General features: G+C 54.0%; 49 protein-coding genes, 3 pseudogenes and 1 other annotated feature (2 of these 53 running past the window's edge). Of the genes and pseudogenes, 24 read left to right on the top strand and 28 right to left on the bottom strand.

What is annotated here, in order from left to right; genetic code table 11:
- On the bottom strand, window positions 1-43 hold the beginning of the coding sequence (locus ACLRGG_RS04710) for a LysR family transcriptional regulator (protein ID WP_416248645.1). The gene continues 863 nt to the left of window position 1, outside the view; the window shows 43 of its 906 coding nt (coding positions 1-43); it begins with the start codon at window positions 41-43; its stop codon lies off the left edge, out of view.
- A gap of 144 nt (window positions 44-187) precedes the next feature.
- Window positions 188-1,780: a PTS transporter subunit EIIC gene (locus tag ACLRGG_RS04705; protein WP_416248644.1), complete on the bottom strand. Its 1,593-nt coding sequence runs from the start codon at window positions 1,778-1,780 to the stop codon at window positions 188-190.
- A 241-nt stretch (window positions 1,781-2,021) separates the two neighbouring features.
- Between ACLRGG_RS04705 and ACLRGG_RS04700 the strand changes: the two genes are divergently transcribed.
- The 5 genes and pseudogenes from ACLRGG_RS04700 to pdeR all read left to right on the top strand — a co-directional run bounded on the left by ACLRGG_RS04700 (window position 2,022) and on the right by pdeR (window position 11,146).
- Window positions 2,022-4,331, top strand: a complete 2,310-nt coding sequence (locus ACLRGG_RS04700; RefSeq protein ID WP_416248643.1) for an FdhF/YdeP family oxidoreductase — start codon at window positions 2,022-2,024, stop codon at window positions 4,329-4,331.
- Window positions 4,332-4,446: 115 nt separating this feature from the next.
- On the top strand, window positions 4,447-6,381 hold the full coding sequence (locus ACLRGG_RS04695) for an exoribonuclease II (protein ID WP_416248642.1): 1,935 nt from the start codon (window positions 4,447-4,449) through the stop codon (window positions 6,379-6,381).
- Between the two features lie 240 nt (window positions 6,382-6,621).
- Window positions 6,622-8,688 carry a carbon starvation CstA family protein gene (locus ACLRGG_RS04690; RefSeq protein WP_416248674.1) on the top strand — a complete coding sequence of 689 codons (2,067 nt, stop codon included), beginning with the start codon at window positions 6,622-6,624 and terminating at the stop codon, window positions 8,686-8,688.
- Window positions 8,689-8,713: 25 nt separating this feature from the next.
- A pseudogene (locus ACLRGG_RS04685) lies at window positions 8,714-8,896 on the top strand (YbdD/YjiX family protein); the annotation flags it as partial.
- A gap of 267 nt (window positions 8,897-9,163) precedes the next feature.
- Window positions 9,164-11,146 carry a cyclic di-GMP phosphodiesterase gene (gene pdeR / locus ACLRGG_RS04680; RefSeq protein WP_416248641.1) on the top strand — a complete coding sequence of 661 codons (1,983 nt, stop codon included), beginning with the start codon at window positions 9,164-9,166 and terminating at the stop codon, window positions 11,144-11,146.
- Here the strand turns inward: pdeR and ACLRGG_RS04675 are convergent.
- Entirely contained in the window at window positions 11,143-12,012 is an 870-nt protein-coding gene (locus ACLRGG_RS04675; protein WP_067701534.1) for a crotonase/enoyl-CoA hydratase family protein, read from the bottom strand. The genes pdeR and ACLRGG_RS04675 overlap by 4 nt on opposite strands.
- A 198-nt stretch (window positions 12,013-12,210) precedes the next feature.
- Entirely contained in the window at window positions 12,211-12,912 is a 702-nt protein-coding gene (gene araD, locus ACLRGG_RS04670; protein ID WP_416248640.1) for an L-ribulose-5-phosphate 4-epimerase, read from the bottom strand.
- Between the two features lie 424 nt (window positions 12,913-13,336).
- On the opposite strand from araD, the gene osmB reads away from it, so the two are divergent.
- Window positions 13,337-13,555: an osmotically-inducible lipoprotein OsmB gene (gene osmB, locus ACLRGG_RS04665; RefSeq protein WP_416248639.1), complete on the top strand. Its 219-nt coding sequence runs from the start codon at window positions 13,337-13,339 to the stop codon at window positions 13,553-13,555.
- A 79-nt stretch (window positions 13,556-13,634) separates the two neighbouring features.
- On the opposite strand, the gene yciH is transcribed toward osmB, so the two are convergent.
- The 5 genes from yciH to pgpB form a co-directional block, all read right to left on the bottom strand.
- The gene (yciH, locus tag ACLRGG_RS04660; protein ID WP_416248638.1) at window positions 13,635-13,961 is read right to left on the bottom strand and encodes a stress response translation initiation inhibitor YciH; all 327 of its coding nucleotides are present in this window, start codon (window positions 13,959-13,961) and stop codon (window positions 13,635-13,637) included.
- Window positions 13,961-14,677, bottom strand: a complete 717-nt coding sequence (pyrF, locus tag ACLRGG_RS04655; RefSeq protein WP_416248637.1) for an orotidine-5'-phosphate decarboxylase — start codon at window positions 14,675-14,677, stop codon at window positions 13,961-13,963. Before pyrF ends, yciH begins: the two co-directional genes overlap by 1 nt.
- A 217-nt stretch (window positions 14,678-14,894) precedes the next feature.
- Complete coding sequence (lapB, locus tag ACLRGG_RS04650) at window positions 14,895-16,064, bottom strand: lipopolysaccharide assembly protein LapB (protein WP_416248636.1); 1,170 nt, start codon at window positions 16,062-16,064, stop codon at window positions 14,895-14,897.
- Between the two features lie 6 nt (window positions 16,065-16,070).
- A complete protein-coding gene (locus tag ACLRGG_RS04645) occupies window positions 16,071-16,379 on the bottom strand; it encodes a LapA family protein (protein WP_416248635.1) in 309 nt (102 codons plus the stop codon).
- 153 nt (window positions 16,380-16,532) lie between these two features.
- Window positions 16,533-17,294 (bottom strand): phosphatidylglycerophosphatase B, encoded by a 762-nt coding sequence (gene pgpB / locus ACLRGG_RS04640; RefSeq protein WP_416248634.1) that lies wholly within the window; start codon window positions 17,292-17,294, stop codon window positions 16,533-16,535.
- A gap of 230 nt (window positions 17,295-17,524) precedes the next feature.
- Here pgpB and ribA point away from each other — a divergent pair, with 230 nt between their 5' ends.
- Window positions 17,525-18,118, top strand: coding sequence for a GTP cyclohydrolase II (gene ribA / locus ACLRGG_RS04635; protein ID WP_067701502.1), 594 nt, complete (start codon window positions 17,525-17,527; stop codon window positions 18,116-18,118).
- A 202-nt stretch (window positions 18,119-18,320) separates the two neighbouring features.
- On the opposite strand, the gene acnA is transcribed toward ribA, so the two are convergent.
- The 5 genes and pseudogenes from acnA to topA form a co-directional block, all read right to left on the bottom strand.
- Window positions 18,321-21,002, bottom strand: a complete 2,682-nt coding sequence (gene acnA, locus ACLRGG_RS04630) for an aconitate hydratase AcnA (RefSeq protein ID WP_416248633.1) — start codon at window positions 21,000-21,002, stop codon at window positions 18,321-18,323.
- 486 nt (window positions 21,003-21,488) lie between these two features.
- Window positions 21,489-21,653, bottom strand: a complete 165-nt coding sequence (locus ACLRGG_RS21420) for a YciX family protein (protein WP_503369209.1) — start codon at window positions 21,651-21,653, stop codon at window positions 21,489-21,491.
- Window positions 21,654-21,655: 2 nt separating this feature from the next.
- Window positions 21,656-21,814, bottom strand: coding sequence for a YmiA family putative membrane protein (locus ACLRGG_RS04625; RefSeq protein WP_416248632.1), 159 nt, complete (start codon window positions 21,812-21,814; stop codon window positions 21,656-21,658).
- A gap of 502 nt (window positions 21,815-22,316) precedes the next feature.
- Entirely contained in the window at window positions 22,317-23,291 is a 975-nt protein-coding gene (gene cysB / locus ACLRGG_RS04620; RefSeq protein WP_416248631.1) for an HTH-type transcriptional regulator CysB, read from the bottom strand.
- A gap of 422 nt (window positions 23,292-23,713) precedes the next feature.
- Window positions 23,714-26,308 (bottom strand): annotated as a pseudogene (topA, locus tag ACLRGG_RS04615) (type I DNA topoisomerase); the annotation flags it as partial.
- Between the two features lie 402 nt (window positions 26,309-26,710).
- Between topA and ACLRGG_RS04610 the strand changes: the two are divergent.
- Entirely contained in the window at window positions 26,711-26,959 is a 249-nt protein-coding gene (locus ACLRGG_RS04610) for a DUF2498 family protein (RefSeq protein ID WP_416248630.1), read from the top strand.
- Between the two features lie 26 nt (window positions 26,960-26,985).
- On the opposite strand, the gene sohB is transcribed toward ACLRGG_RS04610, so the two are convergent.
- Window positions 26,986-28,035 (bottom strand): protease SohB, encoded by a 1,050-nt coding sequence (gene sohB, locus ACLRGG_RS04605; RefSeq protein ID WP_416248629.1) that lies wholly within the window; start codon window positions 28,033-28,035, stop codon window positions 26,986-26,988.
- A 206-nt stretch (window positions 28,036-28,241) separates the two neighbouring features.
- On the opposite strand from sohB, the gene ACLRGG_RS04600 reads away from it, so the two are divergent.
- Window positions 28,242-29,003, top strand: coding sequence for a YciK family oxidoreductase (locus ACLRGG_RS04600; protein ID WP_416248628.1), 762 nt, complete (start codon window positions 28,242-28,244; stop codon window positions 29,001-29,003).
- A 415-nt stretch (window positions 29,004-29,418) separates the two neighbouring features.
- Here the strand turns inward: ACLRGG_RS04600 and rluB are convergent, their stop codons facing one another.
- The gene (gene rluB, locus ACLRGG_RS04595) at window positions 29,419-30,315 is read right to left on the bottom strand and encodes a 23S rRNA pseudouridine(2605) synthase RluB (protein WP_416248627.1); all 897 of its coding nucleotides are present in this window, start codon (window positions 30,313-30,315) and stop codon (window positions 29,419-29,421) included.
- A 1,069-nt stretch (window positions 30,316-31,384) separates the two neighbouring features.
- On the opposite strand from rluB, the gene ACLRGG_RS04590 reads away from it, so the two are divergent.
- The gene (locus tag ACLRGG_RS04590; RefSeq protein ID WP_416248626.1) at window positions 31,385-32,011 is read left to right on the top strand and encodes a S1 family serine peptidase; all 627 of its coding nucleotides are present in this window, start codon (window positions 31,385-31,387) and stop codon (window positions 32,009-32,011) included.
- Window positions 32,012-32,104: 93 nt separating this feature from the next.
- Here the strand turns inward: ACLRGG_RS04590 and ACLRGG_RS04585 are convergent, their stop codons facing one another.
- Both ACLRGG_RS04585 and rnm read right to left on the bottom strand, forming a co-directional pair.
- A complete protein-coding gene (locus tag ACLRGG_RS04585; protein ID WP_416248625.1) occupies window positions 32,105-32,725 on the bottom strand; it encodes an L-threonylcarbamoyladenylate synthase in 621 nt (206 codons plus the stop codon).
- A gap of 38 nt (window positions 32,726-32,763) precedes the next feature.
- A complete protein-coding gene (rnm, locus tag ACLRGG_RS04580; RefSeq protein WP_416248624.1) occupies window positions 32,764-33,633 on the bottom strand; it encodes an RNase RNM in 870 nt (289 codons plus the stop codon).
- 159 nt (window positions 33,634-33,792) lie between these two features.
- Window positions 33,793-33,892 (top strand) — a sequence feature (Trp leader region).
- 25 nt (window positions 33,893-33,917) lie between these two features.
- Here rnm and ACLRGG_RS04575 point away from each other — a divergent pair.
- From ACLRGG_RS04575 to ACLRGG_RS04550, 6 genes and pseudogenes are all read left to right on the top strand, one after another.
- Window positions 33,918-35,480: an anthranilate synthase component 1 gene (locus ACLRGG_RS04575; protein WP_416248623.1), complete on the top strand. Its 1,563-nt coding sequence runs from the start codon at window positions 33,918-33,920 to the stop codon at window positions 35,478-35,480.
- Window positions 35,480-37,072, top strand: a pseudogene (gene trpD, locus ACLRGG_RS04570) (bifunctional anthranilate synthase glutamate amidotransferase component TrpG/anthranilate phosphoribosyltransferase TrpD). Before ACLRGG_RS04575 ends, trpD begins: the two are co-directional and overlap by 1 nt.
- Window positions 37,073-37,074: 2 nt before the next feature.
- On the top strand, window positions 37,075-38,436 hold the full coding sequence (trpCF, locus tag ACLRGG_RS04565; protein ID WP_416248622.1) for a bifunctional indole-3-glycerol-phosphate synthase TrpC/phosphoribosylanthranilate isomerase TrpF: 1,362 nt from the start codon (window positions 37,075-37,077) through the stop codon (window positions 38,434-38,436).
- Between the two features lie 50 nt (window positions 38,437-38,486).
- Complete coding sequence (trpB, locus tag ACLRGG_RS04560; RefSeq protein ID WP_416248621.1) at window positions 38,487-39,677, top strand: tryptophan synthase subunit beta; 1,191 nt, start codon at window positions 38,487-38,489, stop codon at window positions 39,675-39,677.
- Window positions 39,677-40,480, top strand: a complete 804-nt coding sequence (gene trpA, locus ACLRGG_RS04555) for a tryptophan synthase subunit alpha (protein ID WP_416248620.1) — start codon at window positions 39,677-39,679, stop codon at window positions 40,478-40,480. Before trpB ends, trpA begins: the two co-directional genes overlap by 1 nt.
- 161 nt (window positions 40,481-40,641) lie before the next feature.
- Window positions 40,642-40,956: a BON domain-containing protein gene (locus ACLRGG_RS04550; protein WP_067701463.1), complete on the top strand. Its 315-nt coding sequence runs from the start codon at window positions 40,642-40,644 to the stop codon at window positions 40,954-40,956.
- Window positions 40,957-41,010: 54 nt separating this feature from the next.
- On the opposite strand, the gene ompW is transcribed toward ACLRGG_RS04550, so the two are convergent.
- Window positions 41,011-41,643 (bottom strand): outer membrane protein OmpW, encoded by a 633-nt coding sequence (ompW, locus tag ACLRGG_RS04545; protein ID WP_416248619.1) that lies wholly within the window; start codon window positions 41,641-41,643, stop codon window positions 41,011-41,013.
- Between the two features lie 253 nt (window positions 41,644-41,896).
- Between ompW and ACLRGG_RS04540 the strand changes: the two genes are divergently transcribed.
- The 4 genes from ACLRGG_RS04540 (at window position 41,897) to yciA (ending at window position 44,174) form a co-directional block, all read left to right on the top strand.
- Entirely contained in the window at window positions 41,897-42,316 is a 420-nt protein-coding gene (locus ACLRGG_RS04540; protein ID WP_416248618.1) for a YkgJ family cysteine cluster protein, read from the top strand.
- Window positions 42,317-42,338: 22 nt separating this feature from the next.
- Complete coding sequence (locus ACLRGG_RS04535) at window positions 42,339-43,076, top strand: YciC family protein (RefSeq protein ID WP_416248617.1); 738 nt, start codon at window positions 42,339-42,341, stop codon at window positions 43,074-43,076.
- Between the two features lie 71 nt (window positions 43,077-43,147).
- Window positions 43,148-43,684: a septation protein A gene (locus ACLRGG_RS04530; protein ID WP_416248616.1), complete on the top strand. Its 537-nt coding sequence runs from the start codon at window positions 43,148-43,150 to the stop codon at window positions 43,682-43,684.
- 58 nt (window positions 43,685-43,742) lie between these two features.
- Entirely contained in the window at window positions 43,743-44,174 is a 432-nt protein-coding gene (gene yciA / locus ACLRGG_RS04525; RefSeq protein ID WP_416248615.1) for an acyl-CoA thioester hydrolase YciA, read from the top strand.
- A 98-nt stretch (window positions 44,175-44,272) separates the two neighbouring features.
- On the opposite strand, the gene tonB is transcribed toward yciA, so the two are convergent.
- Window positions 44,273-45,037 carry a TonB system transport protein TonB gene (tonB, locus tag ACLRGG_RS04520; protein WP_416248614.1) on the bottom strand — a complete coding sequence of 255 codons (765 nt, stop codon included), beginning with the start codon at window positions 45,035-45,037 and terminating at the stop codon, window positions 44,273-44,275.
- Between the two features lie 206 nt (window positions 45,038-45,243).
- Between tonB and ACLRGG_RS04515 the strand changes: the two genes are divergently transcribed.
- The gene (locus ACLRGG_RS04515; RefSeq protein ID WP_416248613.1) at window positions 45,244-45,540 is read left to right on the top strand and encodes a YciI family protein; all 297 of its coding nucleotides are present in this window, start codon (window positions 45,244-45,246) and stop codon (window positions 45,538-45,540) included.
- Between the two features lie 52 nt (window positions 45,541-45,592).
- Here ACLRGG_RS04515 and ACLRGG_RS04510 read toward each other — a convergent pair whose 3' ends face one another.
- Window positions 45,593-45,766 (bottom strand): YciY family protein, encoded by a 174-nt coding sequence (locus tag ACLRGG_RS04510; RefSeq protein WP_416248612.1) that lies wholly within the window; start codon window positions 45,764-45,766, stop codon window positions 45,593-45,595.
- A 147-nt stretch (window positions 45,767-45,913) separates the two neighbouring features.
- On the opposite strand from ACLRGG_RS04510, the gene cls reads away from it, so the two are divergent.
- Both cls and ACLRGG_RS04500 read left to right on the top strand, forming a co-directional pair.
- Window positions 45,914-47,374: a cardiolipin synthase gene (cls, locus tag ACLRGG_RS04505; protein WP_416248611.1), complete on the top strand. Its 1,461-nt coding sequence runs from the start codon at window positions 45,914-45,916 to the stop codon at window positions 47,372-47,374.
- A gap of 46 nt (window positions 47,375-47,420) precedes the next feature.
- The gene (locus ACLRGG_RS04500; protein WP_416248610.1) at window positions 47,421-47,744 is read left to right on the top strand and encodes an HI1450 family dsDNA-mimic protein; all 324 of its coding nucleotides are present in this window, start codon (window positions 47,421-47,423) and stop codon (window positions 47,742-47,744) included.
- A 68-nt stretch (window positions 47,745-47,812) separates the two neighbouring features.
- Here the strand turns inward: ACLRGG_RS04500 and oppF are convergent, their stop codons facing one another.
- The 7 genes from oppF to ACLRGG_RS04465 all read right to left on the bottom strand — a co-directional run bounded on the left by oppF (window position 47,813) and on the right by ACLRGG_RS04465 (window position 56,446).
- Window positions 47,813-48,814, bottom strand: a complete 1,002-nt coding sequence (oppF, locus tag ACLRGG_RS04495; RefSeq protein ID WP_067701438.1) for a murein tripeptide/oligopeptide ABC transporter ATP binding protein OppF — start codon at window positions 48,812-48,814, stop codon at window positions 47,813-47,815.
- Window positions 48,811-49,821: an ABC transporter ATP-binding protein gene (locus tag ACLRGG_RS04490; RefSeq protein ID WP_416248609.1), complete on the bottom strand. Its 1,011-nt coding sequence runs from the start codon at window positions 49,819-49,821 to the stop codon at window positions 48,811-48,813. The genes oppF and ACLRGG_RS04490 overlap by 4 nt, the downstream gene beginning before the upstream one ends.
- Window positions 49,822-49,832: 11 nt before the next feature.
- Window positions 49,833-50,741, bottom strand: coding sequence for an oligopeptide ABC transporter permease OppC (gene oppC / locus ACLRGG_RS04485; protein ID WP_416248608.1), 909 nt, complete (start codon window positions 50,739-50,741; stop codon window positions 49,833-49,835).
- Window positions 50,742-50,755: 14 nt separating this feature from the next.
- On the bottom strand, window positions 50,756-51,676 hold the full coding sequence (gene oppB, locus ACLRGG_RS04480) for an oligopeptide ABC transporter permease OppB (protein WP_416248607.1): 921 nt from the start codon (window positions 51,674-51,676) through the stop codon (window positions 50,756-50,758).
- 82 nt (window positions 51,677-51,758) lie between these two features.
- The gene (oppA, locus tag ACLRGG_RS04475; RefSeq protein ID WP_416248606.1) at window positions 51,759-53,390 is read right to left on the bottom strand and encodes an oligopeptide ABC transporter substrate-binding protein OppA; all 1,632 of its coding nucleotides are present in this window, start codon (window positions 53,388-53,390) and stop codon (window positions 51,759-51,761) included.
- 161 nt (window positions 53,391-53,551) lie between these two features.
- Window positions 53,552-55,144, bottom strand: a complete 1,593-nt coding sequence (locus tag ACLRGG_RS04470; protein ID WP_416248673.1) for an ABC transporter substrate-binding protein — start codon at window positions 55,142-55,144, stop codon at window positions 53,552-53,554.
- 654 nt (window positions 55,145-55,798) lie between these two features.
- Window positions 55,799-56,446, bottom strand: a complete 648-nt coding sequence (locus ACLRGG_RS04465; protein ID WP_416248605.1) for a YchE family NAAT transporter — start codon at window positions 56,444-56,446, stop codon at window positions 55,799-55,801.
- Between the two features lie 518 nt (window positions 56,447-56,964).
- Between ACLRGG_RS04465 and adhE the strand changes: the two genes are divergently transcribed.
- Window positions 56,965-57,671, top strand: partial view of a bifunctional acetaldehyde-CoA/alcohol dehydrogenase gene (gene adhE / locus ACLRGG_RS04460; RefSeq protein ID WP_416248604.1) — the start only. Its footprint extends 1,987 nt past the window's final position; 707 of the gene's 2,694 nt are visible here — the first part of the coding sequence; it begins with the start codon at window positions 56,965-56,967; its stop codon lies beyond the right edge, outside the window.

Here is a 57,671-nt window from a genome sequence, read left to right as displayed (position 1 = left end):
CACGCTCAAGGTTGACCAGGTATATAAGCTGTTTTATATCCATTATTTCTTTATATCACATCATTAGGTGCAGTCAGCGGAGTGACTATTCAGACGCTGAACCAGCTGCGGGAGAGTGTATTCTGACACAGCGTCCCATGTTTCAATGGTGTAAACAACCGCACTCTTTTCCTGGTTTCAGATCCATTCAGGTGACGCCAAGTGCTGTTTTGACCTCGCTGGCGATGTTCTCAACCTGCGGACCGTAAACAACCTGTACGTCATGTTCACTGACGCGCTTTACGCCGTTTGCACCGGTCGTTAGCAGGGTTTTGTCATCCACCTCCTGCATCGCTTTGACCCTCACCCGCAGTCGGGTAAAGCAGCAATCAATATCCTCTATATTGGCTTCGCCGCCCAGCCCGCTGATAATGATCCGGGTGCGCTCTCCGGCATCGGAAATAGTGAATTGTTTATCCTCCTCTTCCGACTCTCTGCCGGGAGTTTCAACCCGCATGCGCAGAATGATAAAGCGGAAGCCATAGTAATATACCGGTATATAAAGTGCGCCCAGCACCAGCGTCCACCACCACTGCGTTTTGCCGCCGCCCAGCACCCCAAAGACCATCAGATCGATGGCGCCGCCCTGCACGTTGCCGATCATCAGGTGTAACAGCGACATCAGCATAAAGGAGAGGCCGCTGAGCAGCGCATGCAGCAGATACAGCACCGGGGAGACAAAGATAAAACAGAACTCCAGCGGTTCGGTAATACCGGTGGTAAACGACGTCAGCGCGCCCGCCAGCATCAGGGCTTTTACCCGCTGTTTGTGTTCAGGGCGGGCACAGTGATACATCGCCAGCGCCGCCGCGGGCAGCCCGAACATCATGACCGGAATTTTGCCCTGCGCCAGAAAGCGGGTGGCGCTGCGTACCGCGTCATCGCTAAGGCTTTGCGGATGCGTAAGAGAGTAATTAAAAATATTCAGCGCTCCCACCAGCGTCTGATTATCCACCTGAGCGATACCGCCTACCGGCGTGAAACGCACCGTTTCATTCAAAATATGATGCAGGCCGGTGGGGATCAGCAGCCGCTCGCTGCTGCCATACAGAAATGCGCCGTACTGACCGCTTCGGCCAATCAGTGCGCCAATCCAGCCTATTCCGGAGCCTATCGTCGGCCAGATAGCCGCCAGCAGCACCCCTGCCAGTGGCAGGACCAGCACGGTAACGATGGGCACCAGCCGCCTGCCGCCAAAGAAACCGATGGCCATCGGAAGCTGCGTAGTATAGAAGCGGTTATGGAGTGCCGCCGTCAGCAACCCGGCAATGACGCCGCCGAGTACGCTCATATTATAGGTAAAAATGCCCAGCGTTTCGGTGTATTCCGCCCAGGTCATCAGCGCCACAGTTTGCGTCATCCCCTTTGCCTGAAGGGCCACGGGCGTGGTGGTCGCGGCGGTCAGCCCCTGCGCAGCCAGCGTGGCACTGATGCCAACGTGCATGGCAATAAAGCCGATCGCGGCGGCGAACGCGGCGGTGGGCTTTTCGGCTTTCGCCAGACTAATGGCGCTGGCGATGGCAAAAAAGAGCGGCAGGTTAGCAAAAAGTGCGCCCGCCACCTTGCGAATAAAGCCAATCAACAGTTGAGGGAGCGTCCAGCTGGCAAAGGTTTCGCCGGTTACGGCCGGGTTTTGGAGGGCAGCCGCCAGCCCGAGAAAAATACCGGCGGCCGCGATCACGGAGATGGGCATCATCAGCGCCTTCCCGAAGGCGTGGATTTTACTGGCAAATTCTTTCATAGGTCCCTCAACGCGTCGGTGGGAAAGCCTAATTATTAGCCAATTCTCCAGGCGGGAACGGTTTGCTCATAGTTTTGTCGTGCAATGTTTGAGTCCCATCACGCTTTCGCGATAAACATTAGCTATCGCACCATTAAACCAATCAATTAGACAATTTTTTTACCTGAATGCAGACTTATCCCATAAAAGAAGCAATAGTTTATTAACACCCCAAAAACATAAATTAAACCTGCGAAGCCATATGAAATTTAAAACTGCAATCAAGCCCTATGAGGCAGCTGCCGGCGGTTGGGGATCTCTTGAAGCCACCACCCGTTTCGTCTTCGACAGCAAACAAGTTCTGAAAAACATGCGCAACCTGATGCGTATGAACAAAGCGAAAGGCTTTGACTGCCCGGGCTGTGCCTGGGGCGACGATAATAAAAGTACTTTCAGCTTCTGTGAAAACGGTGCCAAAGCGGTAACCTGGGAAGCGACCCGCCGCTTTATTGATGCCCGTTTTTTCGCCCAGTACAGCGTTTCCGCTCTTTATCAGCAGAGCGACTACTTTCTTGAGTATCAGGGCCGTCTGACCGAGCCGCTACGCTATAATCGCGCAACGGATCGCTACGAGCCTGTCAGCTGGGATGCTGCCTTTGCACTGATTGCCAAACATATTCATGCAATGGACAACCCCGACCAGATGGAGCTTTATACCTCTGGTCGCGCCAGCAATGAAGCCTCATGGCTGTATCAGCTGTTTGGACGCCTGCACGGCAGCAACAACTTCCCTGACTGCTCCAATATGTGCCATGAAGCCAGCGGTACCGGTCTGAAGCGCAGCATTGGCGTGGGCAAAGGCACCATCCGGCTTGATGATTTTGACCACGCCGACGCTATTTTCGTTTTTGGTCAGAACCCCGGCACCAACCATCCGCGCATGCTGCACAGCCTGCGTCACGCGGCCGATCACGGGGCAAAAATCGTTACCTTCAATACCCTGCGCGAGCGCGGCCTTGAGCGTTTTGCCGACCCGCAAAAACCGCTGGAAGTGGTCACCAGCAAAGCCGGATCCATCAGCTCTACCTATTATCAGCCGAATCTCGGCGGTGATATGGCGGCCATTCGCGGCATGGTCAAAGCACTCAATGAAACCCACAAAGCCCTGATTGCGGCGGGTGAAAAAGGGCTGTTTGACGATGTGTTTATCAATGCCAAAACCGAAGGTATGGACGATTATCTGGCAGTGGTTGAGTCCACCGAATGGACACAGATTGAAAAGCAGTCCGGTCTGACCGAGCAGCAGCTGCGTGAAGCGGCGGCCATCTATCAGAGCGCGGATCGGGTTATTTGCACCTGGGCAATGGGCATTACCCAGCATAAACACTCGGTTGATACCGTGCGCGAAATCGTCAACCTGCAATTGTTATTTGGTCAGCTGGGTAAAAAAGGCGCAGGCCTTTGCCCGGTTCGCGGACACAGTAACGTACAGGGCAACCGCACGATGGGGATTGATGAGAAACCTTCTCAGGCTTTCCTCGACAGTATGGCAAAACACTTTGACTTTGAGCCTCCTCGCGAGGCCGGCCATAATACGGTTGAAGCGCTGGAAGCCATGCTGCGCGGTGAAGTGAAAGTGCTTATCGCCCTCGGCGGAAATCTTGCCGCAGCCGCACCGGACAGCCCGCGTACCGAAGAGGCGATTCGCCGCTGCGGCCTTACCGTACAGATCAGTACCAAACTCAATCGCAGCCACCTCTGCCCCGGTTCCGAAGATGCGCTGATCCTGCCGACGCTGGGTCGTACCGAGCAGGATATTCAGGCGACCGGTCCCCAGTTTATTACCGTAGAAGATTCATTCAGCATGGTTCACGCTTCCGAAGGCGTGGGTAAACCTCTGGCAGATACCCAGCGCTCTGAAACCTGGATTATCGCCGGTATTGCGCAGGCGGTGCTGGGCAGCGAAAAAGTTGACTGGCAGGCACTGGCCGGCGATTACAATCTGATCCGCGACCATATCGCCGCCACCATTCCGGGCTTTGATGATTTCAATGCGAAGTGCGATATTAAAGGCGGATTCTATCTGGGCAATGCCGCTGCTGAATTCCGCTTTAATACGCTGCACAACAAGGCGCAGTTCAGCTCCGCCAGGCTGCCGGACTCACTGTTCCCACAGCTGGATGGCGTAGAGGTGCCTTTTACCCTGCAAACGCTGCGGTCGCACGATCAGTACAACACCACTATTTATGGCCTGGATGACCGCTATCGCGGCGTTTACGGTCAGCGTGAAGTGCTGTTTATTCATCCGGATGATTTGGCGGCGCAGGGACTGTCGGCAGGGGACAACGTTGATATCGAAACGCTGTGGAATGACGGAATTACCCGTCGCGTCAGCGGCTTCAAGCTGGTGCCTTACAATATTCCGCGGGGCAATCTGGCGGCCTACTATCCGGAAACGAACCCGCTGGTGCCTCTCTCCAGCTTTGGTGACGACAGCGGTACGCCGACCTCAAAATCAGTGCCGGTGAAAATCAGCCTTTCCGTGGTGAAAGACGCGCTGCGTATCGCCTGATCCCTGCCCCCTCTCTCATCAATCTAAGCCGGGTCTCCCGGCTTTTTACTTGCCGCGAGCCGGTTAATCGCGTAAAACTGTCTGCCGCTCTTAGGCCACGAAAACTGTTGAGATTATGTTCCAGGATAACCCGCTGCTCGCGCAGCTCAAAGAGAAACTCCACTCCCAGACGCCGCGTGTTGAAGGGGTGGTAAAAGGCACGGAAAAAGGCTTCGGCTTTCTCGAAGTTGACGCACAAAAGAGTTACTTCATTCCGCCGCCTTTTATGAAAAAGGTGATGCATGGCGACCGCGTAAGCGCGGTGATCCAGACCGATAAGGATCGTGAGGTTGCCGATCCCGAAACGCTGATAGAGCCATTCCTGACCCGCTTTGTTGGCCGCGTACAGAAGAAAGACGATCGTCTTTCCATCATTCCCGACCATCCTCTGTTGAAAGACGCTATTCAGTGCCGTGCGGACCGCAGCGTCCAGCATGATTTTCAGCAGGGCGACTGGGCCGTGGCCGAAATGCGCCGCCACCCGCTGAAGGGCGACCGTACCTTCTACGCCGAGCTGACAAGCTTTATTACCACCGCCGACGATCATCTCGCCCCCTGGTGGGTCACCCTGTCACGCCACAATCTGGAACGTGAAGCGCCCGAGGCAACCGCTGGCGATATGCTGGATGAGCAGCCAACGCGCGAGGATCTGACCGCGCTGGAGTTTGTCACCATCGACAGCGCCAGCACCGAAGACATGGATGATGCGCTCTACGTGCAGGAAACGCCGGAAGGTGAGGTGCAGCTGACCATCGCCATTGCCGATCCGACGGCTTATGTGGCGGCCGGCAGTGAGCTGGATACCATTGCCGCACAGCGCGCATTCACCAACTACCTGCCGGGCTTTAATATTCCGATGCTGCCACGTCAGCTCTCTGACGATATCTGCTCGCTGCGCCCGCATGAACGCCGTCCGGTACTGGCCTGCCGCGTTCGCGTTGCCGCAGATGGCTCGCTGGGTGCGGATATTCACTTCTTCGCCGCCTGGATCGAGTCCAAAGCCAAACTGGCCTACGACAATGTCTCTGACTGGCTGGAGAATATCGGTGACTGGCAGCCGGAAACGGATGCCATCGCGCATCAAATTCGTCTGCTGCACCGCCTCTGCCTGGCGCGCGCCGAATGGCGTCAGACCCATGCGCTGGTGTTTAAAGATCGCCCTGATTTCCGCTTCCTGCTGGGTGAGAAAGGCGAAGTGCTGGATATCATCGCTGAACACCGCCGTATTGCTAACCGTATTGTCGAAGAAGCCATGATCGCCGCCAATATCTGTGCGGCGACCGTACTGCGCGATAAGCTGGGCTTCGGCGTTTATAACGTCCATCAGGGCTTTGATGCAGCCGGTGCTGAGCTGGCGGCCAGTGTGCTTGAAAACCACGGTGTGAAGGTCGACCCGCTGGCTATCGCCACGCTGGAAGGTTTCCGCGCCCTGCGCCGTGAGCTGGATGCGCAGCCGACGCAGTTCCTCGACAGCCGTATCCGCCGTTTTCAGTCGTTTGCTGAGGTCAGTATTGAACCCGGTCCCCATTTCGGCCTGGGCCTTGAAGCCTATGCCACCTGGACCTCACCTATCCGTAAATATGGCGATATGATCAACCATCGCCTGCTGAAGGCGATTATCAAAGGCGAAAGCGCCCCACGCCCTCAGGACGCGATAACGGTGAGAATGGCCGAGCGTCGCCGTCAGAACCGTATGGCTGAGCGTGATGTCGGAGACTGGTTATACTCGCGCTTTCTGCAAAGCGCCGCCGGAACCGATCGACGCTTCAGTGCGGAGATCATTGATGTGTCACGCGGCGGTATGCGCGTGCGGCTGACCGATAACGGCGCGGTTGCCTTTATCCCTGCCCCCTTTATTCACGCGGTGCGCGATGAGATGGTGTGCAGCCAGGAGAATGGCAGCGTGCAGATTAAAGGCGAAGTCGTTTATCGCGTTACGGACGTGATTGAGGTGACGATCGCTGAAGTGCGTATGGAGACGCGCAGCGTGGTGGCCCGACCGGTCGCATAATACCCCCGCAGGTGGGATAGCCTTTATCCCACCTGCCTCACCTGCTGACGTAAAACCCTCCCCATCAGCCAGCGGCTCACCCCGATAATCAAGAAACGTCCTTATCACCCGGATGCCCGGCCGATAACGAAAAAAACCTCCCCTCCTCACACTTCTCCGCTGATTCACTTTCATTAACAAACGATTACATTACCTTAAACTTCTGTGCCCCTTCTTATGGTTGCTGCAAGGAGTTATATGATGAGAAATGTCAAAACCGGCGTGATATGGAGTGCGGTGGCGGTGATCGGCGCTGGCGCGTTTGCCATGCTGGCATTAAGCCGTGGCGAACATGTTAACGCACTGTGGCTGGTGGTGGCTTCGGTGGCCTGTTACAGCATTGCCTGGCGATTTTACAGCCTGTTTATCGCCAGGGATATTTTTGAACTGGACGACCGCAGACGCACGCCTGCCGAGCGCTATAACGACGGTCTGGACTATGTGCCCACCCACAAATGGGTACTGTTCGGTCATCACTTTGCCGCAATTGCCGGGGCAGGACCGCTGGTTGGCCCGATTCTGGCGGCACAAATGGGCTTTCTCCCTGGGACCCTTTGGATCCTGGTCGGCGTGATGCTGGCCGGTGCGGTGCAGGACTTTTTGATTCTGTTTATCTCCACCCGGCGCGATGGCCGCTCGCTGGGTGAAATGGCAAAGCAGGAGCTGGGGGCCTTTGCGGGGGTGGTGACCATGCTCGGCGCGCTGGGCGTGATGATTATTATTCTTTCCGCGCTGGCGCTGGTGGTGGTAAAAGCGCTGGCGAACAGCCCCTGGGGGCTGTTTACCATTGCCGCCACGCTGCCCATTGCACTGCTTATGGGCATCTATATGCGATTTATTCGACCAGGTAAAATTGCTGAGGTGTCACTGATTGGCTTTGTGCTGATGATGGCCGCGATTATTTATGGCGGCAATATCGCGCAGCATCCCACTTTAGGCCCCTTCTTTACCCTGGATGGAACAACCCTGACCTGGGTGCTGGTTATCTATGGCTTTATCGCCTCCGTTCTCCCTGTCTGGCTGCTGCTGGCACCGCGTGACTATCTGTCAACCTTCCTCAAAATTGGGGTGATTGTCGGGCTGGCTGTGGGAATTGTTTTCGCCATGCCCGAAATGAAAATGCCTGCCCTGACGCGATTTACCGATGGCAGCGGTCCGGTATTTTCAGGCAGTCTGTTCCCTTTTTTGTTTATTACTATCGCCTGTGGAGCCATTTCAGGCTTCCACGCGCTGGTTTCCAGCGGCACTACGCCGAAACTGGTCGAGCGTGAAAGTCATATCCGCTTCATTGGCTATGGCGCAATGCTGATGGAGTCATTCGTGGCGATTATGGCGCTGATTTGCGCTTCCGTAATCGAACCCGGCGTCTATTTTGCCATGAACTCACCAGCGGCCCTGATTGGCACCACGGTCGAAACGGCCTCACAGGCCATTAACGGCTGGGGCTTTGTGGTGACACCAGAAGTGCTGAATGGCATTGCCCGCGATGTCGGTGAAGGATCAATACTTTCACGGGCGGGCGGCGCCCCAACCTTTGCCGTTGGCATGGCACATATCATTACCGAGGTATTTAACAGCCGGGCGATGATGGCATTCTGGTATCACTTTGCGATCCTCTTTGAAGCGCTGTTTATTCTCACCGCCGTCGATGCCGGTACCCGGGCCTGCCGTTTTATGGTACAGGACCTGATTGGTACGGTAGTCCCCGCCCTGGGTAATAATCGTTCATGGCTCGGCAACATTGCGGGCACCAGCGTTGCCGTTGCCGGATGGGGCTTCTTTGTTTATCAGGGCGTCAAAGACCCACTGGGCGGAATAAACACGCTCTGGCCGCTGTTCGGCATTGGCAATCAGATGCTGGCCTCGATGGCGCTGATCCTCGGCACCGTGGTGCTGTTCAAAATGAAGAAACAGCGCTATGCGTGGGTGACCCTTCTGCCCACCGCCTGGCTGCTGATCACCTCAATGACCGCCGGCTGGCAAAAAATTTTCCATCCCCAGCCCAATATTGGTTTTCTGGCGCAGGCGCGTAAATTCTCAGCTGGCATTGAGAATGACACGATTATCGCTCCGGCGAAGACGTTAGCGGATATGCAGACGATTGTGTTAAGTAACCAGATCAACGCGGCGCTTTGCGCCTTCTTTATGCTGGTCGCGGTGACGATGCTGATTGCCGCCTTTTTTGTGATCCGCCGGGCACTCAACAGCGACCAGCCAACCGTTCACGAAAGCGATACGACACTGAGAAACGAGGCCAGCCATGTCTGATAATACGACGCGTCTCTCTGCCGGGCTGGTGATATCACGGCTGGCGCAGAGCTTCAGATTAATGGTCGGGGTGCGGGACTATGTCGGCTACGTGCGGCATATGCAGCAGCAGCACCCTGAATTAACACCCATGACCGAGAAAGCATTTCACCGCTACTGCATTGATGCCCGCTATCTGGGGAAAGGCGGCGGCAGGTGTCCCTGCTAACGCCCTTGGATTTCACCCTGTGCATTCAGCTACGTCCCCCGCCTCAAGCGCGGGGGTATCGTCGCAGTTACTCTCTCCCGCAGTACCATCACAACGTTATTTTTTTAAGCGGCCCTTCCACGCGTTCCAGCGGGGTAGATTAATTTCGCTGTTCATCTTCACTAAAGAAATATATTCATTATTCGGCTTGTGATTGTGCAGGTTGCCGAATACTGTTGCTAAAATAATAAGATACAGCTGCATTGCATGCTTTAAGGAGATCATTAAATGACCGATGACTACGGGCAGTCGTTATTTTTTACCCGGTTTGGTACTACAAGCCCGCATTGGCGTTTAACTTCCGACAGCGATGCGCTTAATTTCGCTGAAGATGAAACCTCTTCCACTCACATTGCTGTGGCGCTTACGCCGGTTCAGGCCAGGCTGCTGCGAGGTATGACCGTGATTACCTCCAGCGTGAATCTTACCCTCTCTCTCTATGGTGAAGAGATCCCGATGCATCTGGTTGGCCGCAAGGTTAACCGTTCGGAGTGGGCGGGTAGCGCATCAGCATGGGGTGATACCTCGGCCGTGGCGCGCGATCTGTCGTTAGGGCTCTCTTTCGCCGAGCAGGTTGTCTCTGAGGCTAATTCGGTGATTGTTATCCTTGACCAGCGTGGAAATATTCAGCGTTTTAACCGCATGAGTGAGGAGTATACCGGCCTTAAAGAGCAGGAAGTGATTGGCTGCAACGTCTTCCAGCTCTTTATGACCCGCCAGGAAGCTGCGGCCTCACGACGTAACATCAGCGGATTTTTCCGGGATGGCAGTTCCTATGAGGTAGAGCGCTGGGTTAAGACCAAAAAGGGCCAGCGCCTGTTTCTGTTCCGCAATAAGTTTGTTCATAGCGGTAGCGGTAAAAATGAAATTTATCTTATCTGCTCCGGGACGGATATTACCGAAGAGCGCCGCGCACAGGAGCGTCTGCAGGTGCTGGCCAATACGGATACCATTACCGGCCTGCCCAATCGCAATGCGATACATCTTGCTATCGGCGACGCGGTGGAACAGCGTGGCGACAGTCAGGTGGGTATTGTGTATCTGGATCTGGATAACTTCAAGAAGGTGAATGATGCTTACGGGCATATGTTTGGCGATCGGCTGTTACAGGCCGTCTCCCTTGCCATCCTCGGCTGTCTGGAAACCGATCAGACGCTGGCCCGTCTCGGTGGCGATGAATTTATTGTACTGGCACTTAACTCAAGCCAGTGCGCGCTGGAGGCAATGTCAAAACGCATTCTTGAGCGCCTTAAGCTCCCGTTCCGTATTGGGCTGATTGAAGTCTACTCCGGCTGTTCGATCGGCGTGGCGGTGAGCCCCCAGCACGGCGGCGACCGCGAGAGTCTGATCCGCAATGCCGATACCGCCATGTATACGGCCAAAGAGAGCGGGCGCGGCAAGTTCTGCATCTTCTCCAATGAGATGAACCAGCGGGTGTTTGAATACCTCTGGCTGGATACTAATTTGCGGAAAGCACTCAAGCAGGATCAGCTTATCCTTCACTATCAGCCAAAGCTGGACGCTAATGGCCACGTTTCCAGCGTGGAGGCCCTGGTGCGCTGGCAGTCGCCAGAACGCGGCCTGGTGCCGCCCGGCAGTTTCATCTCCTATGCCGAGGAGTCGGGGCTGATTGTCCCCTTAGGCCGCTGGGTCATGCTTACCGCACTGGCACAGACGCTCCGCTGGCGGGAAAAGGGCATTCATCTGCGCATTGCGGTGAACGTTTCGCCTCGGCAGCTGGCCGATCAAAGCATCCTGGTGGATTTCAAACAGGCGCTTGAACAGGCGGGGTTGAGTGAAAGCCCGATCGATATTGAACTCACCGAAAGCTGCCTGATTGAAAATGAAGAGAAAGCGCTGTCGCTGATGGCGCAGTTTAAAACGCTGGGCGCTGAAGTGCATCTTGATGATTTTGGCACCGGCTACTCGTCGCTTTCTCAGCTGGCACGCGTACCAATTAACGCGATTAAACTCGATCAAAGCTTTATTCGCGATGTGAATCACCAGCCGGTGTCGCAGTCGCTGGTTAAGGCCATTGTCGCCGTTGCCCGGGCGCTGGATCTCAGCGTAATCGCTGAGGGGATTGAAACTAAAGAGGAAGAGGCATTTGTTATTGCCAGCGGCGTCAATGGACGTCAGGGCTATCTTTACGCAAAGCCAATGCCCGCTAACGAACTCGAGCACTGGCTTAAGGTACATCTAAAGAATTAGCTTACTTTTCTTAATGCCTGAGCGCTGTGGCGGTTTTGTATCAGAACCAGACGCTCCATATAAGCAAGATCTTTGGGCTCCATGGTAAAGGCAAAATCGACCCAGTCTTCGGTGATATCCATCAGTTCAGCACGCGATAATTGCAGTACGCGCTGGCGGGCTTTGAGCATCGCCCTCACCCCGTTCAGCTTTGGCCGCAGCACGTCAATAAAGGTGCGGGTCGCCTGATAGCCCTCCCCGGGCTGAAAAACTTTATCCACCAGCCCACGCTCTGCAAACCACTCGGCGCTGTGGGACTCTCCCTCACAGATTAACTCCTCCGCCAGCTTCATCCCGGAGCGGCGTGCCACCAGTGAATATCCTCCCATTCCCGGGAAGAGGTTGAAGGCAATTTCAGGAAAGCCCATTCGCGCGGTGTCCTGAGCGAGGATGAAGTGGTGCGCCAGCGCGGCCTCAAAGCCGCCGCCCAACGCGCTACCCTCAATCATGGCAATACTGACTGCACCCGTATCGAACCCCCTTGCGGCGGCATGGATGCAGTCTACGCAGGCCCGGGCATAGGCGCGCAGGGCTTCACGGCGTCCGTTTTTAATGCACTGGGCGAAGAAGTTGAGATCGCCGCCCGCATTAAACATGGTCGGTACCAGCGAACCGGTAACCCAGAAATCGATCGGCAAGCCTGATCGCTGGGCGGCATAGCTGAGATTCATTATCTCTTCAATAAGCTCATGGTTAAAACTTGGACGCGGCTGCGCCCGTAGCATCATCCACATCGTACGGCGGCCTTCTTCATAGTACGCGGAAAGCTGGGTGGTTTGACCAACTTCACTAAACAGCCTGCAGGTAGTTTGATTAATAACGGTCATGATATTTCCTCTGTTTATGGGTGTGCTTAAATGCGGTTCAAGCGTAATCCAGAGGGGCTGTTCTCTAAACGGGTAATTGATTTTTAAGATAAAACAGAGGAGGCCCGACGCATGCTGTCAGCCGCGTGCGTAACCCGCGGTGACAGCAACTTAAGGGATGTGATTAATGCGAAAGTAACGTAAGCGTCGTTGAAAGAATTACTTTTTCTGACCATAGGTGGCATTACTGCCGTGCTTGCGTAAATAGTGGCGATCCAGAAGAGACGGCTGCATTGCCGGGAGTTCAGGCGAAAGCTGCTGGCTGTAGATACCCATATAAGCGACCTCTTCCAGGACCACCGCAGAGTGAACCGCGTCGTCTGCCGTTTTGCCCCAACAGAACGGCCCATGCGAGTGAATTAACACGGCGGGGATGGCCAGCGGATCCAGCTGCCTTTCCCTGAATGTTTCAATGATCACCTGCCCGGTTTCCCACTCATAGCGCCCCTGAATTTCGCTGGTGTGCATCTGTCGGGTACAGGGAACCGCACCGTAAAAGTCGTCGGCATGGGTGGTCCCCCATGCGGGAATATCCCGGCCTGACTGGGCCCAGATAGTGGCATGGCGGGAATGCGTATGAACAATCCCCCCAATTTGCGGCCAGGCCTGATAGAGCGCACGGTGCGTATCCGTATCGGAAGAGGGCCGTTTGCTCCCCTCGACAACGTCACCCGTCAGCACGTTAACCACCACCATGTCGTCCTGCGTCATTGCACCATAGTTAACGCCCGAGGGCTTAATCACCATCAGCCCGGATTCACGATCCACGGCGCTTACATTCCCCCAGGTGAAGACCACCAGGTTATGACGCGGAAGGTCGAGATTCGCCTCCAGCACCTGCTGCTTGAGTTGTTCTAACACTTTCTGCTCCCATCGCGTTTCTTTTTATTTTCAGTGTTCACGGCGATGGCGGGTATGGAGGTAACGGCTGGATGTAGGGCAGAAACTGGCTGTTGATCCCTGATTGTGATGATTCAGTTAACAATATGGCGCTGAAGGGACTGTGGCCGGGGCCGCGGGGCGCTAAATAAGATTTTTTACCTTTCGCCCCGCCACCGCCGGGTTATAATTAATGTCAGCAATAGAACCAGGAGTGATAGTTAGCCATCTAACTTTCCCTGCGATCTCGCTAACCCTCTCTCACTACCTCATTAGAGGATTATGCGGTTTGTTTCTTTTTAGGGAGATAAATCGCTAATAATTATGCTGAGAGCGGGCCAGAAACGCAGGTTGAACGCTATACTTAAGCAGAGTTCCCTGTAGTAGCAATTTTGGAGAAGTTATTATGTCTATGACCGCAAAACGCCTTTCCGCCGCCGTGCTGGCCGCAACGTTAGTCCTTTCACTGAGCGCCTGCTCACACTGGTCAAAACGCGATCGTAATACGGCACTTGGGGCGGGTGCAGGTGCAATTGGTGGTTCTGTTCTTTCCAATGGTAGCGGTTTAGGTACCCTTGGCGGCGCCGCAGTGGGTGGGGTTATCGGCCATCAGATTAGCCGTTAATTTCTATACTAACAAAAATAAGACTATAGCAGCACATCCCTGCCAGGGCCGCGAATCTGCGCGGCCCTGTCTTTTTAATTCAGCCACCCGCCAGCTTGACCTTCAGACCCTTTGCTTCCAGCAGCGCTTTAATCAGGTCGCGTTTATCGCCCTGAATTTCAATTATTCCCGCCTTAACCGCGCCGCCGCAGCCACATTTTTTCTTAAGCTCCGCGGCCAGCTTATCCAGTTCGTTATCCATTAAATCCAGTCCGCTAATCAGGCAAACGCCCTTTCCCTTCCTGCCGCTGGTTTGCCGCTGAATGCGGACAATACCATCACCCTCAGGACGCTGTGGGGTCACTTTTGGCGCATCAATGCGACCCGTTTCGGTGGAATAAACCAGCCTGTTTTCGTTATCAGCCATTATGCCTCCTGTAGTGAAGTCAGAATTTCGGCCAGCGTGGCTGCCGGGTCCGGGGATTGCGTAACGGGACGACCAATCACCATATAATCCACACCCGCCTGCTGTGCCTGCTGGGGTGTCATAATACGTCGCTGGTCGCCCGCTTCGCTGCCCGCCGGTCGAATGCCTGGCGTCACCAGCTTAAAGGCGCTTCCCAGCGCCTGCCTGAAGCGAACCGCTTCGTGCGCAGAACAGACCACGCCGTCAAGACCACACTGTTGAGTCAGACGCGCCAGCCGTTCTGCATGCTCAGCGGGCGACAGCGTGATCCCCAGCTCCCTGAGATCTTCCGCATCCATGCTGGTGAGTACGGTAACGGCGATCAGCATCGGCGCATCGTTGCTAAAAGGGAGTAGCGCTTCCCGGGCTGCCGTCATCATACGCGCCCCGCCGCCAGCGTGGACGTTTACCATCCATACGCCAAGATCGGCGGCAGCAGCCACCGCGTGCGCCGTAGTGTTGGGAATATCATGGAACTTGAGATCGAGGAAGATCTCAAAGCCTCGCTGCTGGAGGTCCCGCACCAGCTGTGGGCCAAAAAGGGTAAACATCTCTTTGCCTACCTTAAGGCGACAGCTTTTGGGATCAATCTGGTCAACGAAAGCCATCGCGCTGTCGAGACACGCGTAGTCTAATGCCAGCAGAATCGGAGAACCCGCTATCTGAGGTGAATGCATGCATATACCCTTTTAAGTAGAGCACCAACGGTGCAGGCGACAAACGGCAAGCATTCTACCTGCGGTACCGGAAAATTCACAGTTCCCTGGTCAGTTTTCCCTTTTTACTTCTGCCAGATGAAGCAAACACCCTGGTTTCTGAAACCTGACGGTGACAATTTATTAGCATGTTGTAACTAAAGTACGGTACGGACGCGAGCCAGTAACGCAGATTGCGTTACTGCCCGTCAAGACCGCGAATAGGTTTTACCGAAGACCAGGCCCGGCAGGATGGGCAGTGCCAGTAAAGTGCATGGGCGGTAAAACCGCATTTATGGCAGCGATAGCGTGGTTTAGTACGGATTTGCTCACCGACCATATCGCGCAGCACCATCAGACTCTCTTTCGCCCTGCCGTCTTCCGCCTCCTGCAGGTGATAGTCCATCAGGCGATGAAAGCCCCGCATAGTCGGATGACGCTGGAGCTGGCGATTAATATAAAGCTGCGCGACCTCTCCCCCTTCGTCTTTTTCAATGACATCGGAAAGATAGAGTTCAGCAGCGGACCCGGTATTTTCTTCGACGCAGCGCTTAAGGTAGTCAACCCACTCAGCCTGCTTATCCAGGTGCTGGTAGCAGGTTTGGAGCATCTCCAGCGTTTCGCTGACCAGCTCTATATCCTGCTCGATCACACGCTGCAAATGCCCTACCGCTTTCGCATATTCGGCCCTGGCCATATGAATGCGGCCCATCATTATCGAGACACGCGCGCAATCACGATCGGCCGACTCTCCTTTACGCAACAGCGTCATCGCCCGGTCGAGATCGTCACTTCCCATTGCCTGGAGCGCGAGCTCACAGTAAAAGTGGGCGATCTCCAGACGTTGCTTATCTTTCCCCAACTTCACCAGCCGCTCTGCCACCTCGATGGCTTTGCTCCAGTCGCTGGTCGCCTGATGAATGAGCAACAGCTGCTGAAGCGCACCAATGCGAAAATCGGTTTCATCCACCAGATGGCTGAACATCTCCTCGGCACGATCGTAAAAACCTGCCGCCATATAGTCCCGCCCTAGCTGCTGGATCGCCAGCAGCCGCTGATCGTAAGTCAGCGAAGCGCTTTCCATTAACGACTGGTGAATGCGTATGGCCTTATCCACCTCGCCACGAGAGCGGAACAAATTGCCCAGCGTCAGGTGGGCTTCAACCGCTCCGCTGTCCTCTTTAAGCATGTCCAGAAACAGATCGACGGCTTTGTCCTGCTGATTGGACAACAGAAAATTGACGCCGGTGACGTAATCTCGCGACAGACGGCTGGCTTCCTGTTGTTTATCCTGCTGCGCACTCCTCCGTCCCATATACCAGCCATAGGCAGCGGCAACGGGTAATAACAGAAACAGCAGTTCCAACATAAAAAATTATTCCTTGACCGCGGGAACGGGTGACGCTGTCACGGTTTCTTCTGCCTGACCCAGCTGCTGCTGCAGACGTTTAACTTTACGCTGAGCGTGGGCCAGCGACACGCGCACCCTTAGCCAGAACAGTCCGCATATTGCCCAGCCCAGTATAAAACCAGCGGCAAACAACGTGGCTAACAGCGTGGATACCCGGTACTGCCCCTGCGCTAACAGATAGTTAAAGGTCACCGTCTGATCATTGTGAGCCCCCAGGGTAATGGAGATGATAAAAATCACCAGTACCAGTAAAAAAATCAGCAAATATTTCACAGTCCGTCCTTTAATCTGGTGTTATCCAGCTGAATTATGCCAAAAAAAATGCCCTGTTGCTTGTCTGATGCGTCGGGAACCCACATTGACCGTGAAAACAGACCCTCAGCATGCTGTAGATATGGGGCCTGCCGGGATAAACGCAATGACTGGCTACTGTTGTTCGCGCTTCGCCATCTCTTTTTGCTCGTGCGCCAGCACGGTTAGCGGGCCACAAAAGCGCTGTACCAGCCACGTGGCCAGCATCACCAGCAGCCAGCTAATTATCGTAGAGGTGATAAGATCGCGCGGCCAGTGCATGCCCAGCGCCAGCCTGCTGCCCATTACGCCTGTTGCCCACAGCAGAATCACTGCTACGGTGATCCTGTGTCGCCTGGGCCACAGCAGCCCAACCGCCAGTAAGGCCCATGTGGCAGCAAACATCGTATGCCCTGACGGAAAAGCATAGCCCGTTTCAAACGCCCAGTGCCGCTTAAGCCACTCCGGGAGCTGTGAATCCTCGCGCATGGCCTGTGTTACCATCGCGCTACGCTGCCTGCGCGTTTGCTCATAGAAGGTTTTTTCATTAAGGCCCTGGCTCTTCTCAAGCCACAGCACGTAGGGGCGAGGCTCCTGAACCTCACGCTTAATAAACGTCTTGGCGTACTGCCCTGCCATAAGCGAGGCAGAAACAATCAGTAACAGCACCACCGCCGGTTTGAGACGAAACCGTAAGCACCAGAGAAACCACCCACAGAGCAGGAGGCTGGTCAGCGTTCCCCAGGGGCTGGTAACGGTTTCCGTCAGCCCAAATAGCAGCTTGTAGCCTAAGCCCATTTCTACCGGCTGCCACCGCCAGCCCGAGAGCCAGACGCCAACGGGCATAATCAGTAATAACAGCGCACCCAGGGTGGTGCGTTTGGCGATACTAAACATAGATTCCCTTAATCGTTGCGGGGCTTGCACTACTTTCTGCTGAGAATATGATGAAAAATAATAACATACTGGGGCGGAACGTGATAATTGTGCGGTATAACAGCGATCGCATTAACTCATTCACTTTACCGGCACTGATTGTGGCAAAATAGCGGCAATGATGAGTGTCAGACTGCTGACAGCACGCTACCATGATGATAGCGCAACACCTGAAGATTCTGGAGAATCACATGCAGCTTAAGAGGGTGGCAGAGGCCAAACTGCCCACGCCATGGGGAGATTTCCTTATGGTTGGATTTGAAGAACTGGCGACGGGCCACGATCACGTTGCTCTGGTTTATGGCGATATTACCGATGGCGAAGCGGTTCTGGCCCGCGTTCACTCTGAGTGTCTGACCGGCGATGCGCTGTTCAGCCTGCGCTGTGATTGTGGTTTTCAACTGGAAGCTGCGCTGAATCACATTGCGGAAGAGGGTCGCGGCGTCCTGCTGTATCACCGTCAGGAAGGGCGTAATATCGGTTTGTTGAATAAAATTCGCGCTTATGCCTTACAGGACAAGGGTTACGATACGGTTGAAGCCAACCACCAGCTGGGCTTTGCCGCCGACGAGCGCGATTTCACGCTGTGCGCAGATATGTTCAAACTGCTCGGGGTGCGCGAAGTGCGTTTGCTGACCAATAACCCTCGTAAGGTTGAGATCCTGAGTGAAGCCGGGATTAATATCGTTGAGCGTGTCCCTTTAATCGTTGGACGCAATCCCGAGAACGCCCACTACCTCGATACCAAAGCCGCTAAGATGGGGCATCTGCTGTCAAAAGAGTAATCAATGCATATCGGGATGCCCTTCTGAAAGCGCAGGCCGGGTAGCGGGTATCCCTGCTGACATGTATGGCCACCGATTGGCGTCAGGTGCGGGTATACACCCGCGCCTTTTGCGTTACGGCGTCTCTCTGCATAGCCCCCTCTTGTCGGTACAGACCGGCATTTATAAGCCAGGCCCGCTACCCTGGAGCGGACCCTCGCCGTTAGTTGAGCATATTGCGAATCACGTAATGCAGGATCCCGTCATTCTGATAGTAGGTCAGTTCATTACCCGTATCGATGCGACAGCGCGCATCAAGTGTCTCCTGTGTACCATCAGCGCGGGTCAGCGTCATGCTCACCTGCCCGCCCGGTTTCAGTGCACCCAGATTTGCCACATCAATCTGTTCGTCACCGGTCAGACCCAGCGTTTTGCGCGTCACTCCCTGTGGGAACTCCAGCGGCAAAATCCCCATGCCGATCAGGTTGGAACGGTGAATACGTTCAAATGACTCAGCGATGACCACTCTCACGCCCAGCAGACGCGGTCCTTTTGCCGCCCAGTCACGGCTCGACCCGGAGCCGTACTCTTTACCGGCAATGACGGCAAGCGGGGTCCCCTGCTGCTGATATTTCATTGCCGCATCATAAATTGACAGCTGTTCGCCGCCCGGGACCAGACGCGTCACGCCGCCCTCAATCCCCGGGACCATCTCATTACGAATGCGGATATTGGCGAAGGTACCGCGCATCATGACCTCATGATTACCGCGACGGGAGCCGTAAGAGTTAAAATCGGTGCGCTCAACACCATGCTGCTGCAAATACCGCCCCGCAGGGCTTTCCGCTTTGATGCTACCGGCTGGTGAGATATGGTCAGTAGTGACTGAGTCACCCAGCATGGCGAGAATTCTGGCACCGCGAATGTCTTTAACCGGCTCAGGCTCTTTGCCCATTTCATCAAAAAACGGCGACAGGCGAATATAGGTTGAGCCTTCATCCCAGTCATAGGTCGCCGCCTCGCTAACCTTAATCTGCTGCCACTCGGGCGTGCCTTCGAAAACTTCGGCATACTCTTTATGGAACATCGCGGTGGACACCTGCCCGACTGCTTCTGCAATCTCCTCGGGCGACGGCCATATATCTTTCAGGAAGACCGGCTTGCCCGTCGTATCCTCTCCGATGGGATCCGTTTGCAGATTGATTTTCATATTCCCCGCCAGCGCGTAAGCAACGACCAGCGGTGGCGATGCCAGCCAGTTGGTTTTGACATAGGGATGAATGCGACCTTCAAAGTTACGGTTTCCGGACAGTACCGCGCCCACGGTCAAATCTCCTGCCCTGATAGCGTTTTCAACCGCATCAGGCAGCGGGCCGGAGTTGCCGATGCAGGTCGTGCAGCCATAGCCGACAAGGTTAAAACCGAGCTTATCGAGATAAGGCGTCAGTCGGGCAGCAGCCAGATAATCCGATACGACTTTTGAACCCGGCGCAAGTGAGGCCTTTACCCACGGCTTGCGTTTCAGGCCGAGGGTAACCGCTTTTTTAGCCAGCAGACCTGCGGCCATCAGAACGCTGGGATTCGAAGTATTAGTACAGGAGGTGATAGCGGAAATCACTACTGCCCCATCATCCAGCTGATGCTGTCTGCCGGTCTGGCTGTCGGTATAGGTTACTGGCTGGTGCTGTTTAACCGCCTGATTAACTTCCAGCTCATTGCTGGCATTGAATGCCTCAGGCACATCAACAAGTGACACCCGATCCTGGGGGCGTTTAGGCCCGGCTACGCTGGCCTCAACGTCATTCATATCCAGCGCCAGGGAGCTGGTAAATACCGGCTCATCGCCCGGGTTTCGCCACAGGCCCTGGGCTTTGGCATAGGCTTCAACCAGATCCACCTGCTCCACGCTGCGTCCGGTGAGGGTCATATAGGCGAGAGTGACGTCATCTACCGGAAAAAATCCGCAGGTTGCACCATATTCCGGTGCCATATTGGCTATGGTGGCACGATCCGCCAGCGGCAGGTCATCCAGTCCATCACCATAGAATTCAACAAATTTGCCGACCACGCCGTGCTTGCGCAGCAGCTGAGTGACGGTGAGCACCAGATCGGTAGCGGTAATGCCGGGCCTGAGCTTCCCTGACAATTTAAAACCGACCACATCGGGAATAAGCATTGAAACCGGCTGTCCCAGCATGGCGGCTTCTGCCTCAATACCGCCCACCCCCCATCCCAGCACACCCAGTGCATTAATCATGGTGGTGTGGGAATCGGTACCCACCAGGGTATCCGGCCATGCAAATTCTTCCCCGTCCAGCGTTTCATGCCAGACTGCCTGCCCTAAATACTCCAGGTTAACCTGATGGCAGATACCTGTTCCGGGTGGAACCACGCTAAACTGATTGAACGCTTTTTGCCCCCAGCGTAAAAACACATAGCGCTCGTGATTGCGTTCCATTTCCAGGCGGACGTTTTCCTCAAAGGCGTCATCATTTCCAAAGCGATCGACCGTAACCGAGTGATCAATGACCAGATCCACCGGTGTTAACGGATTCACTTTCGCCACATCACCGCCCAGGCGGTTAACGGCTTCGCGCATCGCGGCAAGGTCAACGACGGCGGGAACGCCGGTAAAATCCTGCATCAACACGCGGGCGGGCCGATAGGCGATCTCACGGTCCGCATGTGCATTTTCAAGCCAGCCAGCCAGCGCGGAAATATCGTCAGCGGTCACGGACTGGCCGTCCTGCCAGCGCAGAAGATTTTCTAACAAAACCTTGAGGGATTTGGGCAGACGCGAAAGGTCACCAAGCTCCTCAGCAGCCCGGCTGAGGCTGTAGTAATGGTAACGCTGGCCTTTTACCTCCAGCTGCTCCTTACTTAATTGGTGTAGGGTAGACGACATCACTCCTCCTTTGTTTCACTCTGACTATAACCCGAGTATTTACAGGGTCAGATTTAAACATAGTACAAACATCAGGTAACGTTCTGATAACAACACCAAATGACAAGCACTGAAACAATCTGAATAAACATAAACGCCTCGCGACAAAGTCAGCGAGGCGTTTATGTTAAAGAGGACGGAGCAATTGAGGACGCGTACTAGCGCATTATCATTCCCATCCAGACGAGGCTCGTCCAGAATAAGGCAGAAAAGGTCCAGGTAGTAAACCAGGTCATTTGCGTTAAATTCATATTTGCCTCACTCAGGTCGGGAAATGCCAGTCAGTTTGAGCTTAAAAAAGTTGTCGAGAAAATGTCACTTAATGATTTGCTTACGCATCCCGGCAGCACGGCGTGACTCTGTCATAATAGATGCCTGCTGCAGAGGGTGAGGCTAATTCTTTGTATAAAAAAAAGGGGTTAAGAAATAAAAAAATGAGACGGTTTATTATTTATTTTCGTTTTCCATCATCATTTCAATAAACTGACGCTGCGTATCGGTCATCTGCCATGATTTTGGAATAATAACCTGATCATGAGAAGGGGCTTTGCAATACGTTTCGTTTACCTTTCTGTTCTGCTGCGGAAGGTGGTTCGCTGACCTTAGCTGCATAGTTATCCCCAAATACGCCAAATCATGAATACTACAGCGATCCAAAACACCGCTGATCCTGCAAAAATCGCCAACCAGGCCTTGCGCTTCAGATTGCTGTTACGCTGAACCTTGAGGGTCTTATGCCCGAATTCGGGTTGTACAGATAATCTCGTAGCCATAGTTTTTGATAATCACTCTCATTGAAACGATTGTTTGGACCAATCAGAAATTAGGATGAATCCTAAACATTTTACGGGATGAAATCCAGTAATTTTTATTGAACAAAACGATTAATGGGATTTATCAAAACACACATTGTTTTCCCGCCGCCTTTAATGAAACTAAAGTAAATTAATTAACGCTTAAGCCAAATAATTCGGCTTTAGTAGCAAAATAGATCCACTCATTACTATAAATTTATCATTTATACCTTTTTAAGTCCCATCTGACGCCGCTCTTAACAAAAATTATGATAATGAACATGGTCTTTCGCAAAGGCAGTTAACAAAAAATGTGTTCTGTTTCTCATTTAATGAATAACAATAAAAAAACATGTGAACTATGTTTTGTTTATGAAAAATAATTAAAAGGTTTCAGCGATGTTAACAATAGTTAAGGACTTTTGAGGGGATCAGGCCCGTTACGCGGGCCTTGACATAACACAAATTCTGTATACGAGGATCATCTTGCGGGGAGTTTAATGTCCTTGAACATCGCTTCGATGTCGTCATTCGAGCGCAAACCCACGGCGGTATCGACCACATCTCGCGTAAGGTGAGGCGCAAAACGCTGAATAAAATCATACATATAACTTCTCAGGAAGGTGCTGCGACGAAATCCTATCTTGGTGGTGCTGTAGCTGAAGACGTCGGTAGCCTCTATGCGGATAAGGTCGGGGTCGGAAACCGGATCTACCGCCATACTGGCAATAACCCCTACGCCCAGTCCCAGTCTGACATAAGTTTTTATTACATCCGCGTCGGTCGCAGTAAAGACAATACGCGGCACCAGCCCCGCCCGATTGAATGCCGTATCCAGTTCCGAACGGCCCGTAAATCCGAAGGTATACGTGACCAGCGGGTACTCTGCCAGTTCCTCAATAGAGATTTTGGTTTTACCCGCCAGAGGGTGATCGGGGGTAACGACGATCGCGCGATTCCAGTGATAACAAGGCAGCATGATTAAATCGTCATACAGGTGCAGGGCTTCGGTGGCGATGGCGAAATCCGCATTGCCTTTCGACACGGCCTCGGCAATCTGCGTGGGCGAGCCCTGATGCATATGTAATGAGACGCGTGGGTAGCGTTCGATAAACCCTTTGATCACGTTGGGCAGCGCGTAGCGAGCCTGTGTGTGAGTGGTCGCGACGTAGAGTGAACCTTTATCCGGCCAGGTATGCTCACCCGCCACGGCCTTAATCGCATCCACTTTTGATAAGACTTCCCGGGCAATACGGATGATTTCCTGTCCAGCCGGGGTGACCTGAGTCAGATGCTTGCCGCTGCGGGCGAAAATCTGGATGCCAAGTTCGTCTTCCAGCATACGAACCTGCTTACTGATACCGGGTTGGGAGGTGTAAAGCCCCTCAGCCGTTGAAGAGACATTGAGGTTATGATTAACCACTTCAACGATATAACGCAGCTGCTGCAATTTCATTTGTTATTCCATCCAGGGTTGAAGCCCGCGCGCCGGACACAGGGACAGGTTGCAGCGCAACAGAGCTACAGCCAGCTGATGCCGGTCTAATGCTTTATAATAATAAGAAAGGCGTTATCTATAACAACTATATCAAATATGGTCAGGATGTATAGCGCGGGAGAGGGAGTATTGCATGGGCCAGCAGCGTGCTGGCCCAGAGTAGATTACTTTTTACTGGTGCTTGCCCTTGCTGATTTAGCATCAGTTTTGGCCGGGGTTTTCGCTGCGGTTTTAGCCGCAGCTTTTCCAGCCGATGTTGTCGTCGCTTTCACTGCAGTTTTCGTGTCGGCTTTAACGGGTGTTTTAGACGTTTTCGCTGCGGTTTTCGTGGCGGCTTTAGCGGATGTTTTTGACGTTTTCGCTGCGGTTTTAGCCGCCGCCTTTTCCGTCACCTGCCATTTGCCATCCACATAAAAAGCAGACCAGCCCGTGGCTTTGCCGTCTGCGTCCGTGCTGACATACTGCTGCTTCGTTTTGCGGCTGAAGCGCACTACGGATTTATTGCCGTCTTCATCCGCAATGGGCGCATCGGCCAGGTAACGTAATTTCTCCGGCAGGCGGTCGCGAAATCGCTGTAGCTCTTCAACCTGAGGCGCGCGCGTTTCCCGTGATTTAGGGAAGGTGTTCGCCGCAAGGAATACGCCAGCCGCCCCGTCGCGCAGCACGAAATAGGCATCCGACTTCTCGCACTCCAGCTCCGGCAGCGGAACGGGATCTTCCTTCGGCGGCGCGACATCCCCATTACGCAGGATTTTACGGGTATTTTTACATTCGTCATTCGTGCAGCCCATGTACTTCCCAAAACGTCCCATTTTCAGGTGCATTTCAGAACCACATTTCTCACACTCAACCACCGGGCCATCATAACCCTTGATGCGGAATTCGCCCTGTTCGATTTCATATCCGTCACAGCCGGGGTTATTACCGCAGACGTGCAGCTTCCGATGATTATCAATCAGATAGCTGTCCATTGCCGTTCCGCACTTCTCACAACGACGACGGGCGCGCAGCGCGTTGGTCTCAGCGTCATCACCCTCAAGAATGTTCAGGACTTCATTCTCAGGGATCAGGTTAATGGTCTGCTTGCAGCGCTCTTTTGGCGGCAGTGCATAGCCCGAGCAGCCAAGGAATACGCCGGTGCTGGCCGTACGGATCCCCATTTTACGCCCACAGGTCGGACAGTCGATTGAAGTCAGGACCATCTGATTCGGCTGCATGCCGCCCTCTTCCGGATCCTTATCGGCCTTTTCCAGCTGCTGAGTAAAGTCAGCAAAAAACGTATCGAGTACGCCCTTCCACTGCACTTCATTGTTCGCTACCTGGTCCAGACTGTCTTCCATGTGCGCCGTGAAGTCGTAGTTCATCAGCTCGCGGAAGTTTTCCTCCAGGCGGTCAGTAACGATTTCACCCATTTTTTCCGCATAGAATCTGCGGCTCTCTGCGCGAACATAGCCACGATCCTGGATAGTCGAGATGATCGAAGCGTAGGTTGATGGGCGCCCAATGCCGCGCTTCTCCAGCTCGCGTACCAGCGATGCTTCGCTGAAACGTGCCGGTGGTTTGGTAAAGTGCTGAGCCGGTTTCAACGCTTTCAGATCCAGCGTTTCACCGGGTTCAACCGGCGGGAGCGTCCGCTCTTCGTCACCTTTACGCAAAGCGGGCATGACGCGGGTCCAGCCATCAAAACGCAGCGTACGACCGCGCGCTTTAAGCTTGAAGTCACCGGCAGTAACAGTCAGCGTGGTGGAGTCGTATTGCGCTGGCATCATCTGACAGGCAACAAACTGGCGCCAGATCAGCTGGTAGAGCCGTTGTGCATCAGGCTCCATATCTTTCAGCTGATCGGACAGAATGCTAACATCTGAGGGGCGAATCGCTTCGTGCGCTTCCTGTGAGTTATCTTTGCTGGTATAGGTATTCGCCGCTTTTGGCAGATAACGATCACCAAACTCACTCTCAACGTAGCCGCGCACCATGCTTATCGCATCCTGGCTGAGGTTAGTCGAGTCCGTACGCATGTAAGTAATGTGACCCGCTTCATACAAACGCTGGGCCATCATCATGGTCTTTTTCACGCCGAAGCTCAGGCGGGTACTCGCCGCCTGTTGCAGCGTAGAGGTAATAAAAGGCGCGCCTGGCTTGCTGCTGGTCGGTTTATCTTCACGATCGGCGACAACATAACGCGCTTTTTCCAGCAGGCTGACTGCCGCCTGCGTTTGCTCCCCGTTCACCGGACGGAAGGGTTTATCATGCTGATGGGTAACTTCCATCAACAGATCTGTACCTTTAGGGGTGCTGAGATCGGCATGCAGCTCCCAGTATTCTTCCGGGACGAAGGCTTTGATCTCGCGCTCACGCTCCACCACCAGGCGGACCGCCACGGACTGTACGCGTCCGGCTGACAGACCGCGAGCCACTTTTTTCCACAGCAGCGGAGACACCATATAGCCCACGACGCGGTCCATAAACCGGCGGGCCTGCTGGGCATTAACACGGCTGATATTCAGTTCGCCCGGTTTTTCAAAAGCCTGACGAATCGCATTCTTAGTAATTTCGTTAAACACCACGCGGCTGAAGCGTGAGTCATCGCCACCGATCACTTCCCGCAGGTGCCAGGCTATGGCCTCCCCTTCGCGGTCAAGGTCCGTTGCGAGATAGATATGGTCAGCATTTTCCGCAAGGGATTTCAGTTCAGAAACCACCTTCTCTTTTCCCGGAAGAATTTGATAGTTCGCTTCCCAGCCGTGGTAAGGATCGACGCCCATACGACTTACCAGTGCCGTTTTTTCGTCCTTCTTAACCTTTTTAGCCGGTTTACTGGTTGTAGAGTCAGCGCTCTTTTTAACCGTTGAGCCACTGGTCGGCAAATCACGGATATGACCAACGCTGGATTTCACCACGTAGTCATTGCCGAGATATTTATTGATCGTTTTGGCTTTTGCCGGGGACTCAACTATTACGAGAGCTTTGCCCATATTTACCTTTACCTGTTTAAAACATCCGAGTGTAGAGGGTGCCGTATGCCCGAAGGCAATAGCATTGCGTTAAGGTCGGGTAGAATCAAGGCTACCCCGTGAGTATTTGTTCCATCACCTCTTCCTGTTCAGGCTTCCAACCTGCTGATTAACGACACCTTTTACAACCTGTTAAGCGCATTCCTAACAATGCGTAAAGTCTCTTTTACGCCCGGAACCTGAAACGCCCACACTGTACCTGATAAAATCTGATACGCAACTTAATTAGCATCTGCCCGGCATTTACGCCAGGAACCAGGGAAAAAAGAACTGCATGGCGCAGACTCTGTCTGGCTCTTGCCCCGGAGGTCATACCGGACGTAAACTTATCGTTGTGAGCGTGACTATAAAGGAGAGAATTCGATGAAACAGACCGAATCCATTGATCGTGCCCCACTGCTTCAGTTGGCAAACCAGATGATTGCCGATCATGAGAACTACTTCCCGGGTATGGAAGCAACGGACGTTGAGCAAAAGGGCGATTTGCTAATTTTTCGCGGGAACTACTTTCTGGATGAGCAGGGACTGCCTTCACAAAAAAGTACGGCAGTGTTTAACGTCTTCAAATTGCTGGCGGTAACGCTTTCTCCGCGCTATCACCTGAGTACCTGACGCCCGCAGCGCGGGCGTCCCACTCCTTACAGCAGTGGTTTATTCCCCCTCTGCCACAGGCGTAGCAAAAGACGTTCGGCGCTGCTGGCCGCACTTTGCGTGAAGCGGTCCATCATTTTTTTGCGGCGTGTAAAACGCACCGCAATAACCTTATGGCTTTCAAGACGATCAATGATTAAATCATCGCTGGTCCCAATGGCGTCAATCAGCCCATTATCCAGCGCCTGGGTGCCAAACCAGTGTTCGCCCGTCGCCACCCTGTCGATATCCAGTGAAGGACGCATCTGATGCACAAACTGCTTAAACAGCACGTGCGTCTCATTAAGATCCTCCTGAAACTTTTCCCGTCCCTGCTCGGTATTCTCACCGAAAAGGGTCAACGTACGCTTATACTCGCCCGCCGTATGCAGCTCCACGTCAATCTCGTTACGCTTTAGCAAACGGTTGAAGTTGGGGATCTGCGCGACAACGCCGATCGAGCCAATGATCGAGAAGGGAGCGGCCACGATACGATCCGCTACGCATGCCATCATATAGCCGCCGCTGGCGGCAACTTTATCCACGGCTACCGTCAGGCGAATGCCTTTCGCGCGCAGGCGTTGCAGCTGTGAGGCGGCAAGACCGTATCCATGGACGACGCCGCCGGGGCTTTCAAGCCGGAGCAACACTTCGTCCTGCTCTTTAGCAACCGCCATCACCGCCGAAAGCTCTTCACGCAGCGAGCTGACCTCATGCGCATCCATGCTGCCTTTGAAGTCGACCACAAACAGGGTTGGTTTGGCCTTTTTCACTGCCAGCCCCTCTTCTGCCCGTTGTTTAGCCGCTTTTGCCTGCTGTTTGTCCTTCTTTTTTTGCGCCTTGTGCCATAGCTTTTGCTCATGAGCCTCCATGCCCGCCAGCATCATTTCATCCTTCATTTCCCGGTAGTTTTCATCCAGGTGTACTATCTTTAGCTGGCCGCTTTGCGCACGCTTGCGCATCATCAGATTGGTTATAAGGATGGCAATGGCTGCAATCGCCACCACCACGGTGACCGTTTTGGCCAGGAAAAGCCCATAGTAAGAGAGTAATTCCACTCATTCCGCCTTGTTTAACATCATATTTAGTCACCCGCTAGTGTAGCTGAGACACTCTCCGTCGTCGCCAGAATCCTGGCCTTTGCATACGCTTTTCATTCCTGCCAACGTTGAATCGATGGATTTTTTAAGGCATAAAGCCATGCTTCTCCAGACAGTGAGTTAAATTCGCTGTCTGCCGCCCTATAATCACCAGAGGAATTTTTATGGACTACCACCCCAGCGCCAGGTTGCTAACCGATCGCAACATTCTCGTTACCGGTGCAAGCGACGGCATTGGCCGTGAAGCGGCAATCACCTATGCCCGCCATGGCGCAAAGGTTCTACTACTGGGACGTAATCTGCAAAAGCTCGAGGCCGTAGCCGGGGAGATTGCCGCGCTTGGCCTGCCCCCGGCGAGCCTGTATGTCCTGGATTTCGCTACGGCTACGCCAGCGTGCTGTCAGCGTATTGCCAGCGAAATCAGCAGGCGCTACTCCCGACTGGATGGCGTACTGCACAATGCTGGCCTGCTGGGCGATATTGTCCCGATGGATAAACAGGATCCGCAGGTCTGGCAGCAGGTGATGCGGGTGAACGTTGACGCCACCTTTTTTCTGACTCAGGCGCTGCTGCCCCTGCTGTTACTCTCTCCCGGTGCCTCCCTGGTGTTTACCTCGTCCAGCGTAGGTCGTCAGGGCCGTGCGGGATGGGGCGCTTACGCCGTATCAAAATTTGCCACTGAGGGCATGATGCAGGTGCTGGCCGGGGAGTATGCCCCGGAGCAGCTGCGAATTAACTGTATCAATCCGGGTGGGACGCGCACCGCAATGCGCGCCAGCGCCTTCCCTCAGGAGAATGCCGGTAAGCTGAAAACACCGGCAGATATTATGCCGCTTTATCTTTATCTGATGGGCGACGACAGTAAAGGCGAAACCGGCATCAGCTTCGATGCTCAGCCGGGCCGCAAACCTGGCGCGGCGGAGTAATGGCCGGGGTTCGCCATCAGTAGCCTCAGCAAAAGTTAAAGAAGAAGGCAGATGCCCGGGTAGCAGGTTCAGGCTGGGAGCGAAAAAGTGGGACAGCTATCGTGTAATCCGCCCTGAGTCCTTGCGGATGAAAGGACGTAGAGGCGAGCGTTTCAGGCCTCTGTTGGGCAATAACTGTTTTGTTAAAAGCGGCTCAATTGCCCGACAGGTGGACAATCCCAGCGGGTGACGGGCAATTCGCAGCGCTGCGGCGAAGACGGAGGGCCAGGCGAAGGCAGCAGGGATGCTACACTCAGGGAGCGGCGGGCAGGGATGCCCGCTCGCAACCGGGCCGTCCGGCCGGGCGTCGGAGTCGAAGCCAGCACGCAGCGCGTGAGGGCGCGCGGCGCACTGCAACAGCGGATAGCGTACCGACTTAACGACTCTTATTTCTGGTGCTACTCTTCGCCGGCTTACCCGCAGGACGACGGCTACCGCTGACCTGGGTATGACGCTTAACCGCGCGGCGAATCTGATTGGCCTTAGTGCGACGACGATCTTTTTCTACCGCTACCTTGCTGTTGATTTCCGGAGGCAGACCGACCAGCTCACGCAAATAGTTAATTGGCGCCAAATCCAGTTCTGTCCATCCACCGCGCGGCAATCCTTTCGGTAAATTGATATCACCATAGCGGGTACGAATTAATCGACTCACCTGAACGCCGACGGACTCCCACAAACGACGAACCTCGCGGTTGCGGCCCTCGGTCAGCGTCACGTTATACCACTGGTTAATACCTTCGCCGCCTGAAAACTTCAGCGTCTTAAAGGCGGCAGGACCATCTTCCAACTGGATACCACGGCTGAGCTGCCTAATCTTGTCATCATCGATCTGGCCGAACACGCGTACCGCATATTCCCTTTCCACTTCACGGCTTGGATGCATCAGGCGGTTAGCCAGCTCACCGTCGGTAGTGAACAGCAGCAGGCCGCAGGTATTTACATCCAGACGCCCTACTGCTATCCAGCGGGCACCGCGTAGCTTAGGTAAACGGTCGAAAACGGTGGGACGTCCTTCGGGATCGTTACGTGTACAGAGTTCACCTTCTGGTTTGTAATACGCCAGAACGCGGCACACTTCTGTTGCAGACTCGGCTAATGAGAGCAGGTGTCCGTCAATACGCACCTTAAGAGCCTGAGACGGTTCAACGCGGTCACCCAGCGTAGCCATTTTGCCGTCCACGCTGACGCGTCCGGCTGAAATCATTGATTCGATTTCGCGACGGGAACCGTGGCCGGCCCGCGCTAAAACTTTTTGTAACTTTTCGCTCATGGAGCACCCTCTTTGTCGCCTTCCCAGGCGTCATGATATATCGCTAAACAACAGGCACGGTGTAAGCTACTTAATCTGTTGTATTATATGTACTTTACAGATGGCATGCCTTGCGCGCGCTGCCATCCACAAGGATTCGTGGCCGCACATACTACACGATTTTACCGATAAAGGATTCTGTTAATTACTTATGCGACAGCACAGGACGATACGCATTACGGGCCGTCATCCTGGCGCTGCGCCTGTCCAGCTGTTGCTATCACGCCGCCATTTATTTACGGGCATCCTCATATGTCGTGATCGGTGTCGTGGGTGACAGACATGCCGCTATTTACGTCGGCGTTCATATTGGTGCCCTTACAGGCAGGGCACAAAAAGATGTTTCTGAATAGTCATCCTCTCACCAAATGCTGTAATAGGCTCAGCCTTTTGACGAATTATTTGGCTTACTATTGCATTCGCAATACCTTTTACACCACGCTTTTGATTTGGCTCAGAATACTTTTCCGTTGAGGATAAATTAATAATTAAGTTCTGCGTATGATACCCCGCTACCTATTGCTGTGATAATCACCTCCTTTATTTCATCCCGTTTCAGGAGCTATTTGGCCTCAGTTTGACTTAAAATACCCCCAGAGGATGTAAATGATGTGTCTGGTTGTAATAACCGCTAAATTAGCCACATACGATACTTTATGCTATATCTTAGCCGAAAAATCAGCACTTGTGACCAAATAAAAGGAAGGAAATAGCTTAACATCATTGCAAATTAGCTTAATTCCTGTTTAGTCCTTTCTTCGTTTCGCTCTGCTATTAATTAGTTTGCCTGATTAATAAGAGTGTGTAGAATTCACTCAGGCAGACAAATTGTCTCCTGATTAAAATGTAAAAAAATATTATAACTTAGTTTAAAGTCGTAAATATAAATATAAGCCTTTATAAAATTTTGATTTAAAAAATACGGGAAGCTCGCGCTTCTCACAACTTGCTGACCTGACGTCAGCATCGGCTTTCACGTCAATTATCTTCACCAGGGATATTCTGACGTGTCCGACTCGGTAAATGAACGATGAAAAAAATAGTGATGATTGCGGTGTTAGCCTCGCTAACGCTGACCGGATGCTCTGTGGGTAAATATCAGTACAGCAGCGAGGCAATGAAGCGGGTTGATATGAATTTCACCGGCATTCCTACCGTCCTGGGTATCGGTGCGCTGGGCACCAGTATCCCACTGACGCCAGAATACAGCCTTACCGCCGCTCACGTCGCTAAGTTCTCCGTACAGCGCGTTAAGGCTTACCATCCCTATTGCGACCTGGCGATCATTTACCACAAAAATGATGCCGCAACGCTCGCAAAATTCCGCAGCGCCGAAGTGGGCGCACCCGTTAAAATGTATGGTTATAGCTTTATCTCTGCGATGCCAGTCGAATCTTCGGGCGTGAACCTGGCGCTAACCGGGATAAGAAATGAGTGGAATAAACGCCCGTGTGTCGCTATGGCATCGAATGCTGGCGTGGTGAAAGGCATGTCTGGTGGAGCAGCTTATAACAGTGATGACACTATTAGCGGCGTCATTGTGGGCTTCACCAGTGAAGTCAAAAACCACAGGAGTGCATCAACACCGCTGAAAAACGTTTCACTCTATATTCCTTATCAGGATTTTAAAGAGTGGCTGACGAAGTCCACAACCTGAACCAGGTTAAATGCCCTTCCGGAACTGGACAGACATGCGCAACGATCAATAGCTGCCCTGCGGGTAAAATATCCCGCAGGTCAGCCAGCATGGCTACAGGAAAGGCTGTACGTCGCCAACCCCTTCCCTGATAACCTCCGGCGTATTCTCCGTGAGATCGATAACCGTAGTCGGCTGCTGCCCCAGATAGCCGCCATGAATAATTAAATCCACCAGCTTACCTATTTCGTCCTGAATGGCTTCCGGATCGGACTCCGTAAAGTCATTGCCGGGCAGCATTAACGACGTTGACATCATTGGCTCATTCAGTGCTTCCAGCAGCGCCAGCGCAATCGGATTAGAGGGTACGCGCAGACCAATGGTTTTTCGTTTATCGCTCATTAATCGTCGCGGGACTTCCTTCGTCGCCTTGAGGATAAATGTATAGTTGCCGGGCGTATTATTTTTAATCAGCCTGAACGCCGTATTGTCGACCCAGGCATAGGTTGATAATTCTGAAAGATCGCGACACATCAGCGTGAAGTTATGATTACCGTCCAGCTTGCGAATGCGGCAGATACGCTCCATGGCGGTTTTATCTTCCAGCTTGCAGCCCAGCGCATAACCCGAATCCGTAGGATAAACGATTACACTGCCTTTATTTAGCAGCTCAACGGCCTGTTTAATCAGGCGCGGCTGCGGGTTTTCCGGGTGAATATAAAAAAATTGACTCATTAAAAACCTCTCGTTTGCCGCCGGCGGGCGGAACAAACCTACTCTATTTCAGGGAAGCGCTGCCATACGGCCTCAACGCCCCCCGGAAGCCACAATTTTTTACCAAGCTCAATCCACGGGCAGGGCTGATGAAAATCAGAGCCCTGCGATGCGGCCAGCCGATAGTCCTGCGCGTAGCGCGCCAGCTGAGTCCGTTCATGCGGCGCCTGCTGACACTGCGCCACCTCCATCGCGTCACCGCCCTCTTCACTGAAATGTGAGATCAGGCGCTTAAGCCACTTGGCCGACAGTCCGTAGCGACCCGGATGTGCCAGTACGGTTCGACCACCAGAATGATGAATAGCATCAATGGCTTGTTTAATTGTACACCACTGTGGCGGCGCGTAGCCGGTTTTCCCCCGGGCGAGATAGTTTTTAAACACCTGCGCCATGTTATCGGCCTTTCCCTGAGCAATCAGAAAGCGGGCAAAATGGCCACGGGTAATGGCGCCTCCCTCCGCCAGCGCCATTGCGCCTTCCAGCGCGCCGGGAATACGTGCTTTCTCCAGTCGCTCGGCAATAATTTCAGCACGGGCATGGCGACGCGCGGTCTGCTCTTCAAGAAACGCGACCAGTACCGGATGATCGCAGTCGACGCCAAGCCCGACAATGTGGATCTCATGGTTTTCCCACAGCGTGGACACTTCAACGCCCGCTATCAGTCGCAGCGGTAGCTGATGCTTAACAATCGCCTCACGCGCGGGCTGTACCCCTTCCGTGGTGTCGTGGTCGGTAATGGCCAGCACGCCCACGCGATGCTCCACGGCTCTCAACACCAACGCCTCCGGGGTCAGAAACCCGTCGGAAGCGCGGGTATGGCTGTGAAGATCGTAAATGGGAAAAGAACTAAGAAGGGTGGGTTCGCTCAAAACAGCTCCGGCATCGGCGGAATAAATGGAGCAACATGATAACCAGAATTATCAGCGGAGAGAAAAAGAGTATTGACTTTTTTGCCACGAACCAGTTAACTAGTACACAAGTTCACATGCAAGGGTATCTGAAAAATGAAAACATTCACGTTAGTCATGACCTGCTGGTGGCGTACTTCTCCCTGAACGGGCGGAGGAGTCATAAACGTCATCAGACGCTGTGCAGATACCCGAGTCCGCCTTAAGCGGGCTTTTTTTTTAGCAAAATTCAGAGAACTGACCTCATGCAAAACCCCAGACCTACAGTGAAGTTGATAACCGGCGATGCGCCCTATCGCGAAGATCCGGCATCCGTTTTTCATCAGCTCTGCGGTGCCCGTCCCTCAACGCTGCTGCTTGAGTCGGCTGACATCGACAGTAAGCGCAACCTGAAAAGCCTGCTGATCGTTGACAGCGCGCTGCGCATCAGTGCGCTAAACGACGTGGTCAGCATTCAGGCGCTTTCGGAGAATGGCCGGGCCATACTGCCGCTGCTTGATGCCGCACTGCCCAAGGACGTAAGCAACAGCCCGCGTCCCGATGGTCGTGAACTCCGGTTCCCAAAAAATAATGACGTCCAGGATGAGGATTCCCGTCTTAAGGCAACCTCCGTTTTTGACGCGCTGCGGCTGATCCCGCAGCTGGTTAACAGCCCGCAGGAGGAGCGCGAGGCCGTGCTGCTTGGCGGTCTGTTCGCCTATGATCTGGTCGCCGGGTTCGAGGACCTGCCTCCCCTGGGCAACGATCAGCGCTGTCCTGACTACTGTTTTTACCTGGCAGAAACGCTGCTGATTATCGATCATCAGCACCAGACCGCCCGACTGCAGGCCAGCCTGTTTAGCCCGGCGCCCGCAGAATTTCTGCGCCTGCAAAGCCGTATCGAGCAGCTTCACGCACAGATGCTCCAGCCAGCAGCGCCACTGCCGGTGCAGCCGGTCGAATCAATGGTGCTGAGCGGCAACCAGAGCGACGAAGAGTATTGCAGCGTGGTGCGTGAAATGCAGAAGGCGATTCGGGCGGGCGAAATTTTCCAGGTGGTGCCTTCACGGCGCTTCTCTCTGCCCTGTCCTTCTCCGCTGGCGGCGTATGAGACGCTCAAAAACAGCAACCCCAGCCCCTATATGTTTTTTATGCAGGATCGCGACTTCAGCCTGTTCGGAGCCTCGCCGGAAAGCTCGCTGAAATATGACGCCGCCAGCCGCCAGATTGAAATTTATCCCATCGCCGGGACCCGCCCGCGCGGCAGACACGCCGACGGCACGCTGGACCGGGATCTGGACAGCCGCATCGAGCTGGAAATGCGCACCGATCATAAAGAGCTGGCGGAGCACCTGATGCTGGTTGATCTGGCGCGCAACGATCTGGCCCGCATCTGCGAGCCGGGCAGCCGCTATGTTGCCGACCTGACCAAAGTCGATCGCTACTCTTTTGTCATGCACCTGGTGTCGCGCGTGGTGGGCCAGCTGCGTGGCGATCTGGACGTGCTGCACGCCTACAGCGCCTGCATGAATATGGGTACGCTGAGCGGCGCGCCTAAGGTGCGCGCCATGCAGCTGATTGCTAAAGCTGAAGCCACCCGGCGCGGCAGCTACGGCGGCGCGGTGGGCTATTTTACCGCCTACGGCTCGCTGGATACCTGTATCGTTATCCGATCGGCCTACGTTGAGGATGGTATCGCAACCGTTCAGGCGGGCGCGGGCGTCGTACTGGATTCGATACCGCAGGCCGAAGCGGACGAGTGCCGCAACAAAGCCCGCGCTGTCCTGCGGGCCATTGCCACCGCTCATCACTGCAAGGAGATATTCTGATGGCCGATATTCTACTGCTCGATAACTTTGACTCCTTTACCTACAACCTTGTCGACCAGCTGCGGACCTTTGGACATAACGTGGTGGTTTATCGCAACAGCGCCCCTGCACAGACGCTGATTGACCGCCTCCAGGCCATGGAAAAACCGGTGCTGATGCTTTCTCCCGGTCCCGGCGCACCGGCAGACGCAGGCTGTATGCCTGAACTGCTGCGACGCCTGCGGGGTCATCTGCCCATTATTGGTATCTGCCTCGGTCACCAGGCCATTGTCGAAGCCTGGGGCGGTCACGTCGGCCAGGCGGGTGAAATCCTGCACGGGAAGGCTTCCGGGATCGCCCATGACGGCGAGGGAATGTTTGCCGGATTAAGCAACCCGCTGCCGGTGGCGCGTTACCACTCGCTGGTCGGCAGCAATATTCCGGAGGAACTGACGGTTAATGCCACCTTCAATGGCATGGTGATGGCCGTTCGTCACGATAACGATCGCGTTTGTGGCTTGCAGTTTCATCCGGAATCTATTCTGACCACGCAGGGCGCGCGCCTGCTGGAACAAACCCTCGCCTGGGCGCTGGCGTAAAATAAGGAGAGAATGATGAACGCTATTCTGGAAAAACTATACCAGGCGACCCCCCTGACGCAGGCCGAGAGCCACCAGCTGTTTACCGCTATTATTACCGGGCAGCTGGAACCCACACAGCTGGCGGCCGCGCTGATTGCAATGAAGGTACGCGGTGAGCGCCCTGAAGAGATTGCCGGAGCGGCAACCGCGCTGCTGGAAGATGCAAAGCCCTTCCCGCGCCCGGATTATCCATTTGCAGATATTGTCGGCACCGGAGGTGACGGCAGCAACAGCATCAATATCTCTACCGCCAGTGCCTTCGTCGCCTCGGCCTGCGGTCTGAAAGTCGCCAAGCACGGCAATCGCAGCGTTTCCAGTAAGTCAGGGTCGTCCGATCTGCTCGCCGCCTTTGGCATCAGCCTCGACCTGCCTGCAGATGAGGCGCGCAAAGCCCTGGATGAGCTTAATGTCTGCTTTTTATTTGCTCCTCAGTATCACACCGGTTTCCGTCATGCGATGCCGGTACGGCAGCAGTTGAAAACGCGCACCCTGTTTAACGTGCTCGGCCCGCTGATTAACCCGGCCCGCCCTCCGCTGGCGGTGATCGGCGTCTACAGCCCGGAGCTGGTGCTTCCGGTGGCGCAAACTCTGAAAATGCTCGGCTATCAGCGTGCTGCCGTGGTTCATGGCGGCGGCATGGATGAAGTCGCGGTGCACAGCGCAACCCATATTGCAGAACTGCGCGATGGCGAAATCACCCATTATCAGCTGACGCCGGAGGACTTCGGACTGAGCTTCCACCCGCAGGAAGCGCTGGCGGGCGGCCTGCCAGAAGAAAATCGTGACATTTTAACGCGATTGCTCCAGGGTAAAGGCGAGCGCGCGCACGAAGAGGCCGTGGCAATCAACGTCGCCCTGCTGTTAAAAGTTTTCGGACATGAAGATCTGCGTGAAAACGCGCAGCAGGCACTAAACGTCATTCGCAGTGGCAAAGCTTACGAGCGCGTTGTGGCACTGGCAGCAAGAGGATAATCATGCAGGATACCGTACTCGCTAAAATTGTGCAGGACAAAGCGCTGTGGCTGACCGCGCGTCAGCAGCAGCAGCCGCTGGCCTCCTTCCAGAACGACATCGTCCCCGCCACCCGCAGCTTTTATGATGCGCTGAGAGGGGCCAGAACGGTGTTTATTCTGGAGTGTAAGAAAGCCTCCCCTTCAAAAGGGCTGATCCGCGCGGACTTTGACCCGGCCACTATTGCCGGTGTTTACAAAGATTACGCCTCAGCCGTATCGGTACTAACCGATGAGAAATATTTCCAGGGGCAGTTCGAGTTTTTGTCGATTGTCAGCGCGGCCATCACCCAGCCGGTGTTGTGCAAGGACTTTATCATCGACTCCTACCAGATCTATCTGGCGCGTTACTATCAGGCCGATGCCATTTTGCTGATGCTCTCGGTGCTGAATGATGATCAGTATCGTCAGCTGGCGGCCGTCGCGCACAGCCTGAATATGGGCGTGCTGACCGAAGCCATCAGCGAAGACGAGCTGGCGCGCGCTACTGCGCTGGGCGCCAAAGTGGTCGGCATTAATAACCGCGATCTGCGCGATTTGTCGATTGATCTGGATCGCACGCGTTGCCTGGCACCGAAGGTGGCACACGGCGTAACCGTGATCAGCGAGTCGGGTATCAACAGCTACGCCCAGGTCCGCGCGCTCAGCCATTTTGCCAACGGTTTCCTGATTGGCTCCGCGCTAATGTCCGAAGACGATCTGGCCGCCGCAGTGCGCAGGGTCATCATGGGTGATAACAAAATCTGCGGACTGACGCGCCCTGACGATGCCCGGAGCGCGCGGGAAGCGGGTGCTATATACGGCGGCCTGATCTTTGTTGAAGGATCCCCGCGCTGGGTGACCATCGACACCGCGCGCACGATAACGCATGCCGCTAAACTTAAATATGTCGGCGTGTTTCGCAACAGTGCTATCAGTGACATTGTCACCACTGCCGAAGCACTGAGCCTGCATGCGGTTCAGCTGCACGGCGATGAGGATCGCGATTTTGTTAAAGCGCTCCGGGCGCAGCTGCCCGCTGGCGTACAGATCTGGAAGGCATTCAGCATCGTTAATACCCTCCCGATCCGCGACTGGTTGGGCGTAGATCGCTACGTCTTCGATAACGGTAACGGCGGCAGCGGTAAGAATTTTGACTGGTCGCTGCTGGAAGGCCAGACGCTGGATAATGTCCTGCTGGCGGGCGGTCTGGGGGCAGATAACTGCGTTCAGGCTGCACAGCTGGGCTGCGCGGGCTTAGATTTTAACTCCGGCGTTGAAAGCCAGCCCGGCGTTAAAGACGCCGCCAAAATTGCTTCGGTGTTTCAAACCCTGAAGGCTTACTGATGCCGTTTGGGCTGGCCCCGTCCGGCCCGATCAACGAAAAGAGACGCAATATGACTTTATTGAATCCCTACTTTGGTGAATTTGGCGGCATGTACGTGCCGCAGATTCTGATGCCCGCACTGAATCAGCTGGAAGAAGCCTTTGTCAGCGCGCAGCGCGATCCGGAATTCCAGGCTGAATTTAACGATTTGCTGAAAAACTATGCCGGTCGCCCAACCGCGCTGACCCTGTGTAAAAATCTGACCAAAGGCACCCGGACCCGTCTTTATCTGAAGCGCGAAGATCTGCTGCACGGCGGCGCGCATAAGACCAATCAGGTTCTGGGTCAGGCGCTGCTGGCTAAGCGAATGGGTAAGTCCGAAATTATCGCAGAAACCGGTGCCGGACAGCACGGCGTCGCCTCTGCCCTCGCCTGCGCACTGCTGGGTCTGAAGTGCCGTATCTATATGGGTGCGAAAGATATTGAGCGACAGTCGCCGAACGTGTTCAGGATGCGTCTGATGGGTGCCGAGGTGATCCCGGTGCACAGCGGCTCGGCAACGCTGAAAGATGCCTGCAACGAGGCGCTGCGCGACTGGTCCGGCAGCTATGAGAAGGCCCACTACATGCTCGGCACTGCGGCAGGCCCGCACCCCTTCCCGACGATTGTCCGTGAGTTCCAGCGCATGATTGGTGAGGAGACGAAAGCGCAAATCCTCGAAAGAGAAGGCCGCCTGCCTGATGCGCTTATTGCCTGCGTCGGCGGCGGCTCTAACGCCATCGGCATGTTTGCTGACTTTATTGATGAGCCTTCCGTCAACCTGATTGGCGTTGAGCCTGCCGGACACGGCATCGAAAGCGGCGAGCACGGCGCACCGCTGAAACATGGTCGCGTGGGGATCTATTTTGGTATGAAAGCCCCGATGATGCAGACCGAAGACGGGCAGATCGAGGAGTCTTACTCTATCTCTGCCGGTCTGGACTTCCCCTCGGTTGGCCCTCAGCACGCCCACCTTAACAGCTCAGGCCGCGCTGATTACGTCTCTGTTACCGATGACGAGGCGCTGGATGCATTTAAGCTTCTCTGCCGAAGCGAAGGGATCATACCGGCGCTGGAGTCATCACACGCGCTGGCTCACGCCCTGAGAATGATGCGCGACGCGCCTGAGAAAGAGCAGCTTCTGGTGGTGAACCTGTCGGGACGGGGCGATAAAGATATATTTACCGTGCACGATATTCTGACCGCGAAGGGAGAGATCTGATGGAACGTTACGACGAGCTATTCAAACAGTTAAAGGCGCGCAAAGAGGGTGCCTTTGTCCCCTTTGTGACGTTGGGCGATCCCACGCCTGAGCTGTCGCTACAGATAGTCGACGCGCTGGTTGAAGGCGGCGCCGATGCGCTGGAGCTGGGTATCCCCTTTTCCGATCCGCTGGCTGACGGTCCGACGATTCAGAATGCCACATTGCGCGCGTTCGCAGCGGGCGTCACGCCGGGCATCTGCTTCGAGATGCTGGCAACCATTCGTCAGAAATACCCCAGGATGCCGATCGGCTTACTGATGTATGCAAACCTGGTGTTTTCAAACGGCATTGATAATTTCTTTGCACGCTGCCAGCAGGTCGGTGTGGATTCGGTGCTGGTGGCAGACGTTCCCATTGAAGAATCGGCCCCTTTCCGACAGTCCGCCATGCGGCATAACGTTGCGCCGATATTTATCTGCCCGCCAAATGCCAGTGACGATCTGCTGCGGGAGATCGCCTCATGGGGCCGGGGCTATACCTATCTGCTGTCGCGCGCGGGCGTCACCGGTGCCGAGACCCGCGCCGCTCTGCCGCTGGGCCACCTGGTGGATAAGCTTTATGAGTATCATGCCGCACCGCCGCTACAGGGCTTTGGCATCTCTGAGCCCTCTCAGGTTAAAGAGGCGTTGGCCGCGGGTGCAGCGGGGGCAATTTCCGGTTCCGCTATTGTGAAAATTATTGAAAAACATCATGCCAATCCCCCGGAAATGCTGGCCGGGCTGAAGTCCTTTGTCAGCAGCCTGAAGGCCGCGACGCGCTAACAGTGTGATTAACGCCCTGCCTGACCGGGTAAGGCGTTATTTCAACACTATTTTAAGCGCTCAGGTTTGATAATTTCCATTTCGTGGCTAACACTAGATAGGCTACAGAGCGTTTCTGTAAATACGGCTTATGCCAATCAAAGATGACAGGGAGATCGATAATGAAGTTGTTTAAAATGCTGACGGGTATGGTTGTTGCAGCAGTAGTGGCTATTACAGTCAGCGCGTGTGCGCCGACCCCGACTAAAGAAGGCACCGGTGGTTATCTTGATGACACGGTAGTAACGACCAAAGTGAAAACCGAACTGCTGAAGGATGACTCACTGAAGTCTACGGAAATTAACGTTGAGACCTTCAAAGGTCGCGTTCAGCTGAGCGGCTTTGTCTCAACCCCGCAGATGGCTAACCGTGCGGTGCAAATCACCCGTACCGTGAAAGGCGTAACTGCGGTAACCAACAATATGCAGATCAAATAAAACGCTTTATCAAATTACAGAGGCGCACTGAGTGCGCCTTTTTTTCGCCTGAAATCAGAAGCGATAACCCGCACCGAAGAAGAAGACGAAGGGATTGATATGGGTATCGATGCTCTGATGGTCGCTGCCCGCATCAAACCGGACTTTGGTATCAATATTCATATACCAGAGTGAGGCATTCAGCATCCAGTTCGGCGTCAGCTGGTAATCCAGCCCCACCTGCCCGGCGATGCCCCATGTGTTTTTAACGCTCAGATTACTCAGTCCGTTATCGCGCCCGGTTTGATTGAAATCAGTGTCATAAAACATGGTGTAGTTAATACCGATGCCGGCATAAGGCTGCCATTTGCTGGTATTGCCCATAAAATACCACTGTGCCATCAGGGTTGGCGGCAGCTGGTGTACGGTCGCCAGCGTGCCAGTGGCGGCCAGACCCACCTTGTGGCGGAAAGGCGTGGCCCCCAGCAGTTCGATACCGATATTGTCGGTGGCCATATAGGTAAACGTCAGGCCAAGCTGGGTGTTGTTGCTGACGTCAAACTCACCCAGCCCCAGCACGTTATCCGAACCGCCCGTGGGGCGCACAGTCGCTGAGCCTGCCCGTATAAAGAAATCGCCTGCCTGATGTGCGGACGCCACCGCGGGCAGCAGCGTTACCAGGGCCAGGGCCAGTGCTTTCAGTTTCATCATCACTCCTTTGCAATTTCAGAAGAGCGCAATACACGCCGTCATTTTTATTGGCGACATATTTACATTGATTAACGGGAAAATCACCCTAATCAATTCTTTTAAACTTCTTAAAAAACAACGATTTGATTTAGATCAATTTATATCCCTCACAAGCGCAGTAAATAGCCCTTGCGGGAACATATCCGGCGGCTTATGTTGCTTATCTCCTTCCATGTGATTTTGGTTCGACGCCTGAGGGCGGGGTAATCGGATGAGCGATAATGTTAACCCCTGCATTAACTGTGGTGCCTGCTGCGCCCATTTTCGCGTCTCTTTTTACTGGGCAGAAGCCGACGATGGCGGCGGCACCGTGCCTGCTGACCTGACCGAGCCGCTGAATCTGTTCCTGCGCACTATGCGCGGCACCAACGCGGCTGCGCCGCGCTGCGTGGCGCTGGAGGGCGAACCTGGCGGCTGTGTCTCCTGCGGAATTTATCAGCAGCGCCCCTCCCCCTGCCGGGAGTTTGGCCGTTCCGGCGAAGATGGCGTGGTGAATGAGGCCTGTGACCGGGCCAGGGCACGCTATGGATTGCCGCCGCTGTTTTATCCCGTAACACCTTCTTTAAATGAAAGTTATGTAAGTCAGGGTGCCAGGTTCGCCCCAGACCATGTACAATCCCCGGATCATTAATGCAGGCTTGAAAGGAGAGTACATGTCAATCACGGCTGGCTCGTTATACCGTGACACGGGGAATTTTTTACGTCATCAGCTGGTTACCATCGTACTGATGTCGCTGCTAACCTCATTTATCACCGTTCTGATCGGCCACGCGCTGACGCCCGGGGCCGATCAACTCTCCATGCTGACCGACGGCAGTCGTGGCTCGGGTACAAGCCTGCTGGAAATGGTTCAGAATATGTCGCCCGATCAACAGCGTATTCTGCTTCGCGCTTCAGCAGCCGGTACTTTTGCTTCGCTGGTGGGAAATACCCTGCTGCTCGGCGGCATGCTCACCCTGATCCCGATGGTGTCAGCGGGTCAGCGGGTCAGCGCGCTACGTGCTATCGGTACCTCGGCAGCCTCGCTGCCGCGCCTGCTGCTGCTGGTGTTTATTATGACCCTGGTGGTGCAGCTTGGCTTTATGGTGCTGGTCGTGCCCGGTGTCCTGCTGGCCGTGGTTCTTGCGCTGGCTCCCATCGTACTGAGCGCGGAGAAAGTGGGTATTTTTGCCTCGATGCGACTCAGCATGCGCCTGGTATGGGGACACCTTAAGCTGGTTGCGCCGGCGGTGGCACTCTGGCTGCTGGCCAAAATCGTTGTGCTGCTGCTGGCATCGTCGCTGACCGTCCTGCCCGCCAACGTTGCCTCGGTCGTGCTTAATGCCCTGAGTAATCTGATTTCAGCGATAATGATTATCTATCTCTATCGTCTCTATATGCTGTTACGTTAGTCATAACCGGGTGCCCGCCTCAGGGCACCCGGTTATGATTGTTCGCCTGAGTCTGTTATCCGGAAACCTTTATGAAGCAGCTACTTGATTTCCTCCCTCTCGTTGTCTTTTTCATTTTCTATAAGCTGTATGACATCTTCGTCGCCTCAGGTGCGCTGATTGTAGCAACGGCGCTGGCGCTGGTTGCCAGCTGGGTGCTCTATCGCAAGCTGGAAAAGATGACCATTATTACCTTTGTGCTGGTCGCCGTATTTGGCACTCTGACGCTGGTATTTCATAATGATGAGTTCATCAAATGGAAAGTTACAGTGATCTACACCCTGTTTGCCGTTGCGCTGGTGTTCAGTCAGTTCTGGATGAAACAGCCCCTGATCCAGAGCATGCTCGGCAAAGAGCTGACGCTGCCGGCCACGGCCTGGCGCAGGCTAAATATTGCCTGGGCGCTGTTTTTCTTCGCCTGCGGCCTGGCAAATATTTATGTCGCATTTTGGCTGCCGCAGGAACTTTGGGTTAACTTTAAAGTATTCGGTCTGACCGGCCTGACCCTGGTTTTCACCGTTATCAGTGGGCTTTATATCTACCGCATCATGCCCCAGGAAGAAAAATAATTTATCCGCCCGGAAAGCGTTCCGGGCATTTCAGCACTTTTTATTGAGAAGCCTATTAATGAGCGATGACACTAATCGCGTTCCGCAGGGCGAAATGGTTCTGCGAACGCTGGCTATGCCTGCTGATACGAATGCCAACGGCGATATTTTTGGCGGCTGGCTGATGTCACAGATGGATATGGGCGGCGCGATTCTGGCAAAGGAGATTGCCGGTGGACGCGTTGTTACCGTACGCGCCGACGGCATGACCTTCCTGAAGCCCGTGGCGGTGGGAGACGTGGTGAGCTGCCATGCCCGGTGCATTCGCACAGGAACCAGCTCAATCACGATCAACGTTGAAGTGTGGATAAAGAAAGTGTCATCTGAACCTATCGGTCAGCGCTACTGTACTACCGAAGCAGTGTTCATCTATGTCGCCGTGGACGGCCAGGGGAAAGCCCGACCGCTGCCAGCGGGAAAAGGTCATTTTGACCTCAACGAACGGGACTGACTCCCTCACTTTTGTGAGGCGGAGAGGGTAGCAGGCCCCCGTCGTCTTCGCCCTGCCCGGGCGCGTTGCTTATGCAATGCGCCCCTCCGGCTGAGCATTTATTCAATACTTGAGCCGCCATTGATGCGGAACATGACATTCATCTTTATGTCCTTACCTGGCTTATTCGGCTCATAACGCCACTTCTTCATCGTCTGCCTCACATCGCGCTCGAACATATTGCGCGGCTCGGCAGAGATAATGCGGATATTCTCCACCTGGCCGGAGCTGTCAACGTCGAACTGTACGCGAACCTGCCCTTCTATTCTCAGCGCCAGGGCTCGTGTCGGGTAGGCGGGTTTACCGATGTTCACTGCTTTCGGCCCGCTGGAAACGGATGAGGTGGAAGGCGTCGATGAAGTCTTCGGTGCCGTCGATGGCGCAGGCGCTGTAGCCGGATGCTCACTAAATGGCGCAGCATGACGGGTTTCAGTTTCGGGTTTTACCTGCTTCTTCGGCTTTACCACCTCTTTCCTGACCGGTTCAGGCCTGGATTTAGGCTTCGGCCTGGGTTTAGGCTTCGGCACCGGTTTAGGAATGGCAACGGGCACAGGTTTTGGCTGTTCGGGTTCGGGAACCGCTTCTGGTTCAGGTTCCGGTACGGTTTCCTGCGGCGGCACAGGCTGGGGAGCCGCCTGTGGCACGGGCTGTACAGCCGGAGCAACCAGTGACACGCTGATAGGCTGAGACGCTTCAGGTAATTTAACACTCTGGTGAAAGGAAGCATAAAGGATCCCGCCAATCGCCATGGCGTGCAGCGCAATGGAGAGCAGCACGGGCAGGGAAAAACGGCGGGGTAATGATGTTTCGGTCAGCGTCGTCATAATCTTTCTGCTGTAAATGTGAAGCCCCAAGTGTAAATGCAAATAGCAATCAGTTTCAATAACATCAGACTGTCACACGTGCGATTAGTCATAAAAGCGCTTTTGGCTGGCCTTAATCACGCGCCAGTGGGCTTTTCGTTTGCACATTAGTGGATGATGACATAACGTGATGACCAAAATCTTTTCGATTCCACAGGAGTTGTAACGTGCTCTACGTAATTTATGCAGAAGATAATGCCGATTCACTGGAAAAGCGCTCGGCCGTGCGCCCCGCTCATCTGGCACGTTTGCAGCTGTTACAGGACGAAGGACGGTTAATTATAGCCGGGCCGATGCCAGCCGTGGACAGTAACGAACCGGGCGTGGCAGGTTTTAGCGGTTCAACCATCATCGCCGAATTCCCGTCGCTCGAAGTCGCGCAGTCCTGGGCGCAGGATGATCCCTATATTGCCGCAGGCGTCTATAAACAGGTTGCCGTTAAGCCTTTCAAGCGGGTGTTTTAGCCCGCATTAACCGCCTGCCATCGCGCAGGCAGTTTCCCTACGCCGGGAGGCGTCAGAGTAGCTGGTTAACAAACAGTATCGAACGTCGCTGCTGCTGACTTAACTGGTGGCGAATGGCATGCATACGGCCATAGCGTCTCGACTGCCCTTCCAGCCAGCGCGCCCGGCGGCGTTTTACCTGACGCGACATGCGCCAGCGCGCAACTTCATTCTTACTCCGTCTCATTTCAACTCCCGGCTAAAAAACACGCGGCGCATTATAGATCTTTATCGCCCTTGCCCAGGTCCGATGACTTAAAAACATTAAAGGTTTCGCCCGCTCGCATCTGCACGTAAACTCCTCTTACTTAGGGTGAACGGAATTTCCACTGACATGACGACTTTTTATACTTTACTCAGCTGGCTTCTTATTTTTGGCTACTGGTTGCTGATAGCCGGTGTGACGCTGCGCATCCTGATGAAGCGCCGTGCCGTGCCTTCAGCCATGGCCTGGCTGCTGATTATCTATATTCTGCCGCTGGTGGGTATTATCGCCTATTTGTCTTTTGGCGAATTGCATCTGGGCAAGCGTCGCGCCGAGCGTGCACGTACCATGTGGCCCTCAACGGCCAGATGGCTTAATGATTTAAAGTCCTGTCACCAGATTTTTGCCCAGGACAATAGCGACGTTGCGCGTTCACTGTTCCAGCTGTGTGAAAACCGCCAGGGGATTGCCGGGGTCAAGGGCAACCAGCTCCAGCTTCTCACCTCCACAGAAGACACCATGACCGCGCTTATCCGCGATATCCAGCTGGCACGGCATAATATCGAGATGGTGTTTTACATCTGGCAGCCCGGCGGGATGGCCGATGAGGTGGCCGAATCATTTATGGCGGCGGCGCGCCGTGGCGTACACTGCCGCCTGATGCTGGACTCCGCAGGCAGCGTACAGTTTTTCCGCAGCCCCTGGCCCGCAATGATGCGCAATGCGGGCGTGGATGTGGTGGAGTCGCTGAAAGTCAGCCTGCTGCGCGTCTTTCTGCGCCGGATGGATCTGCGTCAGCATCGTAAAGTGGTGCTGATTGATAACTATATTGCCTATACCGGCAGCATGAACCTCGTTGATCCGCGCTATTTCAAACAGAATGCTGGCGTCGGGCAGTGGATTGATCTGATGGCGAGGATGGAAGGCCCGGTCTCCACCACTATGGGGATAATCTACTCCTGTGACTGGGAGATCGAGACGGGCAAGCGCATTTTACCCCCGCCGCCTGACACGAATATCATGCCCTTTGAGCAGGAGAGCGGTCATACCATTCAGGTGATTGCATCCGGTCCCGGTTTCCCGGAGGATCTGATCCACCAGGCGCTGCTGACGGCGGTCTACTCCGCGCGTGAGCAGCTGATTATGACCACCCCCTACTTTGTGCCCAGTGACGATCTGCTGCATGCAATCTGTACCGCGGCGCAGCGCGGCGTGGATGTCAGTATCATTGTGCCGCGCCATAACGATTCACTACTGGTCGGCTGGGCCAGTCGGGCTTTCTTCGCTGAGCTGCTGGAAGCAGGCGTGAAGATTTATCAGTTTGAAGATGGCCTGCTGCACACCAAAAGCGTGCTGGTCGATGGTCAGCTTAGCCTGGTCGGAACGGTCAACCTCGATATGCGCAGCCTGTGGCTCAATTTTGAAATTACGCTGGTGATTGATGATGACGGATTCGGCAGCGATCTGGCCACCGTCCAGGACGATTATATCGCCCGCTCCAGGCTGGTCGACGGCAACCGCTGGGCGCGACGCGCTTACTGGCAGCGTATTGTTGAACGACTGTTTTACTTCTTCAGCCCGTTACTGTAAAACGAGCGAAATTGCACAGCGCCCAATGGGCATGATGGGAAATGATATGGATTTGAATAATCGTCTTACCGAAGATGAAACGCTGGAACAGGCCTACGACATTTTTCTTGAGCTGGCGGTGGATAATCTCGATCCGGCCGATGTCATACTGTTCAATCTGCAATTTGAAGAGCGCGGCGGCGCCGAGCTGTTTGACCCGTCTGACGACTGGGCCGAACATGTGGACTTCGATCTGAATCCGGACTTTTTCGCCGAGGTGGTGATTGGTCTGGGTGATGCCGATGGAGAACCGATCAATGACGTTTTCGCCCGCGTGCTGATGTGCCGTGAGAAAGACCACAAGCTCTGTCATATTTTATGGCGTGAGTAGACCCGGTTAAAGCCTGATGCGGCACCCCGTTTACTGGCCTCGGCGCAGAAACGGGGTGCCGTTTTTATTTACAGCGGGTCAACCTTCAGGCAGGAAACCGCGTGGCGGAAGCTCCCCTCCAGCAGCGGACGGGTTTTTGCACATTCGGGACCGGCAATCGGGCAGCGTGTGCGGAAAACGCAGCCGGACGGCGGGTTGATCGGCGACGGCAGTTCCCCTTCCAGAAGCTGAATCACCTTGTTTTTCTCGCGATCCGGATCGGGGATGGGCACCGCCGACATCAGCGCGCGGGTGTATGGATGCTGAGGATTCTGATAAACCTCATCATAGGTTCCCAGCTCGACGGCATGGCCAAGATACATCACCAGTACGCGGTCGGAAATATGCTTCACCACCGCCAGGTCATGAGCAATAAAGATCAGCGACAGCCCCATCTCCCTTTGCAGCTTTTGCAGCAGGTTAACCACCTGTGCCTGAATCGACACGTCCAGAGCGGAAACCGGCTCGTCGCAGATAATCAGCTTCGGCTCCAGGATTAGCGCACGGGCAATACCGATGCGCTGGCACTGGCCGCCTGAGAACTCGTGCGGGTAGCGGTTAATCAGGTTAGGCAACAGCCCGACCTTCATCATCATCGTCTTAACCCGCTCTTTCACCTCAGCCTTTGCCATTTTTGGATGGTAGGTACGCAGCGGCTCAGCAATAATATCGCCAATGGTCATGCGCGGGTTCAGCGAGGCCAGCGGATCCTGGAAGATCATCTGAATATCGCTGCGTGCCCTGCGCCACTCCTCTTCACTCTGCCCCAGCAGGTCACGTCCCAGCCAGGCCACGCGGCCATCGGTGGCTTTCACCAGGCCAATAATGGCGCGAGCAAGCGTGGACTTTCCACAGCCCGACTCACCGACCACGCCCAGCGTTTCCCCTTCGTAAAGCCGCAGGCTGACGCCGTCAACCGCCTTCAGAGTTTTGGAAGGCTGCCAGAACCACTGCTTGCCGTCCTTGATGTCGAAATGCACTTTGAGATCGGCGATCTCCAGCAAAACTTTCTTTTCAGCGACCGCACTCATACCAGTTCCTCCGCGGGTTTAAAGCAGGCACGTAAACGCCCTTCGCCGAATGGCGTCAGCGGCGGTGCGGCAGAGCAGATTTCCATCGCGTGAGGGCAACGAGGCTGGAACGGGCAGCCTTTCGGCAGACGTAGCAGATTAGGCGGGTTGCCCGGAATAGTGGTAAGCGATTCGCCCTCCGCATCCAGACGCGGCACGGCATTAAGCAGCCCAATGGAATATGGATGGGTAGGCTGATAGAACACGTCGCGCGCGCGGCCATACTCCATGGTGCGGCCGGCGTACATCACCAGCACCTGGTCACAGATGCCCGCCACCACCCCCAGGTCATGGGTGATCATAATAATTGCCGTATTGAATTCCCTTTTCAGGTCATTCAGCAGCGTCATAATCTGCGCCTGAACCGTCACATCCAGCGCTGTGGTTGGCTCATCGGCAATAAGCAGTTTAGGCCGACACATCAGCGCCATCGCAATCATGACTCGCTGACGCATGCCACCCGAAAACTCATGGGGATACATTTTCATGCGCTTGCGCGCCTCTGGCATTTTGACGGCATCCAGCATGCGTACCGACTCTTCAAACGCCTGCGCGCTGTTCATCCCCTTGTGCAGCTTTAGCACTTCCATCAGCTGCTCGCCCACCTTCATATAGGGATTGAGCGAAGTCATCGGATCCTGGAAAATCATCGCAATCTGTTCTGCCCGCAGCCTGTTAAGCTGCTTTTCCGGCAGGTTGAGGATCTCTTTGCCATTAAACAGCGCCGAGCCACCAATACGCCCGTTGCTGGCCAGCAGACCCATCAGGGCAAAGGCGGTCTGCGACTTGCCAGAACCAGATTCACCCACGATGCCCAGTGTTTCACCCGCGCGCAGGCTGAAATTGAGATCGTTTACGGCGGTAACCTCCCCATCGGGGGTTCCAAAGGTCACGCGCAGATCCTTCACGTCAAGCAGTTTGCTGCCCGTCAGGCTGGCCATCGCTGGCTGTTGTTCAATTATGCTCATCGGGAAACTCCTTAACGATCTTTCGGATCGAGGGCATCACGCAGGCCATCGCCGATAAAGTTGAAGCAAAACAGGGTTACAACCAGGAAGCCCGCGGGAAACAGCAGCAGCCACGGCGACACTTCCATTGAGTTAGCGCCGTCGCTAAGCAGCGCGCCCCAGCTGCTCAGCGGCTCCTGCGTGCCCAGTCCAAGGAAACTGAGAAAGGATTCAAACAGGATCATGCTCGGCACCAGCAGCGAGGCGTAAACCACCACCACGCCCAGCACGTTCGGTACAATATGGCGCACCACGATATGCGGCGTGGAAACCCCGCCGACGTGGGCCGCTTCAATGAACTCTTTACGCTTCAGGCTCAGGGTCTGACCGCGCACGATACGCGCCATATCAAGCCAGGAGACCAGTCCAATCGCTACAAAGATCAGCAGAATATTGCGGCCGAAAAAAGTCACCAGCAGAATGACGAAGAACATAAAGGGAAAGGAGTTGAGGATCTCCAGCAGGCGCATCATGACCGAGTCAGTTTTGCCTCCCAGGTAGCCCGCCAGCGAGCCATAGAGCGTTCCTACCAGTACTGCCACCAGCGCCGAGGCGACGCCAACCATTAGCGAAATTCGTCCGCCAATCGCCACGCGTACCAGCAGATCGCGCCCGGAGGAGTCGGTGCCGAAATAGTGTTTCGATACCATATCTGGCGCGGCGGACATCATGCCCCAGTCAGTATCGTCGTAGGTGAACGACGACAGCATAGGCGCAAAAATGACAAACAGCGCAATCAGTACCAGCACAATCAGGCTGCCCAGCGCGGCGCGGTTATGAATAAAACGACGGCGTGCGTCCTGCCACAGGCTGCGTCCTTCGACCTCCAGCTTTTCACTGAAGGCATCAAGAGCGGCGCTATTTTTCTTACTTAACATCATCGCGAGCTCCGGATTTAATAGCGAATTTTGGGATCGATAACCGCGTAGAGCACGTCAACGATCGCATTAAACAGGATGGTCAGTACCCCCACCAGTATGGTCAGGCTCAGCACAAGTGAATAGTCGCGGTTCAGCGCGCCGTTAACGAACAGCTGACCAATACCCGGCAGGCCGTAGATGGTTTCAATCACCATTGAGCCGGTAATGATGCCGACAAAAGCCGGACCGAGATAGGAGAGTACCGGCAGCATCGCGGGTTTCAGCGCATGGCGCAGCACGATGCGGTGCATTGGCAGCCCCTTTGCGCGGGCGGTGCGGATAAAGTTGGAGTGCAGCACCTCAATCATTGAGCCGCGCATAATACGCGCGATGCTGGCGATATAAGCCAGCGACAGGGCAACCATCGGCAGGATCATAAATTTCGCCTCCCCGCCGTTCCAGCCGCCACCCGGCAGCCACTTTAGTGCAATGGCGAAGATCAGCACCAGCAGCGGTGCCACCACAAAACTCGGTATTACCACGCCGGTCATTGCCACCCCCATTACCAGGAAATCCCATTTGCTGTTTTGCTTCAGCGCAGCAATGACCCCGGCGGTCACCCCGAGGATAATGGCCAGCAAAAAGGCCGCCAGACCCAGCTTAGCCGAGACCGGGAAGGCGTGGCCCACCAGATAGTTAACCGAATAGTCTTTATATTTGAACGACGGACCGAAATCCCCGTGCGCCAGCTGGATCAGATAGTTGCCGTACTGCTTCCAGATGGGATCGTTCAGATGGTATTTGGCTTCAATGTTCGCCATAACTTCCGGCGACAGCGTGCGCTCGCCGGTAAAGGGGCTGCCTGGTGCAAGGCGCATCATAAAAAAGGAAATAGTAATCAGAATGAGTAACGTCGGGATCGCTTCCAGAACGCGACGAAATATAAACTTTAACATTGCCCGTACCTGCTGGCTTGTGCCTTAGCACTGCTTAAAATGAGACACACCGGGGGAGGTTATCCTCCCCCTGTTATTGCCATTAATGTTTAATGATGTACAGATCTTTGTCGTACACGTAGTTCAGCGGATCTTTACCGGTATAGCCGCCAACGTAAGGCTTAACCAGACGGGTATTGGCATAGTAAAAGACCGGCACAATGGTCGAATCCTTATCCAGAATTTCTTCCGCCTGGGTATAGGCTGCACTGCGTTCTTTTTCGTTACTGGAGGTCGACGCGGCAGCAATCGCCTTGTCAAAATCCGCAGATTTATAGTGGGAGGTGTTGTTGCTACTGCCGGAAGTCATGGTATTCAGGAATGAGGTCGGCTCGTTGTAATCTGCACACCAGGCGGCACGGGCAACATCGAATGTTCCCTGATGACGCGTATCGAGGAAGGTTTTCCACTCCTGATTGGTCAGCTTGACGTTAACGCCTAAATTTTTCTTCCAGATGGAGGCTGCCGCAATAGCCAGCTTTTTATGCAGATCGGAGGTGTTGTAAAGCAGTTCGAACGTTAGCGGTTTGTCGGCAGTATAGCCTGCTTCGGCAAGCAGCTTTTTCGCTTCAGCATTACGTTGATCCTGCGTCTCGTTAAACCACGCTGGTTTGGTCACATTGGCACCATCAATTGCAGGCGGGGTGTAGCTGTAGGCGGCCTGCTGCCCCTGAGCCAGCACTTTATTCACCATAATGTCACGGTCAAGGCCCAGCTTCAGCGCTTCACGGACGCGGGAGTCAGTGAAAGGGGCTTTCTGGTTATTGATTTCGTAGTAATAAGTACAAAGATAAGGGTCAACGTGCAGCTCTTTTGGATTATCGCGCTGTAGCTTTTTAAACAGTTCAATCGGCAGGTTGGTATAGGTCATGTCACTGCCGTTACTGCTAAAATAGCGGTTAACGTCGCTGACCTCAGAAGGGATCGGCAGGAAGGTGACTTTATCCAGTTTGGTATGCGCGTTATCCCAGTACTGTGGGTTGCGCACCACAACAATACGCTCATTAATAATGTGCGATTCAAGCTTGTAGGCACCATTCCCCACCCAGTTTTCCGGCTGGGTCCACTTTTCGCCAAATTTGTCGATAGCAGGCTTATAAACCGGCGACATGGAGGGGTGAATAAGCAGCTTGTAGAAATAGGGAACGGATTCGGTGAGCGTTACCTGGAGCGTATGCGCATCTATGGCCTTTACGCCAAGCTGATCGGGGCTTTTCTTACCGGCGATAATGTCGTCAACGTTTTCAAGATGGCCGTACTGGAGATAGCTGGCGTACGGGGAAGCGGTTTTAGGGTCAGCCAGGCGCTGCCAGCTGTAGACGAAATCCTGAGCGGTTACCGGCTCGCCGTTTGACCATTTCGCGTCTTTGCGCAGATGGAAGGTCCAGACCTTACCGTCTTTGTTCTCCCAGCTTTCAGCCACGCCAGGGATTGGGTGACCTGAAAGATCGTTGATGACCAGCCCTTCCAGCAGATCGTAACTGACGTTTGCTTCAGGCACGCCCTCGATTTTATGTGGATCGAGAGACTGCACCTCATCGCCATTACCCTTTACCAGTTCCTGCTTCGCTGCCAGCTCAACGCCTGCTGGTACGGTAGCCGCGATAGCCATATTTCCCGCCAGCGCAGCAAACACCCCAAGCGCAACCAGACTTTTTTTCGTGATATTGGTCATTATCTACTCCAGTTTTTATTATTGCTGATGCGGTCTTAACACCAGCTTCCCCCGTTAAACGGGCTATCGGCTCAGGCTTCCGGAACGACGGCATCCCGAGCCGTTAATGCGTTACCCTGATTTATTACGGTATTTGTCCGTCAGGAAAAAAACCGTAGTCCTTAATGCTTTACGATATAGAAATATTTAATATCGGTCAGATCCTGTGGGTCTTTACCGGTAAAACCACCGACCCAGGGTTTCACCAGCCTTGCGCTGACCCGGTAGTAAACCGGCACAATGGCCGAGTCTTTATCGAGCTGTGCTTCCGCCTGCTGATAGATGTCCGCGCGCTGCTCATCCGATACCGTCAATGTTTTAGCCATCAGGTCGTCAAAGGCCTGACTTTTATAGAACGCCGTATTAGTGGATGAATCGCTCAGCATGGCATTCAGAAAGGTAGAGGGTTCATTATAATCGGCGCACCAGGTGGCGCGCGCGACGTCGAAACTCCCCTGGTGCCGGGTATCCAGCATGGTTTTCCACTCCTGGTTATCCAGCTTAACCCCGGCCCCCAGATTCTTTGTCCACATGGACGCCGCGGCGATCGCCTGCTTTTTATTTACGTCGGACGTGTTGTAGAGCAGCGTAAAGCGGAGCGGTTTCTCAGCGCTGTAACCTGCCTCGGCCAGTAGCGCTTTGGCCTTTGCATTACGTTCTGCCTGGGTCAGCGTCATCCATGCAGGCTGCGCCAGATGCGCCCCATCAATAAAGGTTGGCGTGAAGCCCCCAGCCGGAATTTGCCCCTGCCCCATAATTTTGTTAGCGATGATATCGCGGTCGAGGGTGAGCTTGACCGCGGTTCTCACCCGGGGATCGTTAAAGGGCGGTCGTTTATTGTTCAGTTCGTAGTAAAAGGTGCAGAGCAGCGGGCTGATATGAACCTGACTACCCAGGGTTTTCTTCAGCGTAGGAAAAAGATCGGGCGGCAGCGCGCTGTTAGTCATATCAATTTCACCGCTACGATAGCGATTCACATCGCTGGCTTCGGCGGTGATCGGCAGGAAGGTGGCCGTTTCGATAACCGTGCGGGCGTTATTCCAGTAAAGTGGATTACGCTTCACCACGATTTTTTCATTGATCACCCACTCACTCAACGTATAAGCGCCGTTGCCGATATAGTGGTCGGGCTGCGTCCACTGGTCACCCCATTTTTCCACCGCCTGGCGGTTAACGGGTCGGAGCGCGGTATGGGCGGCCAGCGCCACAAAATAGGGTACGGGTTCGCTGAGGGTGATCTGCACATGCGCATCGTCAGGCGCACTGATGCCCAGCGCCGAGGGAGGCTTTTTACCGGCCAGAATATCATCAATATTGTCGATATGAGCATATTGCAGATAGCTGGCGTAGGGTGAAGCCGTTTTCGGATCCACCAGACGTTGCCAGCTATAAACAAAATCGGCAGCGGTTACCGGTTGACCATTGCTCCAGCGGGCATCCTTACGCAGCGTAAATGTCCAGATTCTGTTCTGTTGATTACGCCAGCTCTCCGCCACGGCAGGCACAATATGGCCGTTATCATCCGTAGTGACTAATCCTTCCAGCAGATTGTCGATAACATTGCTTTCAGGCACCCCTTCAATTTTTTGCGGATCAAGTGAAGAGACTTCACTACCATTATTAATCGTGATGGTCTGGCTGGCGGCAAGCGTAACGCCTGCGGGCACTGTCGCCGCTGACGATAAGTCAGCGCTGAGACCCAGAACAACCATCATCGCCTGGCACAAACACGGGCGGCGGTACGAAAGATATTTCATTGAGCGTAATTAACCTGTGTTTTTGGATCTGTCTCAGATCGGTTGAAGCCGATCTCATTTGCACATCCGGTGCCAATAATGAGGATGATTTCCGAAAACTATCAGAACGCCGATTTCGACGCCAAACTTAAATAACAAAAATGTTAACTTATTCTCTTTTATCACGAAACAATCACAAGAAGAAGTGTTATTTAACAAAAGAAATTAAGTGCAAACGCGTTATTTATTAACAGGTTAACTGTGATTCCTTCCATACTGTGCTGAGGATGCCTGTTTCATACCTTGCCTGCAGACAGATTTACCCTCATTCGCGCGTTAAAGATATCTTTAACGCTTTTTGAAGTGATGTACAGTACGTTATGCCAGAATCAAGCCAATCTATCGGATTTTAGTCTTGAAATTTTAATAACATTTTCGGGTTAGCTTCTGATAAGAATGCAATTTTCAGTAATTACACTAATAACTGAGCGAGGATATTAAGCATACGGAATAAATGCACCAATACAGGGCAATTAATCGGTGCAACGCATTAATATGGTGCACATAAAAAGTTGAGATAAAAAATAAGCGCAGATTATGCGCTTATTATCCGGCTTTTTAGGGAGGATAGTCTTAGTGCAACAGGCCAGGAAAGAGTACTTTGATACCGGTAACGATAAACTCAATTCCCAGGGCCATCAGCAGCAGCCCCATGATGCGGGTGATCACGTTGATTCCGGTCTGTCCCAATACCCTGACCATCAGCGGTGCCGCACGAAACAGCAGCCAGCAGCAAAACGCAAATAGCGCAATAGCCAGACTAAACCCCAGCAAATTTTGCCAGCTGTGATACCGCGTACTCCAGACGATGGTGGAACTGATGGCGCCTGGCCCGGCCATCAACGGTAGCGCCAGCGGTACAACGCCAATACTCTCCCTGATTTCCGTTTCTGATTTTTCCTGTTTATTCTGTTTATCTTCCCCCAGCTTACCGCTGATCATCGACATCGCGATGGTAACCACCAGAATACCGCCTGCTATACGGAAGGAGTCGATTGAGATGCCGAACAGTTGCAGGATGGCATCACCCAGAAACAGGGAGGTCAGTAGGATGATCGCCACCGAGAGGCTGGCCGTCATATTGGTTTTGTTTCGCGCGGCGGGTATCTGATAGCGCGTCATACTGATAAAAACAGGAATAATCCCAACCGGATTAACCAGGGCGAATAAACCCACAAAAAATTTTATATAGCCTGAGAAATCCAGAATTACCGGGTTCATGCTCCACTCCTGAAGGGGCCTGTTCAACGTGCGGTAATTTAATGCAAAAGCCAGGCCCACGCCATCCCGCAAAGGCCGAATATCTCCCTGTATTTTTCACTTATAGCCAGCATAAAAAACCAAGAAAAGACAAGTAACCGATATAATTTTCTATCAGCCTGCGTGCGCCGCTGGAAATCTGCGGCCGGGAGCCAGTTATGTAAGCTGAAAGGTGTCAGCTGAGATTATCGGTGATCCAGATCAAATATGGCCTACCTCATTATGAGTAAGCTTTGTTTATCCGGATGGGGCTGAATATGGCTTGTTTCTGGAAATAGAGGCCTCAGCAGCCAGTAAACGCTACGCGCTTCAGATCTGTCATCGCATCAGGGGGAGGCTCTTTCAGTAAACGCAGACGCTCTTTTTGTAAAACTTTCGGACCTGTCACATAAAAAAAACAATATGTTAACGCCGGATTATTACAATTAAAGATTCTGATTCGTTTACTAATAGAGTTTAACTTTCATCAGGAGAGCATTATGGCCGTTACTAATGTTGCTGAACTTAACGCACTGGTTGAGCGTGTTAAAAAAGCACAGCGTGAATATGCTAATTTCACTCAAGAGCAGGTAGACAAAATCTTCCGCGCGGCAGCGCTGGCCGCGGCAGACGCGCGCATCCCCCTGGCTAAGATGGCCGTCGCGGAGTCAGGCATGGGGATTGTCGAAGATAAGGTGATCAAGAACCACTTCGCCTCCGAATACATTTATAACGCATACAAAGATGAAAAAACCTGCGGCATCCTTGAGACCGATGAGACCTTCGGCACCATCACCATTGCTGAACCTACCGGGCTGATCTGCGGGATCGTGCCAACCACTAACCCTACCTCTACCGCCATTTTTAAAGCACTGATTAGCCTTAAAACCCGCAACGGGATTATTTTTTCTCCCCATCCGCGTGTGAAAGATGCCACTAATAAAGCGGCAGATATTGTACTCCAGGCGGCTATTGCCGCTGGCGCACCTAAAGATATTATCGGCTGGATTGATGTCCCCTCAGTGGAGCTTTCCAATCAGCTGATGCACCATCCGGATATTAATTTGATCCTCGCCACTGGCGGGCCCGGCATGGTTAAGGCAGCCTATAGCTCAGGGAAACCCGCCATCGGCGTTGGTGCGGGCAATACCCCAGTTGTTATTGATGAAACGGCGGACGTTAAACGTGCCGTGGCGTCAATCCTGAT

It is taken from the genome of Erwinia sp. PPS120, assembly GCF_047918655.1.
Taxonomy (GTDB): domain Bacteria; phylum Pseudomonadota; class Gammaproteobacteria; order Enterobacterales; family Enterobacteriaceae; genus Erwinia; species Erwinia tasmaniensis_A.
Note: the sequence above shows the minus strand (reverse complement) of the source record. Positions and strands in the feature narration are given on the sequence as shown.

Bases quoted from the DNA above. Each gene is read 5' to 3' on its own strand.
- ACLRGG_RS04695 (WP_416248642.1), top strand. From the start codon at position 4,447: ATGTTCCAGGATAACCCGCTGCTCGCGCAGCTCAAAGAGAAACTCCAC.
- ACLRGG_RS04705 (WP_416248644.1), bottom strand. From the start codon at position 1,780: ATGAAAGAATTTGCCAGTAAAATCCACGCCTTCGGGAAGGCGCTGATG.
- ACLRGG_RS04610 (WP_416248630.1), top strand. From the start codon at position 26,711: ATGAAACAGACCGAATCCATTGATCGTGCCCCACTGCTTCAGTTGGCA.
- ACLRGG_RS04490 (WP_416248609.1), bottom strand. From the start codon at position 49,821: ATGAGCATAATTGAACAACAGCCAGCGATGGCCAGCCTGACGGGCAGC.
- oppB (WP_416248607.1), bottom strand. From the start codon at position 51,676: ATGTTAAAGTTTATATTTCGTCGCGTTCTGGAAGCGATCCCGACGTTA.
- ACLRGG_RS04590 (WP_416248626.1), top strand. From the start codon at position 31,385: ATGAAAAAAATAGTGATGATTGCGGTGTTAGCCTCGCTAACGCTGACC.
- pgpB (WP_416248634.1), bottom strand. From the start codon at position 17,294: ATGTTTAGTATCGCCAAACGCACCACCCTGGGTGCGCTGTTATTACTG.
- lapB (WP_416248636.1), bottom strand. From the start codon at position 16,064: ATGTTGGAACTGCTGTTTCTGTTATTACCCGTTGCCGCTGCCTATGGC.
- yciA (WP_416248615.1), top strand. From the start codon at position 43,743: ATGAGCGATGACACTAATCGCGTTCCGCAGGGCGAAATGGTTCTGCGA.
- ACLRGG_RS21420 (WP_503369209.1), bottom strand. From the start codon at position 21,653: ATGCAGCTAAGGTCAGCGAACCACCTTCCGCAGCAGAACAGAAAGGTA.
- cysB (WP_416248631.1), bottom strand. From the start codon at position 23,291: ATGAAATTGCAGCAGCTGCGTTATATCGTTGAAGTGGTTAATCATAAC.
- ACLRGG_RS04600 (WP_416248628.1), top strand. From the start codon at position 28,242: ATGGACTACCACCCCAGCGCCAGGTTGCTAACCGATCGCAACATTCTC.
- pdeR (WP_416248641.1), top strand. From the start codon at position 9,164: ATGACCGATGACTACGGGCAGTCGTTATTTTTTACCCGGTTTGGTACT.
- oppF (WP_067701438.1), bottom strand. From the start codon at position 48,814: ATGAGTGCGGTCGCTGAAAAGAAAGTTTTGCTGGAGATCGCCGATCTC.
- acnA (WP_416248633.1), bottom strand. From the start codon at position 21,002: ATGTCGTCTACCCTACACCAATTAAGTAAGGAGCAGCTGGAGGTAAAA.
- ACLRGG_RS04690 (WP_416248674.1), top strand. From the start codon at position 6,622: ATGAGAAATGTCAAAACCGGCGTGATATGGAGTGCGGTGGCGGTGATC.
- ACLRGG_RS04700 (WP_416248643.1), top strand. From the start codon at position 2,022: ATGAAATTTAAAACTGCAATCAAGCCCTATGAGGCAGCTGCCGGCGGT.
- yciH (WP_416248638.1), bottom strand. From the start codon at position 13,961: ATGGCTGATAACGAAAACAGGCTGGTTTATTCCACCGAAACGGGTCGC.
- cls (WP_416248611.1), top strand. From the start codon at position 45,914: ATGACGACTTTTTATACTTTACTCAGCTGGCTTCTTATTTTTGGCTAC.
- trpCF (WP_416248622.1), top strand. From the start codon at position 37,075: ATGCAGGATACCGTACTCGCTAAAATTGTGCAGGACAAAGCGCTGTGG.
- trpB (WP_416248621.1), top strand. From the start codon at position 38,487: ATGACTTTATTGAATCCCTACTTTGGTGAATTTGGCGGCATGTACGTG.
- ACLRGG_RS04470 (WP_416248673.1), bottom strand. From the start codon at position 55,144: ATGATGGTTGTTCTGGGTCTCAGCGCTGACTTATCGTCAGCGGCGACA.
- ACLRGG_RS04585 (WP_416248625.1), bottom strand. From the start codon at position 32,725: ATGAGTCAATTTTTTTATATTCACCCGGAAAACCCGCAGCCGCGCCTG.
- osmB (WP_416248639.1), top strand. From the start codon at position 13,337: ATGTCTATGACCGCAAAACGCCTTTCCGCCGCCGTGCTGGCCGCAACG.
- ACLRGG_RS04535 (WP_416248617.1), top strand. From the start codon at position 42,339: ATGTCAATCACGGCTGGCTCGTTATACCGTGACACGGGGAATTTTTTA.
- ACLRGG_RS04510 (WP_416248612.1), bottom strand. From the start codon at position 45,766: ATGAGACGGAGTAAGAATGAAGTTGCGCGCTGGCGCATGTCGCGTCAG.
- ACLRGG_RS04530 (WP_416248616.1), top strand. From the start codon at position 43,148: ATGAAGCAGCTACTTGATTTCCTCCCTCTCGTTGTCTTTTTCATTTTC.
- ribA (WP_067701502.1), top strand. From the start codon at position 17,525: ATGCAGCTTAAGAGGGTGGCAGAGGCCAAACTGCCCACGCCATGGGGA.
- trpA (WP_416248620.1), top strand. From the start codon at position 39,677: ATGGAACGTTACGACGAGCTATTCAAACAGTTAAAGGCGCGCAAAGAG.
- ACLRGG_RS04625 (WP_416248632.1), bottom strand. From the start codon at position 21,814: ATGGCTACGAGATTATCTGTACAACCCGAATTCGGGCATAAGACCCTC.
- ACLRGG_RS04575 (WP_416248623.1), top strand. From the start codon at position 33,918: ATGCAAAACCCCAGACCTACAGTGAAGTTGATAACCGGCGATGCGCCC.
- pyrF (WP_416248637.1), bottom strand. From the start codon at position 14,677: ATGCATTCACCTCAGATAGCGGGTTCTCCGATTCTGCTGGCATTAGAC.
- ACLRGG_RS04540 (WP_416248618.1), top strand. From the start codon at position 41,897: ATGAGCGATAATGTTAACCCCTGCATTAACTGTGGTGCCTGCTGCGCC.
- ACLRGG_RS04465 (WP_416248605.1), bottom strand. From the start codon at position 56,446: ATGAACCCGGTAATTCTGGATTTCTCAGGCTATATAAAATTTTTTGTG.
- ACLRGG_RS04675 (WP_067701534.1), bottom strand. From the start codon at position 12,012: ATGACCGTTATTAATCAAACTACCTGCAGGCTGTTTAGTGAAGTTGGT.
- tonB (WP_416248614.1), bottom strand. From the start codon at position 45,037: ATGACGACGCTGACCGAAACATCATTACCCCGCCGTTTTTCCCTGCCC.
- ompW (WP_416248619.1), bottom strand. From the start codon at position 41,643: ATGAAACTGAAAGCACTGGCCCTGGCCCTGGTAACGCTGCTGCCCGCG.
- oppA (WP_416248606.1), bottom strand. From the start codon at position 53,390: ATGACCAATATCACGAAAAAAAGTCTGGTTGCGCTTGGGGTGTTTGCT.
- ACLRGG_RS04550 (WP_067701463.1), top strand. From the start codon at position 40,642: ATGAAGTTGTTTAAAATGCTGACGGGTATGGTTGTTGCAGCAGTAGTG.
- rluB (WP_416248627.1), bottom strand. From the start codon at position 30,315: ATGAGCGAAAAGTTACAAAAAGTTTTAGCGCGGGCCGGCCACGGTTCC.
- oppC (WP_416248608.1), bottom strand. From the start codon at position 50,741: ATGATGTTAAGTAAGAAAAATAGCGCCGCTCTTGATGCCTTCAGTGAA.
- ACLRGG_RS04500 (WP_416248610.1), top strand. From the start codon at position 47,421: ATGGATTTGAATAATCGTCTTACCGAAGATGAAACGCTGGAACAGGCC.